Source organism: Hwangdonia sp. (assembly GCF_048381975.1).
GTDB lineage: Bacteria > Bacteroidota > Bacteroidia > Flavobacteriales > Flavobacteriaceae > Hwangdonia > Hwangdonia seohaensis.
Window position 1 is genome coordinate 173014 of the sequence record NZ_JBLWYT010000007.1, and the last position, 57671, is coordinate 230684.

At 35.7% G+C, this 57671-nt stretch carries 54 protein-coding genes (2 of these 54 only partly in view); 28 read left to right on the forward strand and 26 right to left on the reverse strand.

Going from position 1 to position 57671, the window contains the following annotated elements; translation table 11 throughout:
• Together ACN5J7_RS13280 and ACN5J7_RS13285 are read right to left on the reverse strand one after the other, a co-directional pair.
• Positions 1 to 606, reverse strand: the 5' portion of a protein-coding gene (locus ACN5J7_RS13280; RefSeq protein WP_418604282.1) for a FecR family protein. Its footprint begins 291 nt before the window's first position; 606 of the gene's 897 nt are visible here — the first part of the coding sequence; the start codon lies at positions 604 to 606; its stop codon lies beyond the left edge, outside the window.
• A gap of 124 nt (positions 607 to 730) precedes the next feature.
• Positions 731 to 1246 carry an RNA polymerase sigma factor gene (locus ACN5J7_RS13285; protein ID WP_418604283.1) on the reverse strand — a complete coding sequence of 172 codons (516 nt, stop codon included), beginning with the start codon at positions 1244 to 1246 and terminating at the stop codon, positions 731 to 733.
• 147 nt (positions 1247 to 1393) lie between these two features.
• On the opposite strand from ACN5J7_RS13285, the gene ACN5J7_RS13290 reads away from it, so the two are divergent.
• The 4 genes from ACN5J7_RS13290 (at position 1394) to ACN5J7_RS13305 (ending at position 6780) form a co-directional block, all read left to right on the forward strand.
• Entirely contained in the window at positions 1394 to 3145 is a 1752-nt protein-coding gene (locus tag ACN5J7_RS13290; protein WP_418604284.1) for a hypothetical protein, read from the forward strand.
• Positions 3146 to 3681: 536 nt separating this feature from the next.
• A complete protein-coding gene (gene ffh, locus ACN5J7_RS13295; protein WP_418604285.1) occupies positions 3682 to 5010 on the forward strand; it encodes a signal recognition particle protein in 1329 nt (442 codons plus the stop codon).
• 122 nt (positions 5011 to 5132) lie between these two features.
• Positions 5133 to 6005: a bifunctional 5,10-methylenetetrahydrofolate dehydrogenase/5,10-methenyltetrahydrofolate cyclohydrolase gene (locus ACN5J7_RS13300; protein WP_418604286.1), complete on the forward strand. Its 873-nt coding sequence runs from the start codon at positions 5133 to 5135 to the stop codon at positions 6003 to 6005.
• 34 nt (positions 6006 to 6039) lie between these two features.
• Positions 6040 to 6780 (forward strand): TIGR02206 family membrane protein, encoded by a 741-nt coding sequence (locus ACN5J7_RS13305; RefSeq protein WP_418604287.1) that lies wholly within the window; start codon positions 6040 to 6042, stop codon positions 6778 to 6780.
• Here the strand turns inward: ACN5J7_RS13305 and ACN5J7_RS13310 are convergent.
• The 10 genes from ACN5J7_RS13310 to ACN5J7_RS13355 all read right to left on the reverse strand — a co-directional run bounded on the left by ACN5J7_RS13310 (position 6773) and on the right by ACN5J7_RS13355 (position 14657).
• Positions 6773 to 7222, reverse strand: coding sequence for a VOC family protein (locus tag ACN5J7_RS13310; protein WP_418604288.1), 450 nt, complete (start codon positions 7220 to 7222; stop codon positions 6773 to 6775). The genes ACN5J7_RS13305 and ACN5J7_RS13310 overlap by 8 nt on opposite strands.
• 5 nt (positions 7223 to 7227) lie before the next feature.
• Positions 7228 to 7788 (reverse strand): hypothetical protein, encoded by a 561-nt coding sequence (locus ACN5J7_RS13315; RefSeq protein ID WP_418604289.1) that lies wholly within the window; start codon positions 7786 to 7788, stop codon positions 7228 to 7230.
• Positions 7789 to 7864: 76 nt separating this feature from the next.
• Positions 7865 to 8617, reverse strand: coding sequence for a pseudouridine synthase (locus tag ACN5J7_RS13320; RefSeq protein WP_311942673.1), 753 nt, complete (start codon positions 8615 to 8617; stop codon positions 7865 to 7867).
• Between the two features lie 19 nt (positions 8618 to 8636).
• Positions 8637 to 9476: an alpha/beta hydrolase gene (locus ACN5J7_RS13325; protein WP_418604290.1), complete on the reverse strand. Its 840-nt coding sequence runs from the start codon at positions 9474 to 9476 to the stop codon at positions 8637 to 8639.
• A gap of 2 nt (positions 9477 to 9478) precedes the next feature.
• On the reverse strand, positions 9479 to 9847 hold the full coding sequence (locus ACN5J7_RS13330; protein WP_311942680.1) for a cupin domain-containing protein: 369 nt from the start codon (positions 9845 to 9847) through the stop codon (positions 9479 to 9481).
• Between the two features lie 18 nt (positions 9848 to 9865).
• Positions 9866 to 10840: a YitT family protein gene (locus ACN5J7_RS13335; RefSeq protein WP_311942686.1), complete on the reverse strand. Its 975-nt coding sequence runs from the start codon at positions 10838 to 10840 to the stop codon at positions 9866 to 9868.
• Between the two features lie 26 nt (positions 10841 to 10866).
• Complete coding sequence (locus ACN5J7_RS13340; protein ID WP_418604291.1) at positions 10867 to 11427, reverse strand: hypothetical protein; 561 nt, start codon at positions 11425 to 11427, stop codon at positions 10867 to 10869.
• 67 nt (positions 11428 to 11494) lie between these two features.
• A complete protein-coding gene (locus ACN5J7_RS13345) occupies positions 11495 to 13036 on the reverse strand; it encodes a helicase HerA-like domain-containing protein (RefSeq protein ID WP_418604292.1) in 1542 nt (513 codons plus the stop codon).
• A 71-nt stretch (positions 13037 to 13107) separates the two neighbouring features.
• Positions 13108 to 13833 (reverse strand): hypothetical protein, encoded by a 726-nt coding sequence (locus ACN5J7_RS13350; protein ID WP_311942700.1) that lies wholly within the window; start codon positions 13831 to 13833, stop codon positions 13108 to 13110.
• A 47-nt stretch (positions 13834 to 13880) separates the two neighbouring features.
• Complete coding sequence (locus ACN5J7_RS13355; protein WP_418604293.1) at positions 13881 to 14657, reverse strand: hypothetical protein; 777 nt, start codon at positions 14655 to 14657, stop codon at positions 13881 to 13883.
• Positions 14658 to 14797: 140 nt separating this feature from the next.
• On the opposite strand from ACN5J7_RS13355, the gene ACN5J7_RS13360 reads away from it, so the two are divergent.
• Complete coding sequence (locus ACN5J7_RS13360; RefSeq protein ID WP_418604294.1) at positions 14798 to 15427, forward strand: 7-carboxy-7-deazaguanine synthase QueE; 630 nt, start codon at positions 14798 to 14800, stop codon at positions 15425 to 15427.
• Between the two features lie 80 nt (positions 15428 to 15507).
• On the opposite strand, the gene ACN5J7_RS13365 is transcribed toward ACN5J7_RS13360, so the two are convergent.
• On the reverse strand, positions 15508 to 16050 hold the full coding sequence (locus tag ACN5J7_RS13365; RefSeq protein ID WP_311942716.1) for a DUF2911 domain-containing protein: 543 nt from the start codon (positions 16048 to 16050) through the stop codon (positions 15508 to 15510).
• A 268-nt stretch (positions 16051 to 16318) separates the two neighbouring features.
• On the opposite strand from ACN5J7_RS13365, the gene asnB reads away from it, so the two are divergent.
• Together asnB and gyrB are read left to right on the forward strand one after the other, a co-directional pair.
• A complete protein-coding gene (asnB, locus tag ACN5J7_RS13370; RefSeq protein ID WP_418604295.1) occupies positions 16319 to 17983 on the forward strand; it encodes an asparagine synthase B in 1665 nt (554 codons plus the stop codon).
• Positions 17984 to 18320: 337 nt separating this feature from the next.
• Positions 18321 to 20270, forward strand: coding sequence for a DNA topoisomerase (ATP-hydrolyzing) subunit B (gyrB, locus tag ACN5J7_RS13375; RefSeq protein ID WP_418604296.1), 1950 nt, complete (start codon positions 18321 to 18323; stop codon positions 20268 to 20270).
• A 96-nt stretch (positions 20271 to 20366) separates the two neighbouring features.
• On the opposite strand, the gene ACN5J7_RS13380 is transcribed toward gyrB, so the two are convergent.
• The 5 genes from ACN5J7_RS13380 to ACN5J7_RS13400 all read right to left on the reverse strand — a co-directional run bounded on the left by ACN5J7_RS13380 (position 20367) and on the right by ACN5J7_RS13400 (position 24807).
• On the reverse strand, positions 20367 to 20825 hold the full coding sequence (locus ACN5J7_RS13380) for a hypothetical protein (protein WP_418604297.1): 459 nt from the start codon (positions 20823 to 20825) through the stop codon (positions 20367 to 20369).
• A 163-nt stretch (positions 20826 to 20988) separates the two neighbouring features.
• Complete coding sequence (locus tag ACN5J7_RS13385; RefSeq protein ID WP_418604298.1) at positions 20989 to 21582, reverse strand: porin family protein; 594 nt, start codon at positions 21580 to 21582, stop codon at positions 20989 to 20991.
• Positions 21583 to 21613: 31 nt separating this feature from the next.
• The gene (locus ACN5J7_RS13390; protein WP_418604299.1) at positions 21614 to 22402 is read right to left on the reverse strand and encodes a membrane metalloprotease; all 789 of its coding nucleotides are present in this window, start codon (positions 22400 to 22402) and stop codon (positions 21614 to 21616) included.
• Between the two features lie 92 nt (positions 22403 to 22494).
• A complete protein-coding gene (locus tag ACN5J7_RS13395) occupies positions 22495 to 23547 on the reverse strand; it encodes a hypothetical protein (RefSeq protein ID WP_418604300.1) in 1053 nt (350 codons plus the stop codon).
• Positions 23548 to 23754: 207 nt separating this feature from the next.
• Positions 23755 to 24807: a hypothetical protein gene (locus ACN5J7_RS13400; RefSeq protein WP_418604301.1), complete on the reverse strand. Its 1053-nt coding sequence runs from the start codon at positions 24805 to 24807 to the stop codon at positions 23755 to 23757.
• A 245-nt stretch (positions 24808 to 25052) separates the two neighbouring features.
• On the opposite strand from ACN5J7_RS13400, the gene ACN5J7_RS13405 reads away from it, so the two are divergent.
• The 7 genes from ACN5J7_RS13405 (at position 25053) to secDF (ending at position 35333) form a co-directional block, all read left to right on the forward strand.
• Complete coding sequence (locus tag ACN5J7_RS13405) at positions 25053 to 25568, forward strand: RNA polymerase sigma factor (protein WP_418604302.1); 516 nt, start codon at positions 25053 to 25055, stop codon at positions 25566 to 25568.
• A 53-nt stretch (positions 25569 to 25621) separates the two neighbouring features.
• Positions 25622 to 26536 carry a FecR family protein gene (locus ACN5J7_RS13410; RefSeq protein ID WP_311942747.1) on the forward strand — a complete coding sequence of 305 codons (915 nt, stop codon included), beginning with the start codon at positions 25622 to 25624 and terminating at the stop codon, positions 26534 to 26536.
• Entirely contained in the window at positions 26523 to 29069 is a 2547-nt protein-coding gene (locus ACN5J7_RS13415) for a carboxypeptidase-like regulatory domain-containing protein (RefSeq protein WP_418604303.1), read from the forward strand. The genes ACN5J7_RS13410 and ACN5J7_RS13415 overlap by 14 nt, the downstream gene beginning before the upstream one ends.
• Positions 29070 to 29177: 108 nt before the next feature.
• Positions 29178 to 30215 carry a DUF6588 family protein gene (locus ACN5J7_RS13420; RefSeq protein ID WP_418604304.1) on the forward strand — a complete coding sequence of 346 codons (1038 nt, stop codon included), beginning with the start codon at positions 29178 to 29180 and terminating at the stop codon, positions 30213 to 30215.
• A gap of 239 nt (positions 30216 to 30454) precedes the next feature.
• The gene (gene mdh / locus ACN5J7_RS13425; protein WP_418604305.1) at positions 30455 to 31381 is read left to right on the forward strand and encodes a malate dehydrogenase; all 927 of its coding nucleotides are present in this window, start codon (positions 30455 to 30457) and stop codon (positions 31379 to 31381) included.
• A gap of 72 nt (positions 31382 to 31453) precedes the next feature.
• Positions 31454 to 32068 (forward strand): hypothetical protein, encoded by a 615-nt coding sequence (locus tag ACN5J7_RS13430; RefSeq protein WP_418604306.1) that lies wholly within the window; start codon positions 31454 to 31456, stop codon positions 32066 to 32068.
• 271 nt (positions 32069 to 32339) lie between these two features.
• Positions 32340 to 35333, forward strand: coding sequence for a protein translocase subunit SecDF (secDF, locus tag ACN5J7_RS13435; RefSeq protein ID WP_418604307.1), 2994 nt, complete (start codon positions 32340 to 32342; stop codon positions 35331 to 35333).
• 56 nt (positions 35334 to 35389) lie between these two features.
• Here secDF and ACN5J7_RS13440 read toward each other — a convergent pair whose 3' ends face one another.
• The 8 genes from ACN5J7_RS13440 to ACN5J7_RS13475 all read right to left on the reverse strand — a co-directional run bounded on the left by ACN5J7_RS13440 (position 35390) and on the right by ACN5J7_RS13475 (position 42640).
• Positions 35390 to 35854 (reverse strand): pyridoxamine 5'-phosphate oxidase family protein, encoded by a 465-nt coding sequence (locus ACN5J7_RS13440; protein WP_418604308.1) that lies wholly within the window; start codon positions 35852 to 35854, stop codon positions 35390 to 35392.
• Positions 35855 to 35930: 76 nt separating this feature from the next.
• Positions 35931 to 37148 carry a metallophosphoesterase gene (locus tag ACN5J7_RS13445; RefSeq protein WP_418604309.1) on the reverse strand — a complete coding sequence of 406 codons (1218 nt, stop codon included), beginning with the start codon at positions 37146 to 37148 and terminating at the stop codon, positions 35931 to 35933.
• Complete coding sequence (locus tag ACN5J7_RS13450) at positions 37148 to 37756, reverse strand: CDP-alcohol phosphatidyltransferase family protein (protein WP_418604310.1); 609 nt, start codon at positions 37754 to 37756, stop codon at positions 37148 to 37150. Before ACN5J7_RS13450 ends, ACN5J7_RS13445 begins: the two co-directional genes overlap by 1 nt.
• Before the next feature lie 113 nt (positions 37757 to 37869).
• A complete protein-coding gene (locus tag ACN5J7_RS13455; RefSeq protein ID WP_418604311.1) occupies positions 37870 to 39837 on the reverse strand; it encodes a heavy metal translocating P-type ATPase in 1968 nt (655 codons plus the stop codon).
• A gap of 116 nt (positions 39838 to 39953) precedes the next feature.
• The gene (locus ACN5J7_RS13460) at positions 39954 to 40865 is read right to left on the reverse strand and encodes a mechanosensitive ion channel family protein (protein ID WP_311942788.1); all 912 of its coding nucleotides are present in this window, start codon (positions 40863 to 40865) and stop codon (positions 39954 to 39956) included.
• A gap of 8 nt (positions 40866 to 40873) precedes the next feature.
• A complete protein-coding gene (locus tag ACN5J7_RS13465) occupies positions 40874 to 41170 on the reverse strand; it encodes a chaperone modulator CbpM (RefSeq protein WP_311942791.1) in 297 nt (98 codons plus the stop codon).
• Positions 41170 to 42063, reverse strand: coding sequence for a DnaJ C-terminal domain-containing protein (locus tag ACN5J7_RS13470; RefSeq protein WP_418604312.1), 894 nt, complete (start codon positions 42061 to 42063; stop codon positions 41170 to 41172). Before ACN5J7_RS13470 ends, ACN5J7_RS13465 begins: the two co-directional genes overlap by 1 nt.
• Before the next feature lie 169 nt (positions 42064 to 42232).
• Positions 42233 to 42640 (reverse strand): hypothetical protein, encoded by a 408-nt coding sequence (locus ACN5J7_RS13475; protein WP_311942798.1) that lies wholly within the window; start codon positions 42638 to 42640, stop codon positions 42233 to 42235.
• Between the two features lie 136 nt (positions 42641 to 42776).
• On the opposite strand from ACN5J7_RS13475, the gene ACN5J7_RS13480 reads away from it, so the two are divergent.
• From ACN5J7_RS13480 to ACN5J7_RS13545, 14 genes are all read left to right on the forward strand, one after another.
• On the forward strand, positions 42777 to 43892 hold the full coding sequence (locus tag ACN5J7_RS13480; RefSeq protein ID WP_311942802.1) for a PAS domain-containing sensor histidine kinase: 1116 nt from the start codon (positions 42777 to 42779) through the stop codon (positions 43890 to 43892).
• A gap of 100 nt (positions 43893 to 43992) precedes the next feature.
• Positions 43993 to 45054: a response regulator gene (locus tag ACN5J7_RS13485; protein ID WP_311942806.1), complete on the forward strand. Its 1062-nt coding sequence runs from the start codon at positions 43993 to 43995 to the stop codon at positions 45052 to 45054.
• Positions 45055 to 45138: 84 nt separating this feature from the next.
• The gene (locus ACN5J7_RS13490) at positions 45139 to 45987 is read left to right on the forward strand and encodes a universal stress protein (RefSeq protein ID WP_311942809.1); all 849 of its coding nucleotides are present in this window, start codon (positions 45139 to 45141) and stop codon (positions 45985 to 45987) included.
• A 6-nt stretch (positions 45988 to 45993) separates the two neighbouring features.
• Positions 45994 to 46380, forward strand: coding sequence for a hypothetical protein (locus ACN5J7_RS13495; RefSeq protein WP_418604313.1), 387 nt, complete (start codon positions 45994 to 45996; stop codon positions 46378 to 46380).
• 616 nt (positions 46381 to 46996) lie between these two features.
• A complete protein-coding gene (locus ACN5J7_RS13500) occupies positions 46997 to 47845 on the forward strand; it encodes a universal stress protein (protein WP_418604314.1) in 849 nt (282 codons plus the stop codon).
• A 24-nt stretch (positions 47846 to 47869) separates the two neighbouring features.
• Complete coding sequence (locus ACN5J7_RS13505) at positions 47870 to 48724, forward strand: universal stress protein (protein ID WP_311942821.1); 855 nt, start codon at positions 47870 to 47872, stop codon at positions 48722 to 48724.
• Positions 48725 to 48735: 11 nt separating this feature from the next.
• Positions 48736 to 49566 carry a universal stress protein gene (locus tag ACN5J7_RS13510; protein ID WP_311942823.1) on the forward strand — a complete coding sequence of 277 codons (831 nt, stop codon included), beginning with the start codon at positions 48736 to 48738 and terminating at the stop codon, positions 49564 to 49566.
• 77 nt (positions 49567 to 49643) lie between these two features.
• Entirely contained in the window at positions 49644 to 50486 is an 843-nt protein-coding gene (locus ACN5J7_RS13515; protein WP_311942826.1) for an ATP cone domain-containing protein, read from the forward strand.
• 5 nt (positions 50487 to 50491) lie between these two features.
• On the forward strand, positions 50492 to 51865 hold the full coding sequence (locus ACN5J7_RS13520; protein ID WP_311942829.1) for an MBL fold metallo-hydrolase: 1374 nt from the start codon (positions 50492 to 50494) through the stop codon (positions 51863 to 51865).
• 20 nt (positions 51866 to 51885) lie between these two features.
• Positions 51886 to 52299 carry a hypothetical protein gene (locus tag ACN5J7_RS13525; RefSeq protein WP_311942835.1) on the forward strand — a complete coding sequence of 138 codons (414 nt, stop codon included), beginning with the start codon at positions 51886 to 51888 and terminating at the stop codon, positions 52297 to 52299.
• Positions 52300 to 52418: 119 nt separating this feature from the next.
• Positions 52419 to 52937, forward strand: a complete 519-nt coding sequence (locus tag ACN5J7_RS13530; protein WP_311942840.1) for an Hsp20/alpha crystallin family protein — start codon at positions 52419 to 52421, stop codon at positions 52935 to 52937.
• A 74-nt stretch (positions 52938 to 53011) separates the two neighbouring features.
• Positions 53012 to 53680 (forward strand): hypothetical protein, encoded by a 669-nt coding sequence (locus ACN5J7_RS13535; RefSeq protein ID WP_418604315.1) that lies wholly within the window; start codon positions 53012 to 53014, stop codon positions 53678 to 53680.
• 124 nt (positions 53681 to 53804) lie between these two features.
• A complete protein-coding gene (locus ACN5J7_RS13540; RefSeq protein ID WP_311942847.1) occupies positions 53805 to 54203 on the forward strand; it encodes a hypothetical protein in 399 nt (132 codons plus the stop codon).
• 83 nt (positions 54204 to 54286) lie between these two features.
• On the forward strand, positions 54287 to 57671 hold the 5' portion of the coding sequence (locus ACN5J7_RS13545) for a CusA/CzcA family heavy metal efflux RND transporter (RefSeq protein ID WP_418604316.1). The gene runs 944 nt beyond the window's last position; 3385 of the gene's 4329 nt are visible here — the first part of the coding sequence; it begins with the start codon at positions 54287 to 54289; its stop codon lies beyond the right edge, outside the window.

A 57671-nucleotide genomic window follows, 5' to 3' on the forward strand; every position in this document is an offset into this window, starting at 1 on the left:
GTCTCCCGGATTTAATTTTGTTTCTTGAGAGTTGTACGTAACCCCAACCAATCCTTCGTAGCAAATAACCTCAAAATAATTGTCCCGTTGTTTTACATTAAATTGAGTACCATAAACCGTAACGGTTCCTGATTTTGTGATAACATGAAATTTTGAGCCTTTGGCAACTTTAAAAAAAGCTTCGCCGTGTAACTCGACTTCGCGCTCGTGTTTCCAATCTTTTTTGTTGAAAGCCAACAACGATTTTGCATTAAGCGAAACATTTGAAGCGTCTGGTAATTCTATAGTTGTTTTTTGGGCAAATTCGGTAGTAATCGTCGTGTCTAAAGTAGTGGTGTAATAGTATAAACCAAAACAAACGGCAAGTATAGCAGCAACACGCATTAATGGTTTTATCCAATGCGTTGTTTGCTTTTTAGTGCTTTTAATTTTAGATAATACGTTTTCTAATTCGGCAGACGTATTAAAATCTTCAGCCTTAAAAGCTTGCACGCTGGTGTTTAACTTTACTAAATCATCATAATCTTCAAGCTTTTTGAACGCTTCAAGTTCTTGTGGATTTAGGTTGTTATCTAACCATTTCGATATGAGTTCTTCTCTGTTCATGATTTCTTATTCAATTATATAACAGTTCACTTTTGTTTTTTCCTACCCACTTTAAAAAAAAGTTTAAAATTCAATGTTTTATATTCAAAGTTTGTTGCACAACTTTAAACTCAAAATTTCGAACTTAAAGTTCCTTAATGTCCTCCCGCAGCTTTTTCAACGCCCCATAAATACGTTTTTCAACCGCCTTGGTCGATATATCCAAAAGTGCCGCTATTTCCTTAAAACGTTTCCCTTCAACACGGTTCATCATAAAAGCAACACGTTGGGCTTCGGTTAAATTTGCTATCGCTTTTTGTAGCTTATCATTATACTCTGTTTCCTGCATTAAAAATTCAGGATTTTCATTGGTGTATGTTTTGGGTTTCGTTTGCTGATGCTTTAAAACCACTTTTTGGTGTGCCGCTTCATTCAACATTAAATTATTGGCGGTGGTAAATAAAAAACTTTTGGCTTTATCGGGCGAGATCTTTGCGCAGTTTTGCCATAACTTAATAAAAGCTTCCTGTACTTTATCTTTTGGGTTTAGCAGTTCGCCAAACTTATAGTATAAAAAGTTGTGTAAATCTTTAGCGTGCTTATTAAAAATAGATGAAAAAATACGCTCTTCGCAAATATTTTCATGTAATTGTTTGCTCATTATTATTGGTAGTTGGTGCCACTAAAATAGCTTTTTTGGAATTTAGTTTTTGGTTTTTTTTGAAATTTCTCGTTGTTGGGGGTAGGAATTTTTAAAGTTATCCTGTTTTATAATCAAAATGCTATGTTTAACCCAAATTCCAATATTATGAAAACTAAAATCAGTACATTATTACTATTACCTTTTTTTGCTCTTTTAATGTTTACGTCTTGTCAGCAGGAAGTTGTGGAAATATCACCACCTGCCGATTCCGAAGCGCTTTCAGCAAGTTCTCCATTAACTGCTTTAATGAGTTCCGCTTCTAAAATGGACGGTTCTAAAGACAATATTATTGATAACGCCAGTTGTTTGTCAATTGAATTGCCAGTAACTGTTGTGGTTAACGGACTTGAAATTATAATAGATTCGGAAGAAGACTATAAAGTTATCGAGGCCATTTTTAATGAGTTTGAAGAAGACGACGATTATTTGGAAATTATCTTTCCCATTACAATCATAACTGAGGAACACGACGATATTGTAATCAACAATGCCGCCGAATTAAAAGAATTTGTTGATGAATGTAAAGGTGAAAATGAAAACGACGACGATATAGAATGTATCGATTTTAAATACCCCATTTCGTTTTCGGTTTACGATGTAAACTTCCAGGTTGTTGATGTAATTACTGTTGAAAACGACAGACAGTTGTATAAATTTCTTAAACGTGTTAAAAATTCAGATTTTTTAGCTAGTCTTAACTTTCCGGTAACTATGTTGTTGTCCGATGGCACAGAAGTAGTTGTTAATAATAACGAAGAGTTGGAAAACACTATTAACGATGCAAAAGATGCCTGTGATGAAGACGATGATAACGATTATGGCGACGACGATTTTACAAAAGAACGTTTAGACGAATATTTACAAATTTGCCCATGGGTTGTACACGAGTTTAAAAGAAACAACCAAGATAACACGGTAGCGTATAAAGAGTATGCGTTAAACTTTAAAGAAGATGGTGTTGTTAGAATGCGAGCTAGAAATGGCGATATCTTAACCGGTACTTGGAGTACACGTGTAACCAAAAGAGGTGCGCTTTTAAAAATGGAATTCGACACCTTGGCAGACTTTACTTTAGAATGGATTGTTTACGATATCGAATACGGTAAAATTAAACTGTACGAAGAAGGTGGTAACAGAATCATCATGAAAAAGAACTGCGATGTTGTTATTGATATAACCAAAGAGCGTATAGAAAACTACTTGCAAGAGTGTTTATGGCGAGTTGCCAGATTACAGGTTGATGGTACAAATAATGAGAAAGATTATATAGGCACCCCATTAAAGTTCTTTGCAAATAACATTGTTAAAATACGTATTAATGGTGAGTTTGTTTCTGGAGAATACGAAATTGGAGTTAGAAACTCAGGGTTCTTTTTGCAAATCTTTTTACAAGACAGACCAAACTTAAAACTAGAATGGTTAATCACGTTCCTTGAGCCAGGGTTGATTAAGTTGGAAAACGAGAACAACCAAATGATATTGAGAAGACATTGTCCAGACGGCGACGACGATATAAACTATATTGAAGATGTACTGTTAACATGGGAGTGGGAAGTTGCTTTATATAAAGATGGCGATGTAAATAAAACAGAAGATTACTTTATGTACACCATCGATTTCTTGGAAAACGGTTGGATTAAGGTAACCGATCCAAACAACGGAATCATTGATGGTAACTGGTTGGCTTACCGACACGAAGGCCTGCATTTAGGAATGCATTATGGTATCGAGCCGCCATTTCAAGTATTAAACCACAGATGGAAAATTGCCGAAATCACTCAAAATAGAATCGAGTTGAAAGATTTAAGCGCAAACGGAGAAATAGAACGCATATTAGTCCTTGAGAAAAAAGAATAATTGAAGAATGTTTCCTCGGAACTTTTAGTTCCGAGGTTTCAATTAATACTGCCATTCCCGTGTAAACGGGAAACAAAATAAAGAAATCTATCGAATTTATTATGTTTTTGGTGAAAAGGAAACCCCTCTTTTCGGTTGGTTAGGTTAATTAATAAGTAAGTTTCCTTTATAAAAGCTGTCAAATTAAATTTTGGCAGCTTTTTTTGTTAAAACCAGATATGTTTTATTTTTGGGCGTTACCACAACCCTTCGGCTGCGCTCAGGGCAAGTGGTCGGGCTATCCGCTACAAGTCCTCGCTCGTGCCTCGCTGTGGGCTTTCCACTACTATCCCTAACGCACCAGTCCGCAGTAATGCCTGCAGCCAGCTGGAATATTTGTAACGTATTAAAAAAACATTCCTTTTTAGCTTAAACTAGTTTAAGTAAAAGGGTAATTCAAGCCTATAAAAACGAAATATTTCGTTATTTTTGCAACTTAAATTTTAATTATAGAGCAGACTGCATACAGCGGGCTGTCCACAGAATACTTAAAAACCATGTTTAATAATTTAAGCGATAAATTAGATAAAGCCTTACACGTTCTTAAAGGACATGGAAGCATTACCGAAGTAAATGTAGCCGAAACATTAAAGGAAGTACGTCGTGCCTTACTTGATGCCGATGTTAACTTTAAAATAGCCAAAGATTTTACCAACCGGGTTAAAGAAAAAGCCTTGGGGCAAAACGTTTTAACAACGCTTCAGCCTGGGCAACTTATGGTTAAAATTGTTAAAGACGAGCTTACCGAACTCATGGGTGGCGATGCCGAAGGTATTAACCTTTCGGGCAATCCAAGTGTTATTTTAATGTCCGGTTTACAGGGTTCTGGTAAAACCACATTTTCTGGTAAATTGGCCAATTATCTTAAAAACAAAAAAACAAAAAAACCGCTTTTGGTTGCTTGCGATGTGTATCGTCCTGCCGCCATAGACCAATTACACGTTGTTGGAGACCAAATTGGTGTTGAGGTTTTTAGCGATAGGGGAAATAACGATCCCGTTGCCATATCGCAAGCAGGTGTTGCCCATGCCAAAGCAAACGGGTTTAATGTGGTTATTATCGATACCGCAGGTCGTTTAGCTGTCGATGAGGTAATGATGACCGAAATATCGAACATCCATAAAGCCATCCAACCGCAAGAAACATTATTTGTAGTCGATGCCATGACAGGGCAAGATGCCGTAAACACAGCAAAAGCCTTTAACGATACCTTGAATTTTGATGGTGTTATCCTTACCAAATTAGATGGTGATACCCGTGGTGGAGCCGCCATTTCAATTAAATCTGTAGTTAATAAACCCATTAAGTTTATTGGTACGGGCGAGAAAATGGAAGCTATCGATGTGTTCTATCCATCGCGTATGGCAGACCGTATTCTCGGGATGGGTGATGTGGTGTCGCTCGTTGAACGTGCCCAAGAGCAATTTGATGAGGTTGAAGCCAGAAAACTCCAAAAGAAAATCGCCAAAAACCAGTTTGGTTTTGATGATTTTTTGAAGCAAATTCAGCAAATCAAAAAAATGGGGAACATGAAAGATCTTGTGGGCATGATTCCCGGCGCCGGTAAAATGATGAAAGATGTTGATATTGACGACGATGCCTTTAAAGGAATTGAAGCCATTATTCATTCCATGACGCCAAAAGAACGAAGCAATCCTTCAATAATAAATGCCAGTAGAAAAAAGCGTATTGGTAGTGGTTCGGGAACTTCGGTTCAACAAGTGAATCAGTTGCTAAAACAATTCAATCAAATGAGTAAAATGATGAAGATGATGCAAGGTGGCGGCGGTAAAAAAATGATGCAAATGATGAAGGGGATGAAATAAGTATTCAGTTGGCAGTATGCAGTCAACAGTTGCAATTTTCAAAAAAAATAAAATAAACTTTGCGCCTTTATGGCTTTGCGAGAAAAAATCATTCGTGAATTCGCGGCAAAAATGAATAAGACATGACAATTTTAGACGGAAAAAAAACAAGTAACGACATTAAAGAGGAAATAGCGAATCATGTAAAAGCTATGGTTGAAAAAGGCGAAAGAGTGCCGCACCTCGCTGCGATTTTAGTCGGGTCTGATGGCGCAAGTATGACCTATGTTAACGCCAAAGTTAAGGCTTGTAAACGCGTCGGGTTTAACTCCACACTTATCGAGTTGCCCGAATACACAACCGAAGAAGATTTACTTGAAAAGATAAACGATTTAAATACCAACGATGCCATTGATGGCTTTATCGTGCAGTTGCCATTACCCGAACAAATTGATGAACAAAAAGTTCTAATGGCCGTAAACCCGGATAAGGATGTGGATGGTTTTCATCCCACCAACGTTGGAAAAATGGCTTTAAGTTTACCAACCTTTTTACCAGCAACACCTTACGGAATTCTTGAATTGTTAGAGCGCTACCAGGTAGAAACTTCAGGTAAAAATGTTGTGGTTATGGGACGAAGCCATATTGTAGGCCGCCCAATGAGTATATTAATGAGCCAAAAAAGAAAAGCTGGCGATGCTACTGTAACTGTGGTACATAGCCGATCGAAAAACTTGGTGGAAATAACTAAAGAAGCCGATATAATTGTTGCTGCCATTGGAATTTCAGAATTTTTAACGGGAGATATGGTTAAAGAAGATGTGGTTATTATTGATGTGGGCATAACGCGTGTGCCAGACGCAACAAAGAAAAACGGCTACAGACTAGCTGGCGATGTGCATTTTGAAAGTGTTAGTAAAAAAGCGAGCTATATTACACCGGTTCCCGGAGGTGTTGGCCCCATGACGATTGCCATGTTGCTTAAAAATACTTTATTGGCAAGAGAAAGGCACTAAAATTGATGGTTGGAATTTTATTAAATTGCGCTCTATGAATTTCCTGATTTATAACGCAATTTTTTTATTTAAAAGAGTTGCCATTGGTAGTCTAGAACATATACTACCTATTCTTTTTTCGGTGCTGTTTTGTATTCTATTTATTAAATACAACAAACGAAAATTTAGCAGAAGCCAGCAAGAAAAGGCGTTGCACAAATTTGGGTGCTTGGTTTCTTTTGTTGTATTGGCATTCCATTTATACCAAATAAGTTTGGGAGACTACAATATCAAAACAGATTTACCTTTGTATTTGTGCAGTTTTATAGCCTTATTAATTCCTGTTTTTACCTATTATAGAAAATTTTGGATGTTCGAAATATTGTTATTTTGGATAGTTGCAGGAACCACACAAGGCGTTTTAACACCAGATATTCCCGACGGATTTCCAGCCTTTGATTACTTTAGATATTGGACCGTTCACTTGGGGCTATTAATTATTGTTTTTTATGCCATTTTTGTTTTTAAAATGAAACCTACACTTAAAAGTGTTTTTAGATCGTTTTTTGCGTTGCAGCTTTACGTTGTTTTTATGGTGAGTATCAATTTTATTTTAAATGCCAATTATTTTTATTTGAATGAAAAACCAGAGTCTGCATCATTGTTGGATTATTTCGGTCCGTGGCCCATATATATTATCGTCGTTCAAATCATCATTATTCCTTATTTTTTACTGATTTATTTGCCTTTTTATTTAGTTGAAAGAAAGCGAAAAAAGGAGTTATCTGCTATTTAGCAAACAGTTGGGTGTTGTCTTTAAAGGCTTTAAATTCTAAAGCATTTCCCGATGGGTCGTAAAAAAACATGGTGGCTTGCTCGCCAACCAAACCTTCAAATCTAATATATGGTTCAATAATAAATTCAATGTTTTTGCTTTTTAATTCTTCCGCGAAAGCGTGAAACACATCCCAATTTAAAACCACGCCAAAGTGGGGCACGGGAACAGATTTTCCGTCAACTGCATTGGTGTGTAAATCGGTGTCTGTTTTGGGTTTGTAATGAATAACCAATTGGTGCCCGAAAAAGTTGAAATCCACCCAATGGTCGCTGCTTCGCCCTTCTTCGCAATTTAAAATATCGCGATAAAATGTTCTGCAAGTTTCTAGATTGTAAACCGGAAAGGCGATATGAAAAGGAGATAGCATATTTGTAGTTTTGTTAAATGTTTTTATAAACATAGTATTTATTTTTTGCATTCAATTTTCCAAGTTGGATAAACTATTTTTTCGGTTTTATCAACCCATTCCCCAATCCATTTATAACCCAATTTGCTAATATCGTAAAAGGTTAATCGAAAAAAACCATCCATTCCGTTGGGTGCTTTTTGTTCGCGATACAGTACAATGTTTCCGTTTTCCCGTTTGTTTCCAGTCCATGTTGACAATGTAGTGGAAGGTGTTTTAGACGAATAATAATGAACGTACCATTTACTGCTATCGGCAATAAATTGCCTGATGCTTCCCGAATGACCGCCATCTGCTTTCAAGGTTTCGTCTTGTACGCCCATACCATTCATAATATACTTCCACCGCCAAATCATATCGATGGCATCATTCCAAGTGCCGTCTGGTTTTCTGGATGTCGATTTACACTGACATTCACCAATAAGCGCATCGAAATCTTTAATTTGTTCCGGCGCGTTTGGATGGGCTTGCCCAAAAGGAAATGCTTCCGATACATCGTAATTATACTGTGCAAAAGCACAGCAGGACATTAATAGGAGCAAGGTAGTTATAGGTTTCATAATTAACGTTTTTCTAAAGTTAACTAAGAAATGAAAGAGCAATAAAGGTTTTATGATTAAATTAACAAGCTGCTTATTATTTTTTGCGGCTATTTTTCATGTGGACTTTGGTGGAACCGTCCAAAAGATTATTTAATTCCCTAAACTCATCTTTGGTCAATTCGCGATGTTTTCCAACGGGCATATCCAGTTTAATGTTCATAATCCTAATGCGTTTAAGCGTTTGCACCTCGTAATTTAGGTATTCGCACATACGGCGAATTTGCCGGTTTAGGCCTTGGGTTAATATGATGCTAAACGTATGCGAATTTATTTTTTTAACGACACATTTATTGGTCGATTTCCCTAATTCTTCAAGATAAATCCCGCCAGACATCCGTTCAATAAACGTTTGGGAAATAGGCTTATCAACCGTAACAATATATTCTTTGTCGTTGTTATTGCTGGCTCTAAGGATTTTATTTACAATATCGCCATCGTCCGTTAAAAGTATTAAACCTTCGCTGGGTTTGTCCAATCTGCCAATAGGAAAAATGCGCCTTGGGTAGTTGATAAAATCGATAATATTATCTTTTTCTACACTCGTATCTGTGGTGCAAACTATACCTACGGGCTTGTTAAAAGCCAAATACACAAAGGCTTCTTTGGTGTTTTTAATTTCTTCGCCGTCAACATGCACCACATCGTTGGGCGCAATTTTTGTACCCATTTCTGGCACCACGCCGTTAATGGTTACTCTGCCAGCTTCAATGAGTTTGTCTGCTTCTCTGCGCGAGCAATATCCAGCTTCGCTTAAAAATTTGTTGATACGTTTTAATGATTCGCCCATGCTGCAAAAGTACAACAATCTATGGTTTTAAAAATTCAATAATATGGTTGTGCACCACATCGTTATTTAATGAATGTCCGTAACCGCTAGTTTGGATAAGTTTACTGTTTTTTAGGTTTTTATGAATGGCTTCGGAATCGTTTATGGGAATGATTCTGTCTTTTTTATCATGGATAATTAAACCATCAACATTAATTAAAGTACTATGTTTTGCCGATGAAAACGTGTTTGCTGGTGCTCCAAAACGTTTAAGGATCAAATCTTCAAGCGCATTGATTACTTTAGAATTGTAGCTTAATAGATTGGTGTAGTTTTCAAAAATGTCTGTAAATTCATTTGGTGCTCCAAGCACTATCATTTTTTTTAAACCCGGTAATTGGTATTCTTTTTGAAAAAAGATAGAAGCCATACCGCCTACCGAGTGCCCAATGATTATTTCCGGCTGAAATTTTTTAGATACTACATGTATAAATTCAGCATATAAAATAGCGTTAAAGGTGTCGCAACCCGAATTTCCGTGGGCTGGCGCATCTAAAGCAACAATGTTGTACTGGTGTTTTTGTAAAACCGAAATAAGGTTTTTCCATCTTGCCGTATTGCTCTCCCAACCATGAACCAGTAAAATGGTTTTGCCATTGCCCGCCCAATGATAGGTTGCAATTTTTAAACCATCGTATTTCATGTCTAAGGTATTGGCAGTTTTTAAATAAGCGGATTGCTCAGGGGTTATTTTTCCTTTTCTCGGTGTTGCAAAAAGAGCCATGGCCTTATTTGCAGCATATGTTTTTGAAACGTAGCTGCTTGTGTTTATTAATTTGCCAACTATTTTAGGTAGCGCTTTTTCAATTTTCTTTTTCATTTTTATCCTTCTCTATTTACTAAATCGATGGAAAACGCAGGTGTGCAAATGGCAATGTATTCGCATACTTCGGTAAACGGATTGGAATATTGTACCCTCGTGTTTTTTTCTATTTTAATAGATTCGCCAGCATTTAAAACTACGGTCTCACCATCAATAATAAACTGCTTTTTGCCCCTGATGATAAACGTGTACTCATCAAATTCAGGCGTTTGAAATGGTTCGCTCCAACCGGCAGGTGCTTTCATGTGGGCAATGCTTATATTGGTATTTCCATTGGTAGCCTTTCCAAAATGTTCGTTTATAATCTTGCCATCGGTAGTTGGAACAACAAAGGGTGAGTTTTGAATGGTATATTTTTTCTTGGACATATTTAATTTTTTTAACTTCTAGCTCTTCATCGGTTTCTTCTTAATCATGCCGCCTTTTAAATCTTTTACAACGCCCATAATAACAAAGGCTTTTTCGTCAATTTTATCAATTTCAGTTTGTAATTTCGCCAGTTCTAAACGGGTTACAATGGTATAGATAATGTCTTTATCGTAGCTTTCGCCGTTTTTACCAAAGCCACCTTTCCCAGCATAAATAGTGCATGCACGTCCTAGTTTTTTTGTAAGCATAAGTCGTAATTCTTCGTGCTTGTTCGAAATTACAGTAACGCCCACATACTCTTCAACACCGTCAACAACAAAATCAACGGTACGTGCGGCAGCTAAATAGGTTAATATGGCGTAAAGCGCGGTTTCCATGGATAAAATATAACCACCCACAGAAAAGATTATGATGTTAATAAGCAGCAATACATCGCCAATGGTAAGCGATAATTTTCGCCCCAAATAAATGGCTAAAACCTCGGTGCCATCAATAACGCTACCACCTCGCATAGACATGCCAATGCCCAAGCCCAAAAAGAAACCGCCAAAAACGGCTATTAGTAATTTATCCTCTGTAATAATGGGATAGTCTACAAAATGGACTACAAATGCCAAAAAAGTGATGGCGGCAATACTTCTTAAGGCAAATTTAGTGCCAATGGTTTTTGATGCCAAAAACAAAAAAGGAAGATTGACAAGTACCAGTAACAAACCTAAATTTAATGAGGTAACATGCTCTAATAATAACGAGATGCCTGTGGCGCCGCCATCTATAAATTTATTGGGCAGTAAAAAGCCTTTTAACCCAAACCCCGCAGAAAACACACCAACTATGATAAAAAAATATTCTTTAACGGCGTGCGATAATTCTATTTGAAGGTTTCTAACCGTTGGTGCAAGGTCGTTTTTTTCAAACGAACTATCGGCGTTTTTACCTTTAAGCTTTTTGCGAGCTACGTTTACTAAAAGCTTTGAGATAAAAGGGATCATAGGTTTTGTTTTGGAATTTTTATTTATTAAATTTTACTCCAATTTAAGAAAAAATATTTCAATTTGGCATCATCGGGAATATGAGCCGCTTCAATGCTTAAATTCATATCAAAACGAAGGTTGGCAGGTAATTCTTTTTTATCAATAGTAAAGGCTGCGTTAATTTCGTTTACAGAAACAACAATGGAGTTTATTAAATTGTCTATCCTCGTAATAGTATAATTATTGGCAATATCTTTAAAAGTGCTTAATGTGGTTATGTTTTTGTCGGTTTTAAATCGAGCGTCGAAAATTTGAACACTTTCAATAACCGATGTTGAATCCAATGATTGCCTAGGCGTTAAGGACAATAGCTTTTTACCACCCTTTTCAAAAATTTTAATATCATTACTGTTGCCCGTAAATTCGTCACCACTGATAAACTTAACGATAGAATCGTTGCTGAAAACGCTTTCTAAATCTTTAACTTGGGTAGAGTCGGTTAGCATACCAATATGGTGCTTGCTAATTTGAAATGGATCTTGTTCTTTTTTGCAGCTGGTTAAAAGTAGGGTTAAGATAGTAAGGACTAAAATTGATTTATTCATGTGTTAATTTGGTTTTACTTGTTGTTTTTATCCCTTTGGGGGAGATGTCGTTTAGTGACAGCGGGGACTATTTTTTCATCAGTTTTGTAAGAATCCCAAAAGCACTTCTTATAAAGGTGGCGCTTGTAAGTACTTTAACTATCGGATTGATGCGCGTGCTTCGTCGTCTGGTGGTTGACGCTCGTTGTTTAGATTCTGCTTTTTTAAGGGCTTCTTGTTCTTGGCGCGCTTTTTCCTTGGCTTCTTCGGCTTCGGCTTGTTTTATTTTTTCGTTAAGCATTTCATAAGCGCTTTCCCTATCAATGGTTTCATTATATTTTTTAACCATTTTAGATTGCGATAATAAGTTGCTCAACTCGCTATCGGTCAACACATCCATTCTGCTCATAGGCGCGCGCATCATGGTAGCGGCAAGTGGTGTGGGGCGTCCTTTTTCATCTAAAGCAGACACTAAGGCTTCCCCGATGCCTAATGATGTTAAAACTTCGGCCGTATCGTAATACTCCGAATCGGGATAATTTTGTGCGGTTAGTTTAATGGCTTTCCTGTCTTTTGCCGTAAAAGCCCTTAAGGCATGTTGGACCTTTAACCCCAATTGGCTTAAAACCGCTTCGGGAACATCGGTGGGGTTTTGGGTTACAAAATACAATCCGACACCTTTACTACGAATCAATTTTACAATACTCTCAATTTGATTTAACAAGGCTTTTGATGCTTCATTGAAAATTAAATGCGCTTCATCAATAAACATAATAAGTTCTGGTCTGTCACTATCGCCCTGCTCCGGAAAAGTTGAATAAATTTCAGCCAATAAACTCAGCATAAATGTTGAAAACAGTTTGGGTCTGTCTTGAATATCGGTAAGTCTGATAATGTTAATGTAGCCTCTGCCATCTTCATCAATGCGTAATAAATCCTGTACATCAAACGAGGTTTCACCAAAAAACAAATCGGCACCTTGCTGTTCAAGTTCTACGACTTTACGTAAAATAGCACCAGTTGATGCGGTTGATATCCTGCCATAAGCTTCGGTAAATTCCTTTTTACCTTCATTGGTAGCGTATTGCAGTATTTTTTTAAAGTCCTTTAAATCGAGAATGGGGTATTTGTTGTCGTCGCAATACTGAAAAATAACGGCAACAACACCAGATTGGGTTTCAGATAAATCTAAAATACGCGACAATAAAACGGGGCCGAATTCGCTAACGGTTGCTCTCAATCTTACGCCATCTTGTTCAGAAAGGGTCAAGATTTCAACTGGAAATGATTTGGCTTCAAACGGTAATCCAATCTTTTCATGGCGCTCATCAATTTTCGGGTGCCCGGGGCTTGGTTGTGCCAATCCGCTTAAATCACCTTTAATATCCATCAGTAAAACAGGAATCCCTTTATCGCTTAAATTTTCGGCTAAAACCTGTAACGATTTTGTTTTGCCGGTACCGGTAGCTCCCGCAATTAAACCATGGCGGTTCAAGGTTTTTAAAGGGATTTTTACATGAGCACCAGTAACGGTTTCGCCGTTTAACATAGCGGCCCCAATAGGAATGTAATCGCCTTTTGTGGTATTGCCGTCGGTAATGTATTTAAAAAAAGTATCCTTATGACTCATGGTTTAAAAATTTGCATAAAAGTAAAGGAAAAATAAAGAAGAAAAAAATAGTGTTTAGGGTGAAACAAACGCTATTTTATTTTTTCAACATAAATGTTTGAGGTGCCAACACTTCTAAAACGTGCAGGAGCAGAATTGCCACCTCTAATAGTTTGCACACTAATGGTTTGTCCAGCTGTGATATTGAAAACCTCGGTTATATGAAGAGAGGCTTCGGTATGGCCGTTAGCATGTCTTACATAACCCGTGTTGCCAATGGTTCCGGTTGGTGTGCCGTTAATGGCTATTTGTGCCTCGACCGATACACGTGTATCAGTACTTCCACCTACTGTTGGGACTCGATAAGAGATGTTGGCTGTAATTCTGTACCTGCCCGTAGTGTTGATGGTTAAAACATTGCCGGCAACGGTGTATAAACTGGTGTTATCGTTCCAATCTAACGAACCAAAAATAGGGATATTGGAATAAGCCCCGGAATTTAAATTTGCTGTTGTATTAGTGTTGCTATATTTTACAGAACTACCATGGGAAATTTGGCTCCAATCTGGTATGGCAGGGCTACCGCAATTAAACTGAAATTCATTCAAATCGGTGTTGTATACCACTAATCCATTTGCAGGATTAACTATAGCATTAATTTGAACGGTTGTAAGTCTGGGGATGAGAACACCTTTGTCCGTAGATTCAACATCAAGAATGGATGATGTGTCTGGAGTTGTTGTGCCAATGCCAACTTGTGCGGCACTAAAATAAAAACTGCCACAAAGCAGCATAATTGAAAACGCTATTTTTTTCATTTGAGAGAGTTTGAGAGGGATTTATTTTTGCTTTGAACATATTATACTTATCTGTAAGCTTCATATATCACTACAATATTTTCAGTATGATTGGTAACGTTAATAGTAAAACCATTACTGTTAAAACTGATTACAGAAGCGGCTGTTAATCCTAAATTGTTACCGTTTTGATTGGAATATCTGATACCAATCGCTCTAGAATTGGATGCGTATCTGGAAATATTGTTTATTGAATTGCCATTGCCACCAACATATATAGCTTGTTGCTGAATGCTGCCACTATAATGCGTGGCATAACCTTGCATAGAGCCAAAAGCATTCTGAAATGTATTGTTGTTGTTTCCTACGCCGTTATTCGCATTGACATTATAACTTTCAACATTGGCATGGGCAGAGAATTTTATCGAAGTTGGCCTAAAGGGTAAACCCGTAATACTCTGATGTCCGGTACTGGAAATTATAAAACTACCAATGTATGTGGTAGCGCCCAAATAAGCGGCAGAATCTGTGCCTGCGGAAATGATATTTCCCGTATCCGAGCTGACCGGATTTGAATTTAAAGGAAACCAAATTGGTGTCGCCGCAGTGCCGTAGTTGTATTCAAACCGATTAGTAGTGGAGTTGAAAACAAGTAACCCATTGGCTGGATTAACAATTGCATTAATTTGAACGGTTGTAAGTCTGGGGATAAGAACACCTTTGTCTGTAGATTCCACATCAAGAATGGATGACGTGTTTGGGGTTGTTGTGCCAATACCAACTTGTGCGGCACAATAATAATAACTGCCACAAAGCAGCATTATTGAAAACGCTATTTTTTTCATTCTTTAGAGAGATTGCCGTTAGCAATTTACTTGTATTAATTGTAAGCTAGGGATTACAAACTTATCAAAGTTTGATTGAATACCAAAAAATATAATATAAATTCGAGGAATGTGTATCTTTGTCCGTTGTAATACTTGCTATGGATAAAAAAACACAATTATTAGTTGACAAAGGCGAAATGCTGCCCTTAATGGAAGAGTTTTATACCATTCAAGGCGAAGGCTATCATAAGGGCACTGCGGCTTATTTTATTCGCATTGGAGGCTGCGATGTAGGTTGCCATTGGTGCGATGTAAAAGAAAGTTGGAATGCCAATTTACACCCGCCAACCGACACTCTCAAAATTGTGGAAAACGCAAAAAAACACAGCGATACCATTGTAATAACCGGTGGCGAACCATTAACTTGGGACATGACGCTTTTAACCGATAGGCTGAAGGCTGAAGGCTTGCAAACGCATATTGAAACCTCGGGTGCCTATAAACTAACGGGCACTTGGGATTGGATTTGCTTGTCTCCAAAGAAATTAAAATTGCCAACCAAAGAGGTTTATGAAAAGGCCCACGAACTTAAAGTGATTGTTTACAATAAAGACGATTTTCGTTTTGCGGAAGAACAAGCGGCCAAAGTAAATAAAGACTGTATTTTATATTTACAGCCCGAGTGGAGCAAACGCGACAAAGTGGTGCCGGAAATAGTAGAGTATGTTATGAAAAACCCCAAATGGAAAGTATCGTTGCAAACCCATAAATATTTGAATATTCCTTAAATTCAGGATTAAATAAAAAATGTTCCAATGGTATAAAAACTATTGGAACATTTAATTTTGTCTAAAGTCTTGCGAGCGTCTTATTTAGTAAACGGAACCGTTACTCTCGCGGTGCCCCAACCCAAATGCATATTTACACCGTTGTCGGCTTCATCAAAAGCAATTGAGAAAGCCTCTAAAGATTCTCCAGTCGATGTTGGTACCGATAAACGCGCTACATCATTGGCTTCATTATAAAAATAAGAACCCCAAACATTTAAGTCGGTACTAATAATGGCAGTCCATTCTTTTTCACCAGGAATCACATAAAACGTGTACGTTCCAGCTTTTACGGTAGTGCTGCCTAATTTCATATCGGTATAAAGCGTTAATTCTGCCGCTTCATTAGCTCCGGTTCGCCATACTTTTCCGTTTGGAGCCAAAGTGGCTAAGTCCCTTCCGTTAAGTTGCGGTCTGCTATAAACAATCTTAATTAATTTGTTCGAATCTTTGTAATCCGTTGGAAATGCCGCGGCATCCATTGGGCTTTTATCCAATTTACTAAATTTTTGAGCATTCACATTAGTGGTTAACAGCATAACAAATGCAAAAGCAATGGTTGTAATAAGTGTTGATTTTTTCATAATGTTTTTTAGGTTTTTAGAATGATTTAAAGGTAATGCGATATTGTCTTAATATTTTTATAAAAGTCGTTCCGGTATGTTAAAGTTTACAATCTTCAAGAATATCTTTTAGAAATTCATCAATATAGTTTCATATTTATATTAATAACAAATACTTGGTTTCAAATTATAACCAATTTTACACTTTGTGTTTTTATAATAAAACTATAATGGCATTTTTGTACCGTTAATTAGAATAAAATATATTATAAAGATAAAGATAAAGATTATGTGTGGAATTGTATGTGCATTCGATTTAAAACAGAAGGCTGAAGATTTAAGACCTCAAATATTAGAAATGTCTAAAACCATTCGTCATCGCGGACCAGATTGGAGCGGTATTTATAGCGATGATAAAGCCATTTTAGCGCACGAGCGTTTGGCCATTGTTGATCCGGCTTCGGGAAAACAACCCTTATTTAGCGAAGACAAAAAACTGATACTTGCCGCAAACGGTGAGATTTATAACCATCGTGAGTTACGCAAGCAGTTTGATGGCAAATATAGCTTTCAAACCGAAAGCGATTGCGAGGTGATTTTAGCATTGTATAAAGAAAAAGGCGTTGATTTTATTGATGAAATGAACGGTATTTTCGGATTTGCTATTTACGATGTTGAAAAAGACGAATACTTTGTGGCCAGAGATCACATGGGCATTATTCCATTATATATCGGTTGGGATAAACACGGAACGTTTTATGTTGCTTCAGAATTAAAGGCTTTGGAAGGTGTTTGTACAAAAATTGAACTGTTTCCTCCAGGGCATTATTTAAGCAGTAAAGACGGCGAGTTTGTAAAATGGTACAACAGGGAATGGACGGAATATGATGCGGTTAAAGACAACGAAACCAGCATAACAGAAGTGAAACAAGCTTTGGAAGATGCCGTACACAGACAATTAATGAGCGATGTGCCTTATGGTGTTTTACTTTCGGGTGGATTGGATTCTTCGGTAACATCGGCGATTGCTAAAAAATATTCTGAAAGACGTATTGAAGCAGACGATAAAGAAAAAGCATGGTGGCCACAATTGCACTCATTCTCTGTAGGTTTGGAAGGTTCACCGGATTTAGCCGCGGCCAAAAAAGTAGCGGACCATATTGGTACCGTGCACCACGAAATAAAGTTCACCATTCAAGAAGGTTTGGATGCGATTAAGGATGTTATTTATAACATTGAAACGTACGATATTACTACCATACGTTCGTCAACACCAATGTACTTAATGGCGCGGGTTATTAAATCCATGGGCATTAAAATGGTATTATCCGGTGAAGGTGCCGATGAGATTTTTGGAGGTTATTTATACTTCCATAAAGCACCAAATGCTAGAGAATTTCACGAAGAAACCGTGCGTAAATTAAGCAAGTTACACATGTATGATTGTTTGCGGGCCAACAAGAGTTTGGCAGCTTGGGGAATTGAGGGGCGCGTGCCATTTTTAGATAAAGAGTTTATTGATGTGGCGATGCGCATCAACCCAGAAGATAAAATGATTAACGGAGAGCGCATGGAGAAATGGGTGATTCGTAAAGCGTTTGAAGACATGATTCCAGAAAGCGTGGCATGGAGACAGAAAGAACAGTTTAGCGATGGTGTAGGTTACAGTTGGATTGATACCTTGAAAGAGTTGGTTGAAAAAGAAGTATCCGACGAGCAAATGGAGAATGCGAAATACCGTTACCCAATTCAAACGCCAATAAACAAAGAAGAGTATTATTACAGAACCATTTTTGAAGGACATTTTCCGAGTGATGCTGCCGCATTAAGTGTGCCACAAGAACCAAGTGTGGCCTGTAGCACAAAAATAGCTTTGGAATGGGATGAGGCTTTTAAGAATATGAACGACCCGTCGGGTAGAGCAGTTGCAAAAGTGCATGATGATGCTTACTAAATAGTAATCGGTTATTTTGTTATATAAGTAAAGACTAGCATTTTTTGTTGGTCTTTTTTTAAATGATAAAATCTAAAAATATGCGATTTAAAAGGATTTGTAAATTTTATTATTTACAAAAGATTGAAAAACCATCAAAATCAATTTTAAGGTGCTTTTTAAGCGATTTAAGAGCGTTTCGAGTAATTAACAATTGTTGATAATTATTAAACAAACTCGTTAAAATGCTTTTTAAAGGCTTTGTTATTTCGTATATTTGTTTGTATTCAAAAGGATGCTAAATAGCATCTTTTTTTGTGTAAAATATAATTATAAAAAGATTATAAAATAATATCATATGAGCGAAAAAAGAGAAGAATTTAATAAGGACAATTATTCGGCAGACAGTATTCAGGCCTTAGAAGGTATGGAGCATGTGCGCATGCGTCCTTCCATGTATATTGGAGACACTGGCACTAGAGGTTTGCACCATTTGGTTTATGAGGTTGTAGACAACTCAATTGATGAAGCTTTAGCAGGACATTGCGATAATATTACAGTAACCATAAACGAGGATAACTCCATTACTACGGAAGATGATGGTCGTGGTATTCCAATAGATTTACATAAAAAAGAAGGCGTTTCCGCACTAGAGGTTGTAATGACTAAAATTGGTGCCGGTGGAAAATTCGATAAAGATTCTTATAAAGTTTCCGGAGGATTGCATGGTGTTGGTGTAAGTTGTGTTAACGCCTTGTCAACTCAACTCAAAGCCACGGTTTATAGAAAAGGTGAAATTTGGGAACAGGAATACGAAAAAGGGAAACCTATGTATCCTGTTAAAAAGGTTGGTGAAACCGATAAAAGAGGAACTACAGTAACCTTTAAGCCAGATCCAAGCATTTTTACACAAACACTAGAATATAGCTACGATACTTTGGCAAGTAGAATGCGCGAACTGGCTTATCTTAACAAAGGAATAACTATTCATTTAATAGATAGACGACATAAAAAAGATGATGGCGAATTTGAAGGCGAAACATTTCATTCTGAAGAAGGTCTAAAGGAATTTATCAAGTTTTTAGATGGAAACCGCGAGCCATTGATTAATAAGGTTATAGCTTTTGAAGGTGAAAAAAATGGCGTGCCTGTTGAGGTGGCCATGATTTATAATACATCGTATGCTGAAAATCTGCATTCTTATGTAAACAATATTAACACACACGAAGGTGGAACGCATTTATCGGGTTTCCGTCGCGGATTGACCCATACCCTTAAAAAGTATGCCGATGAATCTGGGATGCTTGATAAATTGAAATTTGATATAGCCGGTGATGATTTCCGTGAGGGGTTAACAGCCATTATTTCGGTAAAAGTTCAAGAACCACAATTTGAAGGACAAACAAAAACCAAATTAGGTAACCGTGAAGTTTCAGCATCTGTTAGTCAAGCTGTTTCTGAAATGTTAACCGATTATTTGGAAGAACATCCCGATGATGCTAAAATCATTGTACAAAAGGTGATTTTGGCAGCTCAAGCACGTCATGCAGCTCAAAAGGCCCGAGAAATGGTGCAGCGTAAAACCGTAATGAGCATTGGTGGTTTGCCTGGGAAATTAAGTGATTGCTCCGAGCAAGATCCTGCAAAATGTGAAGTGTTTTTAGTTGAGGGTGATTCGGCAGGTGGAACGGCTAAACAAGGTAGAGATAGAGCTTTTCAAGCCATTCTTCCGTTGCGTGGAAAAATCTTGAATGTTGAAAAAGCCATGACTCATAAAGTGTTTGAAAATGAAGAGATTAAAAACATCTTTACAGCTTTAGGGGTTACCATTGGAACAGAAGAAGACAGTAAAGCGCTTAACCTTTCAAAATTACGTTACCATAAAGTTGTGATTATGTGTGATGCCGATATTGACGGTAGCCACATTGCCACCTTAATTTTAACGTTCTTCTTTAGGTATATGAAGGAATTGATAGAGAATAATCATATCTATATTGCAACACCTCCGTTATATTTAGTTAAAAGAGGAGCAAAGAAGCAATATGCTTGGTCTGATAAAGAACGCGATGAGATTGTTGAAGAATTTGGAGACGGTTCAAAAATTCAACGTTATAAAGGTCTTGGTGAAATGAACGCTGAGCAACTTTGGGATACCACCATGAATCCTGAGTTTAGAACCATGCGTTTAGTACAAATCGATAACGGTACAGAGGCAGACAGGATTTTCTCAATGTTGATGGGCGATGAGGTGCCACCGCGTAGAGAATTTATAGAGAAGAATGCTATTTATGCCAATATTGATGCATAATTAAAATTAATTTATAGAATTAAAAATGTCGCTTAATTTAAGCGACATTTTTTATGGATATGATTGAGGTGTTTTAGGATTAATTAAAATGCTTGTTTAAATCCCTAATCCCAAACCAATCCTTGGAGTACTTACGTTTATTCTTGTGGTCACGGTGTTTCTTCTAGGGTATCTGTGGGAGTAGTGCCCATCGTAGCTATAATAATAAACCGTGGCATGATGGTAATAGTAATCACTATGATGACAATGGTGGTTGCAGTGCTCATAATGTTCGGCATAGGCATCTCGCTTTCCCTTCATGTAAGCTTTGTGCGCTTTTCTATCTCTTCTTTTTAAATCTTTTTCATAAGCTTTTTGTTCTTTCCAAAATGCCTCTTCCTCGGCTTCAGTTTTGGCACGAAATTGTTGTTCGTATTGGGCGTCTTCTAAAGCTCTTTTTTGATAATATGATTTTTTATCCATCGTTGTTTCATTTGATATCTCTGTTTCTTGAGCTTGAATTACAAACGAAAAACCTAACACTGCTATTAGTACTATTGATTTAAATGTTGTCATAATTTTTAATTTTAATATTTAATAAATGCACTTAACAAGTGCTTACATTAATAAGACAACCAAAAAGTTTTTTACCCTACCTTCAATTCTGTTATTTCAGAGTAATGGATTGTTAAAAAGAAAAAAAGCTGCCTAATTTTTTTAGACAGCCTTGGTTTAGAAGTTAAAAATCAAATCCTATGGAGAATTGCCAAACTCTGTTTTGTGGGCTTCCTTCGTCGTATACTTCGCCCATTCCGAGATGATATCTTACACCCAATGATACGCCCGAACTTGTTTTAAAGCCGCCTCCAAAGTTAAAACCCCAATCGAGTGTATTTGGTTCAAATTCTTGAGAGGTATCAAATAGTCCAAAGTTACTATCAAATTCTTCCTTATGTGAAATCGCTAAACCTATTTGTGGGCCCGCTTCTAAAAAGAAGCTTTCGCTTGGATATAGTTTTAATGATAAAGGAAGATTTAAATAATCTAATTTTTGGGTAAATGTGCCGCCATTATCTCTAAGTTCATAGCCTTGTTGCGAGTATAAAAATTCAATTTGAAGGGCAGCACTTTCGCTTAAAAACGATTCGCCATAAAAGCCTAAATGAAAGGCGTGTCGCTGACCGGTTTCTGTATCGCCATCAAAACTTACTGCGGCGAGGTTGTAACCAAATTTTATCCCTGCGTTAGAATTGTTATTGCTATTGTTTTCTTGTGCTTGCAAGCTAAATAAAGTTGTAAAAATTAAGCTTAATGTTAAAAATGTGTTTTTCATTGTTTGTAGGTTTAATAGTTTTCTTGATATTTTATTTTCCGCCATTGGCTTGTAAATCGGCAATACATTGGTCATCTAATTCGGGTGCTTTGCTGCTTCCAATTAAATTGGACAAACCATCGCCGGTTTCGGCAGACCAGTACATTAAACAGCTTTCAACGTTACAATGTTTAGGATGTGAGCTGTCTTCGTGGTTGGTCACCATTGCTGTTCCTAGATTTGTTAACCCCAAAATATGTCCGAATTCATGTGTAATAACCGTTGTTTCTAAAACACTTCTGTTGGGTTCAAAAGCACTATTGCTTAAATCTTCAATGGTTTCTTGAAAAATAACAAATGAGGTGTTTCGGTATGCAGTACCTAAAACAACACCATTTTCGGTATTTTTATTTGATTCTCCGTCTGCAAAAAATGCCCAAACCGCAATTTGATTGTTGGTGTTGTATTTTGTTCTTTTGGATTCTTCAATACGTATTATATCCTCAGTGCTGTATTTGGCTTTACCTGTTGGTGCAATGGCTCTTTTTTCAACTGTAATGCCTTGGGGCTTAAAGGTTCGTGCTTCAATAAAAGACTTTAAATTATTTACGGAAGTTTCTGAAGGTTCAAAACCGTCTACATAAACAAGCTCGATAACCATACTTTTAAATGTGCTGCTCGATAAAAGATCGTTGGCCGAAGCTCCCGTTGATTTTTGGTTTGCAGCTTTGTTCGATTCTGTGCCACCGTTATTAGCCTCGTCTTGACTGGATACTTCTTCTTTAGAACACGCATTTAAAAAAACAATGAGCAAAAGTGCTATTAAAAGTCTGTACTTCATATTGAAAATAATTGTTGTTTATTTTTTAAAAACAGCTGCTAAATTTTAGCAGCTGTTTTACCATAACATACGTAACAAATGCCAATCTAGTTTTATATTTGGGCTAACACTAGAGTTATTCCGGCATTTGTTGTGCTTTGCAGAGAGATAGAACTTTGCGAATAGCTTGTAACTTCCCAAGTATGGTTTAATAATTCGAAAGTAGCATTACCCGTAAAAGTTAAATTTAAGAATACTTCAAGCTCTGATGTTACAGCGTATGTCCCTTGAACATCGCTAATGGTTGCATTTACCGTGTGTTTTGCTAAGCAGGTTAAATCGTTGGCAAAATCTATAGAATAGTTTGCATAATCATTTGCGGTATCGACACCGGCAACTACAAACGATTCAACTTTAAATGCGCCTTCAACTAAAATGGTTTCTAGGGATTTAGCGTTTTCTTCGGCTTCTTCTTTAATGTCATCAGTAGCTAAACAATCTGTAATTTGAGTTTTTAAATCCAAATCACTTGCAATTTCTACAACGGTATCTCCATTTATGGTCGCAGTAATTGGGTAGTTGATAGCAAATCTATCATTGCTTCCTAAATTATCCATGTAGGTATATAATTGTTGTTCAGATTCAATAACCACGCTACCTGTTTGCTCTAAGTTTAAATTGTAGGTTAGAATGGTTATAGGAAAATCGATGTCTAAACAATTAATAGCCGCTTCACCATTTTGTTCGGCTTGCTCACAAGCGTTTAAAAGGGCATCGTATTCGGTTTGATTGGCTATTTGAACTTCGGTGTAATTGCTCGTCATTACTGATAGCGGAAATTGAAATTCAATGGTGTCATTATCGTTAATAAATTCTCCTAAAATACTTAATACCAAATCGAATTGCGCTTCGCTAACAATGGTTAATTCTGTGCCGTTAATAGTGGCTGTAACAGGCAATATTATTGATGAGCATGAAATGCCATCTAAAAAGTCATCAAAACTTCCATCGTGCATCGAGGAACGCTCTAGGTTACTTGCTGTTTCAGAGTTTGGGGAATTGGTATTTGGATTTTGACCATTTTCACTATCAATTTCATCTTGACAAGAGGTTAATCCTAAAAATGAAAGAAATAAGATTGCTGTAAATAATTTTAAGGTTTTCATAATACTATTTTTTGTGTTTGAATTTTTTTATTTTTTGGCGAATGTTTCGCCTTTCTATAAATAAGACAACTACATTTAAATTTACCCTACTTTAAATTAATGTTTTTTTATTTTAATCTTCTTTTAGCATGTTTATAAGCTTAAAAAAAACAGCTGTCTTGAATTAAGGCAGCTGTTTCATAACATAAGTCACAAATGCAAACTTAACTATATTTGGGCTAAAATTAAAGTTACTGCTGCATTTGTTGTGCTTTGTAAAGAGATGGAGCTTTGTGAAAAACTTGTTACTTCCCAATTGTTGTTTAGTAACTCAAAAGAAGCGTTTCCGGAGAAGGTTAAGTTAACAAATACTTCTATTTTAGAGGCTACATTGTAGGTGCCTTGAACGGCATTAGCAGTTGCATCTACTTTATTCTGAGCCGTACAGGTTAAGTTGCCAGCGAATTCAATTGTGTAGTTGGCGTAATCATCTGCTTTTTCAACGCTAGAGTCAATAAAAGATTCTACTTTAAAAGCGCCTTCAACTAAAATATTTTCTAAGGTTTTAGCATTTTCTTCAGCTTGCTCTTCTTCGTCTTCTGTTGCAAGACAGTCTGAAATTTTTGACTGCAATTCTAAATCACTTGTAATAGTTACCAAAGTATCGCTATTTAATGTCGCTGTAATGGGGTAGTTTACTGCGAAATACTCATCGTTACCAAAGTTAGTCATGTACGTGTATAAAGCCTTTTCAGATTCTATTACTACACTGCCTGTTTGTACGAAGTTTAAATTGTACGAGAAAACAGTAATAGGAAAGTTAATACCTAAACAGTTTATAGCCTCGTTAGTGGTGCCTTCTGCTTGATTACATGCCGATATTAAGGCGTCGTACTCAATTTGATTAGTTATTTCAACCTCGGTATAGTTACTAAGTTTAACCGATAATGGGAAATGTAATATAACTTCATCTTCATCATTGTTGTATTCTGATAAAATATCAATTACAGTTTCGTAATCAGATTCATTAACTACATGAACTTCGGTGCCATTAACAGTGGCGGTAACTGGTAGTAAAATAGAGGAGCAAGATACACCATCTAAAAGGTCGTCAAAACTACCGTTGTGCATAGACGATTGTTTTAGTTGTTTGGCCGTTTGTGAGTTGGCAGCATTGGCATTGGGGTTTTCTTCGTTTAGATGGTCATCTTGATCTTGACAAGAAGTAAATCCTATAAAGCTCAGTAATAAGATTGCAGTAATAAATTTTAAAGTTTTCATGATAATAAATTTTGGGTTTTAATATTTTTCTTTTTTGCGATTTTTTCGCTTTCTGTACTTAAGACAATCCTTTTTAAATTTACCCTACTTAAATTTTAATAATTTTGTTTTTTTAGTGTTTTGTGTAATTGTTTAAAGCTTGTGTATATATAATTTGCGTAAGTTTTATGGGGTTCAAAACATAATTTTATACTACTTTTGTGATTGTTTTTTAAATTATAAATATTGAACAATCTGCTTTAAACATGGCAACCAATAGCTCCAAACTTTGTGAAGAAACCCACTTTAATGCCTTTTATTTAGAGCACATTCAGCATGCCAGTAATTTTGCATACTATAAATGTGGAGATAAGGATAATGCCCTGGATTTGGTGCAGGACGCCTTTTCTAAAATATGGGAAAACTGCTGTAAAATTGATTTTACAAAGGCAAAAACGTATTTGTTTACCACCGTTAATAATTTGTTTTTAAATAAAGTAAAGCATAATAAAGTGGTTTTGGAATACGCCAAAGCTGCACCTTACATTGATAAAACCAATGAGAGTCCAGAATATTTATTAGAGGAAGAAGAGTTTAAAACTAAGTTGCAAAACGCCATAGCTTTACTATCCGAAGCGCAACGCGAGGTGTTTTTATTAAACAGAATAGACGGTAAAAAGTATCGAGAAATAGCAGAAATGCTAGAAATCTCTCAAAAAGCAGTTGAAAAAAGAATGTCTGGCGCACTAAAAATTTTAAGAGCACATATAGAAAATATTTAACTCGGGTAGGGTAAACTTATATATAGGTGTCTTAATTGTATAAAAGACAAAAAATGAATAAAGAAAACGACATATTAAAATGGTTTGATGGTGACATCTCTACCGCGGAGATTAAAAAGCTGTATCCCGACGAAGACTTTTCTGCATTGGTAAAAACTGCCTTTTATGCCAAACAAATTGATGTGCCTAAAGTAGATGCACAAAAGGCTTTAGCAGATTTTAAAACTAAATCTTTTAAAAAGAAAGAATCTAAAGTTATTCCCTTAAATTTCAAATCATTTTTAAAGGTGGCTGCCATTTTGGTGGTTATGCTTACGTCGTCCTATTTTTTATTCTTTAACAATACAAAATCCTATTCAACAGCTATTGCACAAACAGAAACTTTTAATCTACCTGATGATTCTCAGGTAATTTTAAATGCACAGTCCAAACTGTCTTTCAATAAAAAAACTTGGAAAAAAAGCCGAAGTCTTGATTTAAATGGCGAAGCTTTTTTTAAGGTAACCAAAGGCGAAAAATTCACCGTTAATACAAACGCCGGAAGCATTCAAGTTTTAGGCACACAATTTAATGTAAAAAAACGCCCGAATTATTTTGAAGTACAATGCTACGAAGGTTCTGTAAGTGTTACACACAACAAAGAAAAAACGATATTAATCCCAGGGAAAACGTTTAGGGTTGTAAATAACCAAATTGTATTGGCCAAGGATTTTAACGCAGAAACACCATCGTGGTTAGCCAAGGAATCTTCGTTTGATAATGTACCGCTTTGGCAAATTGTTAACGAATTGGAAATTCAATACGATATAATCATTGATGCATCAAAAGTAGATGTTGCCAAAACATTTTCAGGTAGTTTTACACACACCGATAAAAACATAGCGTTACAATCTGTAACCATTCCGCTTAAATTAAGCTACAAAATAAACGGTAATAAAGTTGAGTTATATAACTATGACAAAAACTAAACACTTCATTGTTTTATGTTCTGTCTATTGCTGCTTTTCTTTTGGTTTACAAGCACAAGAAAAACTACCGTTATTAGATGTATTACAGCAATTAGAAAATCAATTTGATGTCAAGTTTTCCTATTCGATAGATGATGTTAGTAATGTTTTGGTAGATATACCAAACAAATCAGACACATTAAAACAAATCATAGAAAATTTAAACGCTACCACACTTTTAAATTTCAAGTTTCTTAACGAGCGCTATATCACGGTTTCCACAATTAACAAAACCATTGCTATTTGTGGTGTTTTGGTTTCAGAAAAAACTAAAGATCCCTTGCTTGGGGCTTCGGTTTTAATTGAAAATTCTACAAAAGGTGTGATCACAGATATAGAAGGCACTTTTAATTTAGATGAAGTAGATGTCAATAAATCGATAATTATTTCTTTTTTAGGATTTGAAACACAGGTGTTTAAAGCTGCGGATTTAATGTTGTTAAATAACACGTGTAAAACCATAGAAATGCAAGTTAAAAGTGAAGCACTCAATCAGATTCTAATCACCAAATTTTTAACCACAGGTTTACAAAAACGCATTGATGGTAGCACGATTTTAAATACCGAAAAGTTTGGTATTTTACCCGGGCTCGCAGAACCGGATATTATGCAATCCATTCAAGCTTTACCAGGTGTTGAAAGCATTAATGAAAGTATCGCAAACATTAATGTTCGTGGGGGTACAAACGACCAAAACCTCATTCTTTGGGATAACATTAAAATGTATCATTCGGGGCATTTTTTCGGGCTTATCTCAGCTTACAACCCGTATTTGACAAACCAAGTTTCGGTGACCAAAAACGGAACCTCAAGCGAGTTTAGCGATGGCGTGTCTAGCACCATTAATATGTCTACCAAAAACAAAATAAATGAAGGTTTTAAAGGCGGCGTAGGTGCTAATTTAATACATGCCGATGCTTTTTTGGAAATACCACTAAGTAAAAAGCTAGCCGTTCATATATCGGGGAGGCGCTCTTTTACCGATGTTTTCAGTACACCGACTTACGACACTTATTTTGAACGCAGTTTTCAAGATAGCGAGCTCACCACAAATAGCGATAACATAAGCGAGAGTAACAAATCGTCCGATTTTTTCTTTTACGACTATACCGCTAAATTGCTTTTCGATTTTAATGAGAATCATAAATTTAGGGCTAACATTATTGGCATAAACAATAACTTGGATTATACTGAAAGTTATACCAATGCCGATGATGAAACAGATTCAAAAACCAGTAATTTAAAGCAACAAAACTTGGGCGCTGGTGCAAACTGGAATGCGAAGTGGCATGCTAAATTTTCAACTGAAATCAATGCTTTTTATTCAAAATATAATGTGGATGCTGTTGATTATAGAATTGAAACCGATCAAAAATTAACCCAAGCAAACGAAGTTCTTGAAACGGGAGTAAAGCTTAAAACCAATTTTAAGATTAATGATAATCTGAATGTTTTAAATGGCTATCAATTCAGTGAAATAGGCATTTTAAATGAAACCACGGTTAGCGCACCGTCTTACGATAAAACCAAAAAGGACGTGTTGCTCAACCATGCGCTTTTTAGTGAAATAGAATTTAATAAACACAATACGTATTTGAGGTTGGGTGTTCGGGGGAATTATTTTCAGAAATTCAATAAAATGATTATTGAGCCCCGGCTAAATGTTAGACAAAAACTAAATAATCGCTTTGCATTAAAGTTACAAGGTGAATTTAAAAACCAATCTGCCACACAGATTATCGATTTTCAAGATGATTTTTTAGGCGTTGAAAACCGCCGCTGGATTTTGGCAAATAACAGTTCGATTCCTATTTCTGAAAGTAAACAAGGGTCTTTCGGTTTCGAGTTTAATCAGAATAATTTGGTAATTGATGTTGAAGGATTTTATAAATTAGTTGATGGGATAACCGCATCCAACCAAGGTTTTTATAATAATTTTCAATATATAAATGCCGCGGGAAGCTATCATGTAAAGGGTGTTGAATTTTTAATGAATAAAACGGCTGAATCCTATAGTGCTTGGGTGAGTTATACCTACAGTGTTAATGATTATGAATTTGAAAGTATAACGCCCTCCGTTTTTCCAAACAATGTGGATGTCAGGCATTCGATGTCCATGGCCTTTAATTATGATATTAGGGATGATTTAAAAGTATCCATAGGTGGTATTTGGAGGTCTGGTGCGCCATATACAAAACCCGTTGAAGGGAATGAAACCATACAAAATGGCAATAATACGGTTGTAAATTACGACCTTCCGAATAATGAAAACTTAGATGATTTTATCCGATTGGATGTTTCCTTAAAATATAATTTTAATATAACAAACACATCTAACGGAGCTATAAGTTTAGGAGTTATTAATGTAACGAATAAAGAAAATAGCATCAATAGGTATTACGAAGTGCACCCTGAAGATTCAAATTCAGCCATACAAATTGATAATAAATCACTTGGTTTAACGCCCAATTTAAGTTTTAGAATCAATTTTTAGAATAGCGAATCCATATTAAAAAATCGATAAAACGTATTATTTTTACGATTAAATGTTGTTTTATTCGATGTTTTTTATATTTTTGTCAAACCCAAATCTTAAAATAAAATGAAAAAGTTAACTCTACTTATGTTGTTTTGTATAGCAACAATTACTTCAAAAGCTCAAAATGATTTAGATGCGCTTCTTGCCGCAGGTGTAAAAAATGCAGAACGTTTTGCCAACGATTATTTAATGTCGGGAACAGATGGCTTAATGCACAGCATGAATGCTGGTTGGTTTAATACGGCAGACGCCAAACCACTTGGAGGTTTTGAAATTTCAATTATCGCCAATGCTTCAACCATACAAGATGAACACAAATCATTTTTAATGAATATTGCAGATTACAATAGCGACCCAGATCAAGATTTTGTGGTGTCGTTTACAGATGCTTCAACATCAAAATCTGTTGCAACTGCTTTAGGGGAAAACGAACCGGATATTGATATAGTAGTTACTTATGACGACCCGATTTTAGGGCCTCAACAGGAAACCATAACCTTACCTAGTGGCATTGGTTCAGATACGGCAAACCTATTGCCAACTGCCTTTATTCAAGGTGCCATTGGACTCAGTAAAGGTATTGAGTTGAAAGCGCGTTTTGTGCCCAAAATTAATACTGATGATGTAGATATTAGCATGTATGGCGCTGGATTGCAAATGGAGTTTACCAAATGGTTGCCTGCCGATAAATTACTGCCCGTAGCCATTTCAGGTTTGGTAGCTTATACCCATTTAGATGGTACTTATGATATATCTGGATCTACCGGAATTAGCGGTAGTAATCAACGTATAGAAAATGATACAAATACGTGGTTGTTCCAATTAATAGCATCAACCAAATTGCCCGTAATCAATTTTTACGGCGGTTTAGGGTATATAAAAGGTAAATCGGAATCGGATTTATTAGGGACTTATACCGTATCAAACGGACCATTATTTTCTCAAACCATTACCGATCCTTTTTCGGTATCAAGCGAAGCATCATCTGTAAGAGGCACTATTGGTACAAAATTAAAAATAGGTTTTTTCAGATTAAATGCCGAATACCATTTATCCGAGTTTAATGCATTTTCAGTAGGTATAAATTTTGGATTTAGATAATGGTTTTTTGAATTCATTTTTTAATAAATGAATGTTTTAGTTAGTTTGTATAATTAGTTGAGTAAAAAGTGCAAGATTTTAATTTTGCACTTTTTTCGTTTACAGCATTTTAATTCATACTTTTGTTAACCAAAATTTTTAGCGATAAAACAAACAATAGTCATGTTTTAAATCAAAATAAATGATGACTTTTGGCTAGAATTTATAACATATCACAAATCTTTTAAAAAAATAATTTTATGAAAGTTACAGTAGTTGGAGCAGGGGCAGTAGGGGCTAGTTGCGCAGAGTACATTGCGATTAAAAACTTTGCTTCTGAAGTTGTATTATTAGACATTAAAGAAGGCTATGCCGAAGGTAAAGCGATGGATTTAATGCAGTGTGCATCTTTAAACGGGTTCGATACCAAAATTACAGGCATCACAAACGATTATAGCAAAACGGCAAATAGCGATATTTGTGTGATAACTTCGGGTATTCCGCGTAAGCCGGGAATGACTCGCGAAGAATTAATTGGTATTAATGCCGGTATTGTAAAATCGGTTTCATCCAGTTTAATTGAGCACTCACCAAACACCATTATTATTGTGGTGAGTAACCCAATGGATACGATGACGTATTTGGTTCATAAAACAACAAATTTACCAAAAAACAGAATTATAGGCATGGGCGGCGCTTTAGATTCCGCACGTTTTAAATACAGATTAGCCGAAGCTTTAGAAGCTCCAATTAGCGATGTAGACGGCATGGTTATAGGCGGTCATAGCGATACTGGCATGGTGCCATTAACATCGCACGCCACACGAAATAGTGTTAAGGTTTCTGAGTTTTTATCTGACGATAGACTAAATCAAGTAAAAGAAGAAACTAAAGTTGGTGGTGCTACTTTAACCAAATTATTAGGTACGTCGGCTTGGTATGCACCAGGTGCAGCAGTTTCCGGATTGGTACAAGCCATTGCTTGCGACCAAAAGAAAATGTTCCCTTGTTCAACCTTATTGGAAGGTGAATACGGTTTAAGCGATTTATGCATTGGTGTACCGGTAATTTTAGGCAAGAACGGAATTGAAAAAATAGTGGATATTCCGTTAAGCGATGCTGAAAAAACACATATGCAACAAAGTGCCGAAGGCGTTAAGAAAACAAATGGTTTACTGGAATTGTAAACTTTAATATTACAAACTATATTTTATGATAAAGACTGTAGAAATACAGTCTTTTATTATTATATTTGGCGCATGAATTCAAAATGGTACATTAGTGCTTTAATAGTTATTATCACCTTGTTTGGTGCTATTTCGCAGCAGCAAACTATTGTGCCAAATCAAGAAATTGTTCTTCAATTTACAGATGCTTCCATAACACCCGATGAATCACAAAAAACCATTGCTATTGTAAAACAGCAATTGCAGGATTTAGGTGTTAGCAATATTCAAATAAAGGAAGAAGAAGGCGGTAAGCTAAAAATCACGTATCACAGTGATGCCGATGTTGCGAGTATAAAAAAGACCTTTTCAAAAGAAAAGAACCTCATTCTAGATGCAGCTTTAAACAATGAAAACGAAGATTCTTCAAAGCTTCCTTTTGATGAAAACACCGTTAGCTATAAACTCGATGTTTATGAAATCCAAAACGGGCACGATGCGCCATGGGATTTAAACGGCACTTCGGTTGTTGAGTTAAAGCCCGAAAGTAAAAGATTATCAAATCCAAATTTATATGCTTTTATCAATGCTTTTGATGTGAATGAAAGCGGCGAAAAAGTAGCCTATAAAATCCATTACAATATTGCCATTGCAATAGATAATACCTCACACAAAATACCCGAGGTTAGAGCGGGACCTTTGGTTTAAATTACTTCAAAAAAACAGCTTTTAAAAACAACTGGCACCAAACCGGTTTCAGTACAAAAAGCTAACAAAATTATTAAAATATAAAATTGTTAAATACTACGAGAAAATTCTATATTTGCTCGTTTTAAAATAAAAACAATTTTTGAACAAGGTAAAACCTTGTGAATCATTAAACTTGTCATTCCCACAAAATCGGAGATTCATAAATACCATAATTATGAATTTAGAATCAATGAATAAAGCGGGAAACTAAGACACAAAAAATTACAAAATGCAAAATAAAGGATTAGTAAAATTATTTGCGCTCTTGTTTGGTTTGGTAAGTATTTACCAATTATCATTCACATTTAAAGCCAATCAAATTGAGAGTCAAGCCCAAGAAATCGCTATAAATAAAATTCCAGATACCGAGGAAGATTTCAGGGAAAAAAGAAGTGATGAAGAAGCAAACTACCTAGAGTCCATAGCTAATGATACCGTTTATAATATCGGTATTGCAAAATTCACGTATAACGATGTGAAGCAAAAAGCCATGAATCTTGGTTTGGATTTAAAAGGCGGTATAAACGTAATCTTACAAGTATCGGTTAAGGATATTTTAAAAGGATTGGCCAACAATACCAAAGATCCGGTTTTTAATAAGGCATTGGACGATGCTACCGAGCTTCAAAAAAACAGTCAAAATACCTATTTAGAAGATTTCTTTATAGCATTTGATAAAATTAAAGGCGATACCAAATTAGCGTCTCCAGACATATTTTACACCAAAGCTTTAGATGGTGAGATTAATGGAAGTATGACTGATAGTGATGTTAAAAGCATTATAGAAACAAAAATAGACGAGTCGATAGTATCAGCTTTTGAAGTATTGCGTAAGCGTATTGACGAGTTTGGTGTAACCTCACCAAACATTCAACGTTTAGGTAATTCTGGTCGTATTTTAGTGGAATTGCCAGGTGTTAAAGATGTTGAGCGTGCTACAGGATTATTACAAAGTACGGCACAATTAGAGTTTTGGGATGCTTATAAAGGGGAACAGTTTTTCCCGTTTTTAGTACAGGCCAACGAGGTTTTAAAAGACATCGTTAAAGTTGATGTGGCTGATGAAGAGGTAGAGCCTCAAGATGAAGAAAACGCTGAAGACTCGCAAATTGATGCCCTTTTGGGTGAAGCTGAAACCGATTCGACTGCCATTTCAAGTGTAAATCCAATATTCGATTTAATTAAAGGCCAGGGTTACCAAGGCGGACCGATAATTGCAAGTTTCGAATTAAAAGATAAAGAAACCGTTTTAAATTATTTAAACCTACCACAAGTAAGAGCTTTATTGCCAGCAGAACACCGTTACGCAAAATTTGCTTTTGGCAAACCAGATAAAAATAGCGAGTTGGTAGATTTATACGCTTTAGTAGGTAACAGAGAAAACGTGCCACCATTAAGTGGTGCCGTTGTAACCGATGCGCGTAACCAATTTGGACCAACGGGAAAATCTGAAGTGTCTATGCAAATGAATTCCAAAGGCGCTAAGGTTTGGGAAGAAATGACGGGGAATGCATTTAATCAAGGCAGTCAAATTGCCATTGTTTTAGATAACATAGTGTATTCTGCCCCAGGTGTAACTACGGGACCAATTGCCGGAGGAAGCTCTTCAATTTCAGGGGATTTTACATTAAACGAAGCCATAGATTTAGCAAACGTACTGCGTGCGGGTAAATTACCGGCATCGGCAGATATCATTTCAAGTGAAGTTGTTGGGCCATCATTGGGTCAAGAAGCCATTGATAGTGGTACCAAATCGTTTATGATTGCCTTGGCATTGGTATTGCTTTGGATGATTTTCTATTACGGAAAAGCGGGTGGATTTGCAGATATCGCCATGGTTTTAAACATCTTATTAATCTTTGGTATTTTATCTGGCTTAGGCGCCGTATTAACCTTACCGGGTATTGCGGGTATTGTGTTAACTATTGGTATGTCGGTTGATGCGAACGTGCTTATCTTTGAGCGTATTCGAGAGGAAATCGTAAAAGGTAAAGGACAAAAAGAAGCTATTCAAGATGGATTTAGCAACGCTTTGTCTTCTATTTTAGATGCCAATATTACAACCGGTTTAACGGCCTTAATCTTATTTATTTTTGGAACAGGGCCTATTAAAGGATTTGCAACTACCTTATTAATTGGTATTGGTACATCGTTATTTACGGCTATTTTTATCACCAGATTATTGGTAGACTGGTATATTAACAAAGGCGGAAAACTTGATTTCTCAACCGCATTAACTAAAAATCTTTTCAGAAATATTAGTATTGAATTCTTAAAGAAACGCAAGGTAGCTTATATGGTTTCTGCGGTATTCATTGTGGTAAGTTTAGGTTCGTTGTTTACAAATAGTTTAGATCAAGGTGTCGATTTTGTTGGAGGTAGAACCTATCAAGTGCGTTTTGCACAGGATGTTAGTGCTTCAGAAATTACCGATGTACTTTCACAACCAGAAATTTTTGGAAGTGCAGATGCTAAAACTTTTGGTAGTGCCAATCAATTAAAAATAACCACCAAATACAAGGTTAACGAAACAGGATCTGAGGTTGATGAAGAAATTAGAAAGGCTTTATATGATGGACTTGTTCCTTATTTAGAAGGTATATCATATGAGAAGTTTTTAGACTTAAACGATGTAAACAAACAAGTTGGATTACTCGAATCTTACAAAGTATCTCCAACCATTGCCGACGATATTAAACAAGCCTCGGTTTGGGCTGTATTGGGCTCGCTAATAGTAGTGTTCCTTTATATCTTATTCCGATTTAAAAAATGGCAGTACTCATTGGGTGCGGTAGCAGCGGTTTTCCATGATGTACTTATTGTATTGGGGGTATTCTCGCTAACCTATAAATTCATGCCGTTTAGCATGGAAATAGACCAAGCTTTTATCGCCGCCATATTAACGGTTATTGGTTACTCGTTAAACGATACCGTGGTAGTATTCGATAGAATTCGTGAGTTTTTTAACGAGCATACTTCTTGGAAATTCGATAAAGTAGTAAACGTGTCGTTAAGCAGTACTTTAAGTAGAACACTAAATACATCGTTAACAACGTTAGTAGTGTTGTTATCCATCTTTATTTTTGGTGGCGATTCAATTCGAGGCTTTATGTTTGCCTTAATTGTAGGTGTTATAGTGGGTACGTATTCATCGCTGTTTATTGCAACACCGATTATGTACGATTCAGTAAATAAATTAGAAGGAAAAAAGAAGAACGACTAACTCAAATTTTTTCTTTAAAAGAAAAGCCTATCATGTATTTGATAGGCTTTTTTATTTTAGCTATTTAATGCTTTCCTTTTTTTTCCGGTAATGTGTTCTATCTTAATTAAAAAAACAATTGGGGTGTCTCCTTTAAAAATTTTACTGGAAAACTCGCTGATAAAATCTAGTTTGGTTTGCTCTTTTTCCATAACCACATCCTTAACACCCAATGAAAACGCATGAAGATACGCCTTGGCACCGCTACCAAATTGCTGCTCGAATTTACCGTGGACCAATACCGATTTCCAATGGTTAACCGTTGAGATTTCTGCAACCTGAAGGGATACGGCGTTGTTTTTTCTCATGGCTATTATTTTATGGCCTTCTCCCGAATAACAAATAATAGCGTTGTTAACCTGATCGAAATAATAGGTAATGGGCACCACATAAGGCTTGTTTTGATAGATGTACGACAAATGCCCTATATAATTGTTTTCAAGGATAAAGAGACTTTCTTTTAAATCTAAATTTTTTATCATTGCATTTTTATTTTAAGGCGACACACCTAGTTAGACTCAAGTAAGTTATTCAATATTTGGGTTTTAGAATATGATATTAGTCAGTTTTAATTTCTATTAACGTAATTTCCGGTCGCATGCCCAACCTCCCGGGAAACCCTAACCAGCCCAAACCACGATTAACATGTAAGTATTGGTCTTTCTCATTGTATAAACCGGCCCAATGTTTGTATTTATACTTAATAGGACTCCATTGCAAATTTTTATATTTAAAAGCGGCTTGCATGCCATGGGTGTGTCCGGATAAGGTTAACGCGATATCGGTTTTGCCAACCACTTCCTTTGTCCAATGTGAAGGGTCGTGGGATAATAATATTTTAAACGGAATGGTTTCAACGTTTTTAATGGCTTTTTGCAAATCGCCATATTGTTTGAACGGCGGATGTCCCCAATTTTCGACACCTATGATGGCTATTTTATCGTTATTCTCTTCAATAATATCAGATTGATTGAGCAACAGGTTAAAACCAATGTCCTTAAAAAAATCCTTAATCGCATTAAAATTTTCTTGCTTTTCTTTTTTGGAGTTCCACCTACTATAATCTCCGTAATCATGGTTGCCCAAAACGGCATATTTGCCCATAGTAGCCGATAATTTCCTGAACACTCTACTCCATCCGCGTAATTCCCAAGCATAATTGTTTACCAAATCTCCAGTGAATAAAATTAAATCTGGTTTCAATTGGTTAATCTTACTTACGGCACGATTTAAAATATGAAAACGATGGTTGAAACTACCTAAATGCGCATCCGAAATTTGAACAATTCTTAAGTTTTCGAAGGCTTTTGGTAAGTGATTGAATTTAATTTCGACGTGATAAATTTTAAAATTGTAAAGCGATTTAAAAATGCCAAAAGCTATCACGAAAAAAGGTAAAAATCCGAAAAATAAGGCTATAAGCGGAATGATTAAAATCGATTCTTTTTCTGAAAAAACAAAGTTTGTAAAGAATAAAATCGATATCACAATAACAAAAATTATTTTAGGGATAAATGAAGATATGGTTAAGCCGTATAATGACGATATTAGCAGTTGTTTTCTTCTGGGGTCAATTGCGTTCAACCTCACTTTTAATATGATTATGGATATAATAAGCCCGATGGTGAACACCCAAAATGTGATGTGGATAGCGTGTCTTAAAAATGCCGATGTAATAAGTTTGGTTATAGATTGCAGCCAATAAAAAGCAAAAACATCTATTAATAAGATGGCCAAACATAAAAGTAAAATGGTAAATAGTGAGTAGCTTCGCATTATAGAGTGTTACGTTTTTTATCTTCTTTTTTAAGTCGACGTTTGTCTTTGAATGCCCAATAAACCCCTTTGACATCTGAAGCCCAATTATCGTACATTAAAATAAGCATAATTTCTTCAAAAGTTTCTAAAAGACCAATACCTATCATAATATAAAACAAAGCGTACTCTGGTGAAAAAAATAATGCCCATAAAATAAAAACACTTTGCATTATCGCCGATAGTTTTGCCAAATATGTATGAAACGCTGTTGCTTTTCCATACTTTAAATAGGCCATTATCATTTGAACCACGTATGGCGTAAAGGCAATAAGTACAAGCACGAGGTTGCTTTTGATAAAATCGGTTTCAAAATAAAACAGACCAATAAGACCGACAATCAATGTAATCTGATCGCCAAAGGAATCCAACTGCGAACCTCTAGGGCTTGTTATTTTGAGCCTTCTAGCCAAATAACCATCAACGGCATCGGTTATATAACTAATCAGTAAAAACCATGCAAAAAGCTGCCGTTCATCAAGCCATAATAATAACACAAGAAAAGGTGCCGCTACAACTCTATAAAACGAAAACCAATCCGCAATATTAAAGTTCTTGAAGGTAAGCATACTATTATTTTTTATAAAATTAATGGATACCTTCTGGTTTTAATATGAGAGATATCAGTTTAACCCTAAAAAAATCAATAGTAGAGGTAGAGTTATTTTTTGATTTTTGATGATCAACGCATATCATAGCGAAGTAATCGTAAGGCGTTCAAAACTACCACGATTGTGGATCCTTCGTGAAAAGCTACGGCCAATCCAATGTTTGTCAATCCTAAAATAGTAACCGGAACCAATACTATAACCACGCCCAAACTTATTAAAATGTTTTGTTTTATAATTTGTTTGGATTTTCGGCTTAAGGCAATGGCATAAGGTAATTTCTCGATTTTATCGGACATTAAAGCCACATCGGCAGTTTCTAAAGCCACATCGCTACCTGCGGCTCCCATGGCAATGCTTACCGTACTTAAGGCCATGGCGGGGGCATCATTTACACCATCGCCAACCATGGCTACTTTTTTGTTCTGTTCTATAAGTTTTTGTATTTCTGAAACCTTGTCCTCGGGCAATAAATTCCCCTTAACATCTGTGAGTCCTATTTGTTTAGCAATGGCATTACCTACGTTTTGATGATCACCGGTAAGCATTATCATGCGTTTAATACCAATTTTTTTCAATCGTATTAGGGTTGTCGCTGCGGTTTTTCGGGGTAGGTCCATAACACTAATTAATCCTATAACCTCATTTTTAAAGGCTACAAGCATGACGGTATGGCCATTTTCCAAAAGGTTTTTCATTTTTGAGATAACCGTTTTGCCCACTTTAATGCCGGCATCTTCCATGAGCTTTACATTTCCTATAAATACTTCTTCATTTAAATAAATAGCGCGAATTCCTTTTCCTTGAATGGCGTTTACATGCGAAGCTTTATTTTGAGACTCAATATTGTATTGTGTTTTTATATCTTTTGAAATGGCCTTTGCCAGCGGATGATTGCTTAAACTTTCAACATTTAAAACGAGTTTGACAAATGCTGTCTCATCAAAATCATTAAGCGGAATTACATGGGTTAATTTAGGTTTTCCTTCTGTTAATGTTCCAGTTTTATCAAAGGCAATGGTTGTGATTTCCCCCAAATCTTCCAACGCTTTTCCACCTTTAATCAATATGCCTTTTTGAGCCGCCCTAGCGACACCACTTAACACAGCGCTAGGGGTTGAAATAGCTAAGGCACAAGGGCTTGCGGCCACCAAAACCGTTATGGCTCTGTACAGACTGGTTTCAAAACTTTCATCTAGAATGACATATGCAAAACACAATAGGAAAACCACCAATATTACTATGGGAACATACCACTTCTCGAATTTTTTTGTTAGTTGCTGTGTGGGTGATTTTTGGGTTTCAACATCTCTAACCATTTTAATTAAACGGGATACCGTAGAGTCTTTGCTTAATTTTAAAACTAGAATTTCAAGAACATTATCTCCATTAATGGTACCTGTATAAACCACATGGTTTTTATCGATGGTATTAAATTCAGGCAGATGGGTTGTATTTTCAATAGGTGTTTTGTCAACGGGGATACTTTCGCCGGTTATTGGTGCTTGGTTTACGCAGGAACTACCACTTATTACAACACCATCGGCTGCGATTTTTGTATGGGGTTTTACAACAATAATATCGTTTATTTTTAAGTCGTCTATAGCGACTTTTATAAGTTTTCCATTTTTTTTAATATGAGCGGTTTTAGGAGATAATTCGTTAAGGGCTTCAATAGATTTTTTAGCTTTGTTCATGGCGAAATGCTCTAAAGCATGCCCAAGGCTAAACAAGAACAACAATAGCGCTCCTTCTGCCCAACTACCAATATAAGCGGCACCTGCAGCAGCGGCAATCATTAAAAAATCGATATCAAAACCGCCTTTAATGATTTTTTTTGAGGCCTCAATCGTTATAAAATAACCACCAAAAAAATAAGCTATCATATAGCCCGTTAAAGCCAACCATTCGTTTACATGAGTTAGCCTTTCTATTAAAAACCCTATCAACATAAAAATGCCACTTAAAATAGCAAAATAGAGCTCTGATTTATTTCCGAAAATTTTACTGTGATTGTGACCTTTCTCTTTGTTGTTTTCCATTAAAAGCGTGTTCCTATTGGTTTAAAAATAGGCAATTTTTAAAGATTTCAATAATAAAAAATCATTCGTGTTTAGAAGGTTCATTTTAAGCTGTTAGGTTAAAAAAACGTGCTGTATTATGTATTGCTTTTCCCATCAAGATTAACTTTTAAGTCTGGAATCTTAATGAGTTCTATGGTTGTAGATGCTAAAACAACTTTGTTATTGGTGTTTTTAATGGCTTCACCAATTTTATCGTTTAAAATATGTTTTGTGTGGCGTCTTTTTTTGTAATCAACAATGTACCTCAGGTTGAATTGAATCCAATTATCGGTTAATGTAATTGCTAAAGTAGGGTCCACCACGGCATCTTCAATATAGTATTTGTTAACTATTTCTTTCCATTTTGATTTTGAATTCTTTGTAAAATCAAAAAGTGTTTCCGAAGCAATTTTAATAACGATGGATTTTGCCAGTTCAATATCAGAACCGTATTTAATTGGTAAGTTGAATTCATCCCAAATAAAAGGAAAGTCTTGCGAATAATTGTAAACCGGCCCTTTAAAAACAAAGGCATTGCTCAGTTTTACAATGCGTCCACTATAGTTATCGCTGCTTACCCATTGCCCAATTTCCATCATGGTGGTGTACATGCTATCAATATCTATAACGTCTCCTTTAATACCATTGATTTCAATGCGGTCTCCAGGCTTGTACACTTTTACAATAAAGATGTATAAAGACCCAGCAATGCTTAAAATGAGCTCTTGTAGCGTAAAGGCAATACCCGCTGAAAACAGGCCTATAGCCAATGTAAAGTCTTTGATGTTACCTGTAAAATAGGAAAAGGACAAAATGACCAAAACAATGTACCCAATAATTTCTATGCCTTTTTGGGACTTGTAACGCGCAGAGGTATCGGTGACGTTTTTTCTTAAAAACCGCCTTACAATTTGAATTATAATAAGTACAAAAGCAACCAGCAGGATATATTTAAATATGCTGTAAAATGTTGGGTTGGCATCAAGCCACTTTAGTAATTGTTCCATTTTGTTATTTATAAATCTTCATAAAATCGCAATTTGTTATGCAAGGTATTTATTTCGTTTTTTAAACTTTCAACTTGTTTTAATAAATTGTAAATAACATCGACACCTTCTAAATTTATATCCAAATCGTAATGCAAGCGCATCATTTTTTCAACCTCTTTTATTTGGGTGGTATGGATATAAAAAACATCTTTTTCAACAATTATTTCTATAAGCTGAAATTCTTGCAGCGTGTTGATAAATGAAACAGGAATGTTATAACGCTTACAGATTACTTGTATGGGTATTAAATCTTGTGTTTCCATTACGAACGCAGTTTTTGTAATTGTTTGATGAGGGCCTTCTCTTCCGAAGTTAGATTTGTGGGTAGTTTAATTTGATAGGTAATGTACAGGTCTCCAAATTGCCCTTCTTTTTTGTATTTAGGAAACCCTTTGCCTTTCAGTTTTACCTTTGCACCGTTTTGGGTTTCTGGCTTAATGTTTAATTTTACTTTTCCGTTAAACGTATCAATCATAAGCTCTCCGCCCAAAAGGGCATTATATACATCCAAATCTACAGTGGTGTGAAGGTTGTTTTTGTCTCTTTTAAAATTGGAGTGGTTTACAATGGAAAACTGTATGTATAAATCGCCATTGGGTCCACCATTTACCCCTTTGCCACCATGCCCTTTTATTTTAATGATTTGCCCATTTTCAACACCAGCAGGAATGGTAATCCTGATGTTTTTATTATTTACGGTTAAGGTGCGTTTATGGGTGGTGTAAACATCTTTTAGGTTTAGTTGTAATTCAGCATTAAAATCCTGACCTCTAAATTTTACCTGTCTGCCACCAGCGCGGGACGATGCGCCACCAAACATGTTTTCGAAAAAATCTGAAAAATCTTCTTCAGTGTAGCCTCCAAAGTCTCTTTGAGTGCTGTATTGTCGTGAATGTTGTTGTTGCTGTTTTGCCTTGTCGTAGGCTTCACCGTGTTGCCAATGCTCGCCATATTGGTCGTACTTTTTTCGGTTTTCGGGGTTGCTCAACACCTCATTGGCTTCGTTGATATCCTTGAATTTTTTTTCTGCAACCTTATCGTTTGGGTTTAAATCCGGATGGTATTTACGTGCCAACTTTCGGTAGGCTTTTTTTATTTCGGCTTCGGTAGCTTTTTTTGAAACTCCCAATATTTTATAATAATCTATAAATGCCATTGATTTGTTTTATAGGTTTAAGTTTTTTTATTGATAATAAATGCTAGAACGTCTTCATTGGGTTGCTCGCTTTCAATTCTAAATTCTGTAGTGTTATAAATATAAGCATCTTAAATGATTTTAGCAATACTTCCCAAATGGTTTAAATGCACTGAAGCGCTTCTAATAGTTATGTTCTTAATTCAATATCAAGTTTGGCAAGTAGTATAAGCTCAGATTTGTTTATGCCGGAAAAAGCATGTGCAATCTCCGAAGCCGTTTTTAAAATCAAGCGTTTTACTTTGTTTGTAAATAAGTGTTTTTGTTCGTTTTTATAGGCTATAAAATCATTAAAACACGCCTTGGCATCTAATTTGTTTTCATTATTCAACCAGTCAAAAACAATGTCTATTTGGTAAGCCGCATCGGTTTGGTTAGCGTCTTTGGTAACATCAACATTTAGCCAATGTTTTTTTACCAATTCCTTTAGTGTGTCGTACTCGGCGTCTTCCACTTTTTTGTCTGCAGCAGCAATGGCATAAAATAGTTTACCGAGGTTTTGGTAAAAATTAATAAAGGTCTTTTTTTTGGTTTCCATTTTTGCGTTTATCAACTAATTAATGGATTAAAGTTACATAGTAATTGTATATTTACTATGATATAAATCAGTAGAAAGCAAAAAATATGAGAATTTTCTCCTACCTTTGAAACACTGTCCGTAAAGCTCCAGTTTTATGTTTAACCAAGATCAAGAAATATTTAATATTCTGCTCGAAGCCGTTTCCGAGGGTGTTATTATAGTTGATAACCATCAAAAAATCATGGAGGTTAACTCATTTGCGGAAACAATTTTTGGATATGCTAAAAATGAAATCTTAGATAAAGAACTCAATTTACTGATACCTTCTCATTTCCATTCGAGCCATTCCGTATATTTTGAAAAATTTGTTAAAAGAGGCAAACGCAGAAAAATGGGCGAAGCGGTAGATATTTTTGGCTTAAAAAAAGATGGCACCGTTTTTCCTGTAGAGGTTGAATTAAACCCGTTTACCATATATAACAAAACCTACGTTATGGCTATGGTTAGGGATATTTCCGAAAAGCAAAAGATAGAAGAGAGAACCCAACAACTGAAAACCGCTTTGAGCAAAGAAAAAGAATTAAATGAGTTGAAAACTCAGTTTTTATCCTTGGTGTCGCATGAGTTTAAAACACCGTTAAGTGGCATTTTAACCTCTAGCCAATTATTGGGCAAGTATACCTTAACCGAACAGCAGGAAAAACGCGATAAGCATATAAAAACGATTACAGATAAAGTACACTATTTAAACAATATTTTAAACGATTTTTTATCATTCGAAAAATTAGAATCGGGTAAAGTAAACTACAGGTTTGCCCATTTTAAATTAAGCAAAGTGATAAATGAAGTGGTCTATAACGCCAACATGCTTTTAAAGGAAGGGCAGCAAATAAACTACCCGCAGGACATTGATGATTTTTCGATGTTTCAAGACGAAAAAATCACTGAATTAATACTGTCCAATTTATTGTACAATGCCATTAACTATTCGCCAGAGCATACTACCATAGATATAGAGGTTAAACAAAACAGCGAAACAACAACGTTTAAAATTAAGGACCAAGGTATAGGCATACCGGAAAAAGATCAGAAACATATTTTTGAACGTTATTTTAGAGCAGAAAACGTTCTAAATACCCAAGGCACCGGAATTGGATTAAATATTGTTAAAAATCATTTGGAAAATATAGGCGGCACAATAAGCTTTTCGAGCAAAGAAAACAAAGGTTCTACCTTTATAATAACGTTTCCAAATACAGCACAGCAATAAAATGCGACTAACTAAAACGCGATTAAATCAACATAATTATTATATTTATATTGTGTAATTTCTGATGGGTGTCGGGATAAAAAACAACAATTAATAGCGCATGAAAACAGTTTTACTTATTGAAGATGATGCTGTTTTAAGAGAAAATACGGCAGAACTTTTAGAACTATCAGACTATAAGGTTATTACAGCTTCAAATGGTAAAGCGGGCGTTGTTATGGCGAAAAAGCATGTGCCGGATATTATTGTTTGCGATATTATGATGCCCGAAATGGATGGCTATGCGGTGCTTAAAACCCTGTCAAAAAGTAAAATCACAAAATACATTCCTTTTATATTTTTATCAGCCAAAACAGAACGCAGCGATGTTAGAAAAGGCATGAATCTGGGCGCAGACGATTACATAACTAAACCGTTTACCGAAAGCGATATTATTAGCGCCATTGAAAGCCGTTTGGCAAAAGTTTCCATTTTACAGGAAATAAAGAGTAATCAAAAAAAACAAGTATATCTACCCAATGAAAATGAAATAAAAACATTAAACGATTTAAAGAATTTTTTTGAAGACCACGGCACTGCATTCACCTTTAAAAACGAAACTGTTATTTACCGCGAGGGCGAGCACTCAAATTATATTTATTTAATAAGCAAAGGTGCTGTAAAATGCCACCAAATTAACGAGTTGGGCAAAGAACTGGTTACGGCTCTATATAAAGAAGACGACTTGTTTGGATACCATTCCTTTACCCAAAACACGCCCTATAAAGAAACCGCAACGGCTATTGCCGATACCAAGTTGATTGGAATTTCAATGGTAGCGTTTAAAACCTTGCTCGACCAAAACCAAAAAGTTGTTATGGAGCTTATAGAGCTGTTGGCAAATAATCTTTCATCAGTAAAAGAGGAATTATTGCAAATGGCATACAGCACGGTTAACCAAAAAACGGCAGCCACTATTTTAAGGTTTGCCGAAAAAATAAACCGCAAACCCGACGATGTTATAAAAATTTCCCGGAATGATTTAGCTAGTGTTGCGGGTATTGCCCCGGAAACCTTTATTCGAACTTTGGCGCTCTTTAAAAAACAAGGCATTATAAAAGCAGATGGTAGAAATATTAGCGTAATTGATATTGAAAAATTAAAAAACATCAATAGCAGTTAAATATCAAACGCGGCTAAAAATGATTAATATCATTTCGTACCTAGGGTTAACCATGTAATTTAGTGTTTGTAAAGATGATTTCAGATGAAAAATATATTACTTCCCACAGATTTTTCAGAAAATTCATGGAATGCTATTAAATACGCTATTAATTTTTTTGAAAAAGAAGCTTGTAACTTTTACATGCTGAACGTAAGTAGGTTTGATAATTTTATGAATAGCGACAGCCCTTATGTAGCTCCAGGAGAAACTATAGAAGAGGCTTATACCAAACCGGCAAAATTGCAGCTGCGTAACATTTTAAAACGCATTAACAAAGAGTTTTTACCCAATAAAAAACATAAGTTTTATACCCTTGCGGATTATAATTTTTTTATAGAATCTGTTAGAAAACAGGTTGAAGAAAAAAAAATAGATTTTATTGTAATGGGCACCAAAGGCGCTTCGGGTTTAAAAAAAATTATTGTTGGAAGCAACACGGGCGATGTTATTACCAAAGTAAAATGTACCACTTTGGCAATTCCTGAACAGGCCAAATTTGTTAGGTTGGAAGAAATAGCGTTTCCAACAGATTTTTCGTTAACCTACGATATACAAATACTAGAACCGCTTTCAGAAATTTTAGAAAACCAACAATCTACATTGCGCATCCTTCACATAAGTAAAAAGCGAGCAGATCTGGACAGCGATCAGCATAAAAACAAAGAACTGTTGGAAGATTATTTTATTCATTTTAAGCCTAGTTTTCACTATCTAACTAACAAAAAAGTTGAAGATGCCATACAATGCTTTGTAGAAAGCCGAAGTATAAACATGATTTGCATGGTGGCAAAAAACCTAAATTATTTTCAGCAAATATTGTTTCACTCTAAAGTTGAAGCAATAAGTTATCATACAGAAGTGCCGTTTTTGGTACTGCACGAAAAAAACTAAAACACTATGGACCATTCAATTTTTTTAGCCAAATTTTGGGGTTGGTATCTTATTATTTTCTTTTTAATATTAAGTTTCAAACCAAAACGCATTAAACAGTTTTTTAATAATTTGAACGATGAAAAACATCTAACCATCTCATCGTTTATTGCCATAATTATGGGTTTGTTAAATATTTTGTTTCATAATATTTGGGAGCCTAATTGGAAACTTGTAATTACGCTTATGGGATGGATAACGCTTTTAGTTGGCTTGTCATTGTTTATAGTGCCAAAGCGTACCATTACGGTTTTAAAGTTTATTAATATAAAACTGGTACAGCTTATTTACACCTTGTTATTTCTAATTGGATTGTTTTTACTTAATATGGTTTATGGTATTGTACCCGTTTAATTTTCAAACTGATATATATCATTTCCTATTTAAAAATAGCAACCTAAATTAGCATTATAATTAAGGAGTTCTTTTACAGAGTTATAAAAATATAGGTATTGTTGTTGAAAAACGGCACTATCGAAACAAAGTGTTTCAAGCTATTATTTGGCAGGAAAACCGCAATGTTGCCTTTAGCAATAAAGGGTATGTTGTAGAAAACCGAAAAGTTAGATGATGACATTAAATACTTTGGAAAAACAGGAAGCTTGGGTTTCCTGTTTTTTATACAAAATAGCGTTTTCATTGGAAGATGTTTAACGCTGATTTAGAAATATTTGATACTATTTATAACCGAAGACTTAGTATAACTAGCGTTAGGTATATTAATCATTAGGAAGGTTTATTGCTGAAATCAAATATTTTTAATGGGAAACAGGAAGTTTATGCTTCCTGTTTCTGTTTTATGGTGGCTATTAATCAGTTTGCATTTTTACTAATGTGAATTGAAAAAGGGGATGTTAATAAACAGCCCCTTTTTTAGTTTTTATCAAATCCAATCAAACGGGTTTTAATCTGATATATATCATTGTATTGGCACAATATAGTATTTAACTTTAGTTGTAAATATAACGCCATGAGAAAAATACTAATACCTACCGATTTTTCTGAAAACGCCATCAACGCCATACAATATGCCGTAGAATTATTCAAATATGAAATTAGCGAGTTTTATTTCATGCATGCCTATCAAGATGATATTTATGCAGACGAAGATTTATTGGACCAAGAATCTTTGGATAACGTTACAGCAATTATTAGCAAAAACTCCGAAGAAAAATTAAAAAGCACCCTAAAGTTTACCCACAGTGTGTCTCCAAACCCAAGGCACACGTACCATAGTATATCGTCCAATAACTTGTTGGTTGACGAGGCCAATAAAATTGTGGATGAGCAAAATATTGATATTGTTGTAATGGGAACCCGTGGTAAGACAAACGATAGAAAACTAACTTTTGGAAGTTACACTTTACAGGTTTTAAAATATGTGCAATGTCCGGTTTTGGCCATTCCGGAAAATTATAAATACTCCCAACCAAGGCATATTCTTTTCCCAACAGATTACATGATACCGTATAAAAGGAGAGAGCTAAAATTACTATGCGAAATAGCAGTTCCTTTTAGGGCCGTAATAGATATGCTTTACATTTCTACGAGCAATAAATTATCATTAAGGCAAAAAGACAATATGGCGTTTATTGAAAGGGAATTGTGCAAAAACACCATTAATTTTAAAATAGAAAACAGCAAGCATATTATTAATGCCATTTACAAATACATTACAGAAAACAACACCGACATTTTGGTTATGGTAAATACAAGATATTCTTTTTTGGAGAGTATGTTGTATCAATCTACCATAGACGAGTTGAGCTTAAATCTGAACATTCCGTTTTTGGCATTGCAAAATATGAGACGCAGTTAACAATCCATTAAAATTTTAAAAGCCATGAAAAAAATACTTCTTCCCACCGATTTTTCTGAAAATTCCTGGAATGCCATATCCTATGCTTTACAGCTTTTTAAAAACGAAACCTGTAAATTTTATTTGCTGAATACCTACACGCCAATAATCTATCACGTAGAATATGTATTGGTGCAACCGGCGCAATTTGGTTTGGTCGATGCGGTTAGGGAAAACTCCTTAAAACGGCTAAACGATTTTAAGGAGAAAATGACAGCAACGTTTAAAAATCCAAAGCATAGCATAGAAACTATGGCGGTTTTTAACACGCTTATTCCCGAAATTAAGGATGTTGTTGAAGAAAAAGAGATTGATTATATAGTTATGGGAACCAAAGGCGCAACGGGTGCCAAAGAGGTTTTGTTCGGAACAAATACCGTACATGTTTTTAAAAACGTAAAATGCCCGGTAATAGCCATTCCTGATGGCTTCGATTTTGAAATACCGCAAGAAGTTCTATTTCCAACAGATTATGAAATCGACTATAAATACCATCATATAAAACCCATATTAAACATCGTGTCACTTTATAATTCCCGTGTAAATGTTTTAAATGTGTCTTATGGTTACGATTTGTCCGAAACCCAAAAATCACATAAAAAAACATTGGAAACCTATTTTTCGGATAATGAATGCTTATATCACAGTGTAAGTAATCAAAAGGTTCCGGAAGCAATAACTAAATTTCAATTAAGGAAAGAAGTGAATTTATTAATAATGATTAACAATAAACGGTCGTTTTTCGAGAATTTGTTTTTCAAATCTAAAATAAACCAAATCGGGTTTCATTTAAACGTTCCGTTTTTAGTCATTCCAGCAAAAACAATAAAAAAACATTAAAATAAAAAACAATGAAACGCCATATTTTACTTCCAACAGATTTTTCGGATAACTCATGGAGTGCCACAGTGTACGCCTTAAAGCTTTATGCCAACGAACCGTGCACCTTTTATTTTTTAAACTCCGTGAATATTAAGGTTTCTAAGCTATCCAACCTTTCAAACAAATTATTGAAAATAATGCGAGAAGACGCCAAGACCGAGTTAAAAGATTTAAAGGCATTGGCCGAAACCAGTACTGCCAACCCAAATCATGATTTTAAAACCATTTTAAGTTCAGAAGATTTATTATCCGCTGTAAAAAATGCGGTTAAAAAATGGCAAATCGATCTAATCGTTATGGGAACAAAAGGCGCCACCGGTGCAAAAGAGTTTTTCTTTGGCAGTAATACCGTACGGGTTATTAATAGCTTTAGAAATTGTCCCGTTTTAATTGTGCCGGAAGAGTACGATTTTATCACACCAAAACAAATTGCTTTCCCAACGGACTACAACCGCTTTTATGGAATGGACGAAATAGAGCCGTTAACAAAACTAGCAGATTTACACGACTCTAAAATTAGAATTGTACATATAAATGAAAAAGAAGAACTCAGCGATATCCAGGAATATAACTTGATGATTTTACAAAGCCATTTAAACAATCATGATTACAGCTTACATTGGATGCCCAAGTATGATAAAAAAACGGCAGAAATCAACGATTTTATTGAAGAACTGGATATAGACATGTTAGCTATGGTGAACTATAAACAAAGTTTTATAGAAAAAATAGTTAACGAACCCATTATAAAGAAGATAGGATTTAAACCCACCATTCCGTTTTTGGTGATACCGGAATAAGTTGATTGGGTCACGTTCACCAACTTGTCAAATTACATTAAAACGACTTAACAACCTTAAATTTTACAGCCTTGACCATGAAACCAGCTTCAATAGAAATTATTAAATCCTCTGGTGAAAAAGTAAAGTTTTCATTGGATAAATTAAAAGCATCCTTAAAACGCACTGGCGCAGATCATCAAACGGTCAATCAAATAGTTGATAAGGTTAGGGACGAACTTTACCAAGGCATTTCAACAAAAGAAATCTATAACAGGGCGTTTTCATTACTAAAAAGAAAGAAAAGCCATTTTGCATCAAAATACAAACTTAAAAAAGCCATTTACGAGCTGGGACCAACGGGTTTTCCTTTTGAGCGTTTTATAAGTGCCATTTTGCAATATTCTGGTTATGAAACCGAGGTTGGTAAAATTTTACAAGGCAAATGCGTAACCCACGAAATTGATGTTATAGCGCAAAAAAACAATGAAACCACGGTAATAGAGTGTAAGTTCCATAATGAAGAAGGCCTTAATTGCAATGTAAAAATACCGCTTTACATAAATTCACGCTACAACGATATAAAGTCCCATTGGCATGCCAAAGATAAAAACAAATCCACGCTTACCAAGGGTTGGGTGGTAACCAACACGCGTTTTACAACAGATGCGATACAATATGGCAATTGTGCAAATTTGTATTTATTGAGTTGGGATTACCCCGAAAATGATGGCTTAAAAGATAGAATAGACCGATTGGGATTGTACCCAATTACGGTTTCAACATTGCTAACCAACAGGGAAAAACAGTTTTTGTTAAGTAGAGATGTGGTGCTGTGCCGATCACTAATTGGCGATGCGTTTTACTTGGACCATTTAGGGGTTTCTGAAATACGAAAAGAAAAAATACTGAATGAAATAAAAATGCTTTGTAATCATTAATAGCTATGGAAAAGTTTGTTAAAATCAATTTTTTGGGAGCAGCAGGTGTTGTAACGGGTTCTAAATTTCTTTTGGAAACCTCGGAAAAAAACATATTGATCGATTGCGGCATGTTTCAGGGCTTAAAGGAATTAAGGGAGCTTAATTGGAGCAATTTACCTATTAATGTTGAAACCATTGATTTGGTTTTGCTTACGCACGGCCATTTAGATCATGTTGGGTATTTGCCACGATTAATAAAACAGGGGTTTACAGGTAAAATTATAGGAACGGCACCAACTTTGGCTATTGCTGAAATTATTTTAAATGACAGCGCTAAAATACACGAAGAAGAAGCCAAAAAAGCAAACCAGGAAAAATACACAAAACACCATCCGGCTTTACCTTTTTACACCAAGTTTGAAGCAGAAAAAACCATTGCGCGGTTTCAAGTTGGAATACCCGACAAATGGGTTACCCTATCCGGAAATATATCGTATCGATTTAAGTACAACGGGCACATTATTGGCGCTACTTTTATCGAATTGGATATTAGCGGAAAACGCTTCGTGTTTTCGGGCGATATTGGCAGACCAAACGATTATTTGTTGGATAGCCCCAAAAAACCAGAATGGGCAGACTTTTTATTTGTTGAAAGTACTTATGGCAATAAATTGCACCCAGATGAAAATATTGAAGCCCTTTTATCCAAACTCATCAAAGAAACCATTCATAAAAAAGGGAATTTAATCATTCCAAGTTTTGCGGTAGAACGCTTGCAAACACTCATGTATTTACTTTGGAAACTCTACAGGGAAAACAAAATACCCAACATTCCTATTTTTATAGATAGCCCTATGGGAAATAATGTTTTGGAGGTTTTTAACCGATTTCCGAAGTGGCACAAATTATCAATGGCCGACTATAACGCCATGTGCAATCATGTAAATATTATTCAATCTTATAAAGAAACTTGGGAAACTATTGACGATAAACGCTCTAAAATAATTATTGCAGGTAGCGGCATGGTAACGGGTGGTAGGGTGCTTACCTATTTGCAACAACTTATAGACGAGCCTTCAACAACCGTATTATTGGTAGGCTATCAAGCCGAAGGAACCAGAGGCAGGCAGTTACAGGAAGGCGCTCACGAAATACGCTTTTTCGGAAAATACTATCCGGTAAAAGCTACTATTAAGTGTGTTGAAAGTCTATCGGCACATGCCGATCAAAAGGATTTGCTCGATTGGATGGGCAACATAAAAAACATACCGGAAACCGTGTATTTAATTCACGGCGAATCAACTGCTTTAGATGCCTTTCGGGTTAAAATACAAGACACGTATGGTTGGCAGGTTAAAATACCGAAACTCACTGATGTTGAAAAAGTAAGGCTATAATTTTTAAAATCATTACCAAAATGAAAAAACAACAAACATATACCAGCTTTAGTCGTACTAAAACCATTGAAGAATTGCATTACCATATTTTGAGAGATATAGCCAATCTTGAAAATATACAGTTTGAACTAAAATTTTATAAATCTTTACTAAGCAAATCCATTTACAAACCCCAAGAAATGAATTTATATGAAAACTTGGTTAAATACAAACGAGAATTACATGTTTTAAAAAAAGACAATAAGGCTTTGCTGAGCGAGTTAAATTTACATACCAATCAAATTGAAAAGATGAAGTTTGAGGGTTTGGTTTGTGATAACATTGTCATAAAAAAGCACGACGATTTAGAGCTAAATATATTCAATTTTAAATCTGAAATTTTCGACTTTAAATTTAGACTGTTTCAATATCTAGAAAGTGTTTTTATTCCTTAAACAAACGTCGTAAAATACATAAAAAACGCTGTAAATGGCTGATATATATCATTGTAAAACCACTTTGCTATAAATATATTAGTGTTGTAATTGTACGTTTAACTTAAAAATATAATGTTATGTCAACACTTTTAAAACGCAGAAAACGAAATAGATTATCGCCATTTGAGAGCAGATTATTAACGCCTTGGAACCATAATTTATTAAGACCTTGGGGAAGCAGATTGTTTAACCCAAATTTGAATAACCTTTCAAGATTTGACGATGTTTTTGATGATGCATTTTTTGCAGATGATAGTTTAATGCCAGCTTTGAACGTAAAAGAACAAAAAGAAGGTTTTGAAATTGAATTTGCAGCTCCCGGGTTTAACAAAAAGGATTTTGAAGTTACCATTGAAGATGATGTGCTTCATGTTTGCGCAGAAAAGGAAATGGAAGACGAGCAAAAGGAAGATGATTATTCCCGTAAAGAGTTTAGTTATGAATCCTTTAAAAGATCAATGATGCTTCCGCCTTCGGTAGATTTAAACCAAGATGTAAAGGCATCATATAAAAATGGCATTCTAAAATTAAAGTTATTAAAGCAAGACAATGTTTTGGAAAAAGAAATTCCTAAAAAAGTTATTGAAGTGCTTTAGCAGCTTGTTTAAGGCAGAACGTAATTGGCTTATAAATTACTTTCTGCTTTTTTTTAATCTTAAAATAACTTAAAATGAAATACTTAAAACTATTCGGGGTTTTCTTATTGCTTGCTAGTTGCTCAACAACACAATTGGTTGAAAACTGGAAAAATCCAGATATTGATATTTACAACCCAAGTAAAATTTTAATTGTGGGTGTGACTTCAAATTTAGAAGCGAGAGAACAATTTGAAAACAAATTAAAAGCAGAATACGAATCTAGAGGCATAGAAGCAGTAACGGGTTTAGAGCAATTTGAAGCGTCGATCACCTCAGAAAAACAGTCGGAAGAAGAATTAAAACGGTTAGAGAACAACCTTATTGCAGACGGGTTTGATACTATTTTATTCACAAAGGTAATTGGAGTAGAAGACAAAATTTCGTACAGAAATGATTATCACCAATATGATAATACATATAGGAGGTTTAGTGAAGATTATTTAAAATATCAAGATGCCTTTTACAACCCGGAGTATTATAACGAATATACCGTTTATCATGCCGAAACATCTATGTATTGCATTTGCCCTACAAAAGACAGGGAATTAATTTGGAAGGGTTATATAGATATTATCGATCCAGAATCTGTGAAAGAAACCGTAAACGATTACGTTAGGTTGGTTATGGTGGTTTTAGAAGAACAACAACTTACCAATCCAAAACCATTAATTGATGAAACCAATACAGAAGCTATTAAATAATAATTGAGGTAATGATAAACAGCACGATTGCCCTCAATTTTAAAAATTTATAAAATATATGGATATGTATAATTTATGCTTATTTTGAGTACTGAATTTTTCAAAAACCATTATCTTTACAAAAGTGAGTAAGCTAATATCCATATCGTTGTCTTTTGTTATCCTGATGCAAAGTTTTGGGTTTCATATTAATGATATTGCTCAGATAGATGAATTTATTGAGCATGCGAAATTCCATAATGAACAATACGGAGATAACGTTTTTGTGTTTATCTCAAAACATTACGGAGAGCAAAAAAAAGACCATGAAAAAGAGCAGCATGATGGAAATGAAGATCATGAGCAATTGCCTTTTCAGCATCAAACCCACATAGCTTCAATAACGGATTTTGTATTAAACACCTATATTCAAGTATTGAAAACACCCGAGTTTTCTGAGTTTAAAACACATCATTTTTACTATCAAGCAACTTCCTCTTCACTTCACGTAGACGGACTTTTTCAGCCACCACAGTTGGTATAAATAATCACAGGCCTTTTTATTTTTTGTTGCAAGTCAATTCCCCCGACCTGTAACTGTTCATTTTGATTATTTTATAAAAAAGTATGCTTTCACAAATCATTAATTTCAGTATAAAAAACAAGTTTATTGTTCTCCTATTTACCTCTTTTATCGTAGGTTTTGGGATATACTCCTTATCGCAAATCCCCATTGGTGCCGTACCCGATGTAACCAATAATCAGGTGCAGGTTATTACAACTTCCCGTAACCTTTCTACGGAAGATATGGAGCAGTTTATTACCTATCCCGTCGAGCTGGAAATGGCCAATTTGCCGGGTGTTGTCGAGATTCGCTCTATTTCAAGATTCGGGCTATCGGTAGTCACCATCGTTTTTGAAGACGATATGGGCACCTTTTTGCCCAGGCAACTTATTGCCGAAAAAATAATATCGGCTTCCGAGAAAATCCCCGAAGGTTTTGGAACCCCCGAAATGGGACCTATTACCACGGGATTGGGAGAAATCTATCAGTACATTCTTGATGTAAAACCCGAATTTAAGGACCAATATGATGCCGAAGATTTAAGAACCATTCAAGATTGGATTGTAAAACGCCAATTATCTGGAATTCCGGGTGTGGTTGAAGTGAACACTTGGGGCGGATTTTTAAAACAATACGAAGTTGCCATCAATACCGAAAAACTTAACGCGATGAATATTACGGCGCGCGAAGTTTTTACGGCTTTACAAACTAATAATAGTGTTTCTGGCGGTGGTTATATTGAAAAAGTAAATCAGGCCTTTTTTATTCGTGGCGAAGGGCTTATCTCATCGTTAGATGATATTAACAATATTGTTGTAAATAACAAAGATGGGAATCCTATTTACATAAAGGATGTGGCAAAAGTAGGTTTTGGGAGTGCCACCCGATTTGGGGCGATTACCGGTAATGGCGAAGGTGAAAAGGTATTGGGGCAAGTTATGATGCTTAAAGATGCCAACTCCAAAAAAGTAATTGAAGCCGTAAAAGAACGTGTTGCCGAAATCTCAAAATCTTTACCGGAAGGGGTATACATTAATGCCTTTCTTGATAGAAGCGAACTGATTGCAAAAACAACTTATACGGTAACCGAAAACCTGATTTTGGGCTGTTTAATTGTTGTTTTTGTCGTGGTATTGCTGTTGGGCAATCTACGTTCCGGACTGGTTGTAGCTTCGGTTATTCCATTGTGTTTGCTTTTTGCATTGTCCTTAATGTACCTATTTGGCGTTGATGCGAATTTGATGAGTTTGGGAGCCATAGATTTCGGAATAATAATCGATGGCGCCGTAATCATCGTAGAGTTTATTGCTTTTAAAATCACCAAACAGAAAGTTGGAATTAATGCTTTGGCAAAAGCAGACCGACAAGTGTTAAAGGATAAAATAACGTTTTCTGGAGCTTCAAAAATGATGAGGTCGGCCATCTTCGGTCAGCTCATTATTCTTATTGTATTCATCCCAATTTTATCGTTAAGCGGGGTAGAAGGGAAGATGTTCAAACCCATGGCATTAACATTTAGTTTTGCGCTTATTGGCGCCATGATTCTATGTTTTACGTATGTTCCCGTTGTGGCATCCATGTTTTTAAAACCATCGAATGCTACGGACAAAAACATATCCGTAAGGTTGATGAAATGGCTAAATAAAATGTACGAGCCCGTTATTCATTGGGCATTGCAAAGTAAAAAACTGGTGCTGGGTATAGCCGTTGCGCTTTTGGCTCTGTCTATATATTTATATGCAACCATGGGTGGCGAATTTGTACCAACCTTAGATGAAGGCGATTTTGTAATTCAACCCGTGTTAAAAACAGGAACCTCATTAAGTAACACCGTAGAAATTACAACTGAAATTGAAAAGATACTTTTAGGGTTTCCTGAAGTTAAGCAGGTCGTTACCCGTATTGGCGCTGCCGAGGTGCCTACAGACCCCATGTCTATGGAGGAAAGCGATGTGATTATTATACTAAATCCCAAAGGCGAATGGACCACGGCAACATCTAAAGATGAATTGGCAGACAAGTTTAAAGAGGCCTTGGCCGTTATTCCGGGCATGGAAGTAGAGTTTACACAACCCATCGAAATGCGTTTTAACGAGCTTATCACAGGCGTACGGGCAGATATTGCCATTAAAATTTTTGGCGATGATTTAGAGATTTTAGCCAAAAAAGGAAGCGCTATTGGTGCTTTGATACAAAACGTTCCGGGAGCTGCAGATGTTTCTGTTGAGAAAATCGCAGGATTGCCAGAAATGAGCGTGGAATACAACCGTTCTAAAATTGCCAGATACGGACTCAATATTCAGGAGTTGAATGATATGATTTCCATGGGATTTGCAGGAAAATCTGCTGGAAGTGTTTTTGAAGGTGAAAGACGTTTTGATTTGGTCGTGAGATTAGAGAAAGAAAAACGCAAGGATATTGATAATTTAAAAAACCTGTATGTCGATTTACCTTCCGGTGGAAAAATCCCGTTAAGCGAATTGGCAACCATAAGTTATAAAAAAGGCGCTGCACAAATTTCTCGCGATGACACCCGACGCCGAATAGTTGTTGGTATAAACGTTCGGAACCGCGATTTACAATCTGTAGCAGACGATGTGCGAGCCTTAATAAACGAAAACATAAAATTACCTGCGGGTTATTCGATTACTTACGGCGGTCAGTTCGAGAATTTACAAAGTGCCAAATCCCGATTAATGGTTGCCGTACCTGTGGCACTCATCTTAATATTTCTGTTATTGTATTTTGCCTTTAAATCGGTTAAGGAAGCCTTAATGATTTACTCGGCCATTCCGCTTGCAGCGGTTGGAGGCGTGTTGTTATTATGGATTCGAGACATGCCATTTAGCATATCGGCAGGCGTTGGTTTTATCGCGCTTTTTGGCATTGCCGTACTTAATGGCATTGTTTTGATAGAACATTTTAAAGAACTTAAACACCAAGGATTTGAAAATATGGAAGCTTTAATAAAACAAGGTACCAAAGACAGGTTGCGCGCGGTATTGTTAACAGCATCTGCAGCAGCCTTGGGCTTTTTACCTATGGCAATTTCAACCAACGTAGGCGCCGAAGTACAGCGTCCGTTGGCAACGGTTGTTATAGGCGGTTTAATAACGGCTACATTGTTGACTTTAATCGTGTTGCCCGTGTTATATGCGTATCTCAATACACCACAAGAAAAGAAAAATGGGGCCAACAAAAGCAATGTAGTAGGTTTGGGTGTTATGGCCTTATTGTTTTCAATGCCTGCAATGGCGCAGCAAGCACCTAAAACATTAAAAGAATTAATGCCTTTGGCCATTGAGAATAATGAAGGATTAAAGGCAAACCGACTTCAAACGGAACAATTTAACGCCTTAATAAATTCGGCTTTTAGTTTCGATAAAACTCAGGTTTATTATGAATTTGATGAAAATAATTTGGCAGCAAACAACGAGCCCTTACAGA

Coding starts and splice junctions, on each gene's coding strand:
- ACN5J7_RS13285 (WP_418604283.1), bottom strand. CDS start 1,246: ATGAGCAAACAATTACATGAAAATATTTGCGAAGAGCGTATTTTTTCA.
- ACN5J7_RS13290 (WP_418604284.1), top strand. CDS start 1,394: ATGAAAACTAAAATCAGTACATTATTACTATTACCTTTTTTTGCTCTT.
- ffh (WP_418604285.1), top strand. CDS start 3,682: ATGTTTAATAATTTAAGCGATAAATTAGATAAAGCCTTACACGTTCTT.
- ACN5J7_RS13300 (WP_418604286.1), top strand. CDS start 5,133: ATGACAATTTTAGACGGAAAAAAAACAAGTAACGACATTAAAGAGGAA.
- ACN5J7_RS13305 (WP_418604287.1), top strand. CDS start 6,040: ATGAATTTCCTGATTTATAACGCAATTTTTTTATTTAAAAGAGTTGCC.
- ACN5J7_RS13310 (WP_418604288.1), bottom strand. CDS start 7,222: ATGTTTATAAAAACATTTAACAAAACTACAAATATGCTATCTCCTTTT.
- ACN5J7_RS13315 (WP_418604289.1), bottom strand. CDS start 7,788: ATGAAACCTATAACTACCTTGCTCCTATTAATGTCCTGCTGTGCTTTT.
- ACN5J7_RS13320 (WP_311942673.1), bottom strand. CDS start 8,617: ATGGGCGAATCATTAAAACGTATCAACAAATTTTTAAGCGAAGCTGGA.
- ACN5J7_RS13325 (WP_418604290.1), bottom strand. CDS start 9,476: ATGAAAAAGAAAATTGAAAAAGCGCTACCTAAAATAGTTGGCAAATTA.
- ACN5J7_RS13330 (WP_311942680.1), bottom strand. CDS start 9,847: ATGTCCAAGAAAAAATATACCATTCAAAACTCACCCTTTGTTGTTCCA.
- ACN5J7_RS13335 (WP_311942686.1), bottom strand. CDS start 10,840: ATGATCCCTTTTATCTCAAAGCTTTTAGTAAACGTAGCTCGCAAAAAG.
- ACN5J7_RS13340 (WP_418604291.1), bottom strand. CDS start 11,427: ATGAATAAATCAATTTTAGTCCTTACTATCTTAACCCTACTTTTAACC.
- ACN5J7_RS13345 (WP_418604292.1), bottom strand. CDS start 13,036: ATGAGTCATAAGGATACTTTTTTTAAATACATTACCGACGGCAATACC.
- ACN5J7_RS13350 (WP_311942700.1), bottom strand. CDS start 13,833: ATGAAAAAAATAGCGTTTTCAATTATGCTGCTTTGTGGCAGTTTTTAT.
- ACN5J7_RS13355 (WP_418604293.1), bottom strand. CDS start 14,657: ATGAAAAAAATAGCGTTTTCAATAATGCTGCTTTGTGGCAGTTATTAT.
- ACN5J7_RS13360 (WP_418604294.1), top strand. CDS start 14,798: ATGGATAAAAAAACACAATTATTAGTTGACAAAGGCGAAATGCTGCCC.
- ACN5J7_RS13365 (WP_311942716.1), bottom strand. CDS start 16,050: ATGAAAAAATCAACACTTATTACAACCATTGCTTTTGCATTTGTTATG.
- asnB (WP_418604295.1), top strand. CDS start 16,319: ATGTGTGGAATTGTATGTGCATTCGATTTAAAACAGAAGGCTGAAGAT.
- gyrB (WP_418604296.1), top strand. CDS start 18,321: ATGAGCGAAAAAAGAGAAGAATTTAATAAGGACAATTATTCGGCAGAC.
- ACN5J7_RS13380 (WP_418604297.1), bottom strand. CDS start 20,825: ATGACAACATTTAAATCAATAGTACTAATAGCAGTGTTAGGTTTTTCG.
- ACN5J7_RS13385 (WP_418604298.1), bottom strand. CDS start 21,582: ATGAAAAACACATTTTTAACATTAAGCTTAATTTTTACAACTTTATTT.
- ACN5J7_RS13390 (WP_418604299.1), bottom strand. CDS start 22,402: ATGAAGTACAGACTTTTAATAGCACTTTTGCTCATTGTTTTTTTAAAT.
- ACN5J7_RS13395 (WP_418604300.1), bottom strand. CDS start 23,547: ATGAAAACCTTAAAATTATTTACAGCAATCTTATTTCTTTCATTTTTA.
- ACN5J7_RS13400 (WP_418604301.1), bottom strand. CDS start 24,807: ATGAAAACTTTAAAATTTATTACTGCAATCTTATTACTGAGCTTTATA.
- ACN5J7_RS13405 (WP_418604302.1), top strand. CDS start 25,053: ATGGCAACCAATAGCTCCAAACTTTGTGAAGAAACCCACTTTAATGCC.
- ACN5J7_RS13410 (WP_311942747.1), top strand. CDS start 25,622: ATGAATAAAGAAAACGACATATTAAAATGGTTTGATGGTGACATCTCT.
- ACN5J7_RS13415 (WP_418604303.1), top strand. CDS start 26,523: ATGACAAAAACTAAACACTTCATTGTTTTATGTTCTGTCTATTGCTGC.
- ACN5J7_RS13420 (WP_418604304.1), top strand. CDS start 29,178: ATGAAAAAGTTAACTCTACTTATGTTGTTTTGTATAGCAACAATTACT.
- mdh (WP_418604305.1), top strand. CDS start 30,455: ATGAAAGTTACAGTAGTTGGAGCAGGGGCAGTAGGGGCTAGTTGCGCA.
- ACN5J7_RS13430 (WP_418604306.1), top strand. CDS start 31,454: ATGAATTCAAAATGGTACATTAGTGCTTTAATAGTTATTATCACCTTG.
- secDF (WP_418604307.1), top strand. CDS start 32,340: ATGCAAAATAAAGGATTAGTAAAATTATTTGCGCTCTTGTTTGGTTTG.
- ACN5J7_RS13440 (WP_418604308.1), bottom strand. CDS start 35,854: ATGATAAAAAATTTAGATTTAAAAGAAAGTCTCTTTATCCTTGAAAAC.
- ACN5J7_RS13445 (WP_418604309.1), bottom strand. CDS start 37,148: ATGCGAAGCTACTCACTATTTACCATTTTACTTTTATGTTTGGCCATC.
- ACN5J7_RS13450 (WP_418604310.1), bottom strand. CDS start 37,756: ATGCTTACCTTCAAGAACTTTAATATTGCGGATTGGTTTTCGTTTTAT.
- ACN5J7_RS13455 (WP_418604311.1), bottom strand. CDS start 39,837: ATGGAAAACAACAAAGAGAAAGGTCACAATCACAGTAAAATTTTCGGA.
- ACN5J7_RS13460 (WP_311942788.1), bottom strand. CDS start 40,865: ATGGAACAATTACTAAAGTGGCTTGATGCCAACCCAACATTTTACAGC.
- ACN5J7_RS13465 (WP_311942791.1), bottom strand. CDS start 41,170: ATGGAAACACAAGATTTAATACCCATACAAGTAATCTGTAAGCGTTAT.
- ACN5J7_RS13470 (WP_418604312.1), bottom strand. CDS start 42,063: ATGGCATTTATAGATTATTATAAAATATTGGGAGTTTCAAAAAAAGCT.
- ACN5J7_RS13475 (WP_311942798.1), bottom strand. CDS start 42,640: ATGGAAACCAAAAAAAAGACCTTTATTAATTTTTACCAAAACCTCGGT.
- ACN5J7_RS13480 (WP_311942802.1), top strand. CDS start 42,777: ATGTTTAACCAAGATCAAGAAATATTTAATATTCTGCTCGAAGCCGTT.
- ACN5J7_RS13485 (WP_311942806.1), top strand. CDS start 43,993: ATGAAAACAGTTTTACTTATTGAAGATGATGCTGTTTTAAGAGAAAAT.
- ACN5J7_RS13490 (WP_311942809.1), top strand. CDS start 45,139: ATGAAAAATATATTACTTCCCACAGATTTTTCAGAAAATTCATGGAAT.
- ACN5J7_RS13495 (WP_418604313.1), top strand. CDS start 45,994: ATGGACCATTCAATTTTTTTAGCCAAATTTTGGGGTTGGTATCTTATT.
- ACN5J7_RS13500 (WP_418604314.1), top strand. CDS start 46,997: ATGAGAAAAATACTAATACCTACCGATTTTTCTGAAAACGCCATCAAC.
- ACN5J7_RS13505 (WP_311942821.1), top strand. CDS start 47,870: ATGAAAAAAATACTTCTTCCCACCGATTTTTCTGAAAATTCCTGGAAT.
- ACN5J7_RS13510 (WP_311942823.1), top strand. CDS start 48,736: ATGAAACGCCATATTTTACTTCCAACAGATTTTTCGGATAACTCATGG.
- ACN5J7_RS13515 (WP_311942826.1), top strand. CDS start 49,644: ATGAAACCAGCTTCAATAGAAATTATTAAATCCTCTGGTGAAAAAGTA.
- ACN5J7_RS13520 (WP_311942829.1), top strand. CDS start 50,492: ATGGAAAAGTTTGTTAAAATCAATTTTTTGGGAGCAGCAGGTGTTGTA.
- ACN5J7_RS13525 (WP_311942835.1), top strand. CDS start 51,886: ATGAAAAAACAACAAACATATACCAGCTTTAGTCGTACTAAAACCATT.
- ACN5J7_RS13530 (WP_311942840.1), top strand. CDS start 52,419: ATGTCAACACTTTTAAAACGCAGAAAACGAAATAGATTATCGCCATTT.
- ACN5J7_RS13535 (WP_418604315.1), top strand. CDS start 53,012: ATGAAATACTTAAAACTATTCGGGGTTTTCTTATTGCTTGCTAGTTGC.